We start from the raw sequence: 48475 nt of genomic DNA, 5'->3' as shown, positions 1-48475 counted from the left end.
CCCCGGCCCTCCCCCGCTCCCGCAGGGGAGGGAGAATGGTCCCCTCCCCTGCGAAGCGGGGGAGGGTTAGGGTGGGGGCACCCCCGTCCACCACGTCGTTTCCATCTGGATCGAGACTCCCATGTCCTCGCTTCTCTCCGATCTGCGCGTCGTCGAGGTGTCGGCCTTCATCGCGGCACCGCTGGGCGGCATGACGCTGGCCCAGCTGGGCGCCGAGGTGATCCGCATCGACCCCATCGGCGGCAACATCGACTACCGGCGCTGGCCGGTGGCGCCGAACGGCACCAGCCTCTACTGGACCGCGCTGAACAAGGCGAAACGGTCGGTGACGCTGGCGCTCGACCGGCCGGAGGGGCGGGAGATCGCCCAGGCGATCATCACCGCCTCGGGCGAGAACGCGGGCTTCCTGCTGACCAACCTGCCGGCCAGCGGCTGGATGGGCTACGAGGCGCTGTCGGCCAAGCGCGACGACCTGATCATGCTGCGGCTGACCGGCAACCCGGACGGGTCGGCGGCGGTGGACTACACCGTCAACTGCGCCAGCGGCTTCCCGATGGCGACTGGCCGCGGCGGCGAGCCGGTGAACCATGTGCTGCCGGCCTGGGACGTCGCCGCCGGCCTCTATCTGGCGACCGGCCTGCTGGCGGCGGAGCGGCACCGCCGCCGTACCGGGCGCGGGCAGGAGGTGACGGTGGCGCTGGCCGACGTCATGCTGGCGACGGTCGGCAACCTCGGCTACCTCGCCGACGTCCGGGTGAACGGCGCGGTGCGGCCGCCGATGGGCAACGACCTCTACGGCGCCTACGGGCGCGACTTCGCCACCGCCGACGGGCGGCGGGCGATGGTCGTCGCCATCTCCAACCGCCAGTGGAAGGCGCTGGGCAAGGCGACCGGGCTGACCGAGCGGCTGGCGATGATCGGCCCGCTGATGGACGTGGACATGAACGACGAGGGTGGGCGTTTCGTGGCGCGCGACGCCATCTCAGCCGTGCTCGCCCCCTGGTTCGCCGCCCGCACCCTGTCCGAGGTGGAGAGCGCCTTCGCCGGGGCGGGCGTGCTGTGGGGGCCGTACCGGGATTTCGGCCAGCTGGTGGCGGAGGACGCGCGCTGCTCCACCGCCAACCCGCTGTTCCGCGAGGTCGAGCAGCCGGAAGTCGGTCCGCTGCTGGTTCCCGGCTCGCCCCTCGGCTTCCCCGGCCTGGGCGAGCGCACCGACCACCGCCCGGCGCCGGTGCTGGGCCAGGACACCGACGCGGTTCTGGCCGATCTGCTCGGCCTGCCGTCGGCCGAGATCGGCCGCCTGCACGACGCCGGCATCGTCGCCTGATCTTGCGGGGGGAATGAGACGACCGGCGCGCCGGCGTGTTGGTGAGGCTTACGGCGGGCCGCAGCGGCCCGCCTCATGCCGGAGGATGACGCGATGGGCGACAACCGCAACACCGACTCCCAACCGCAAGCCGAGAAGGACCGCGCGACCGGCAAGCCCGAGGACCAGCCGGCGGCGACCAAGGACGAGATGACCAAGGCCCAGGAGGACGCCGCGCGGGAGCGCGCGGAGAAGGGCGGTTATCAGTGACCGGCGTTTGATGACCGGCGTCAACTGATCGGCAAAGGTCCGTGAGTTTGCCCCCGGGCAAAGACGGCGCCCCCTGGCCCGCGTCATGGTCCCTTTCGGTCATCACTTCCGGAAGGACAGCGGACATGACGGAAACGGCCGCGCCGGCGACGGTCGTCATCGCGGATGGCGTTGCGGACGGGGAGGCCGCCGCCGATTGGGGGCCCCTCTCCAGCCTGCCCGGCAACCCCATGATGTGGATTCTCGTCCTGGGGGAGCTGGCGGCCTTTGGGGCGATGTTCATCGCCTTCGCGGTGACGCGCGCCCTCGACCCGGCGACTTTCGACGCCTCGCAGGCGCAGCTGGACCGTCTGCTTGGCGGCGTGAACACCATGGTCCTGGTGACGAGCGGCTGGCTGGTCGCCGTCGCCCTGCGGCGCCGGGCCTCGGGCCTTTCCCATCGCCCGCTGATGCTCGGCGCGATGGCCCTCGGCGGCGTGTTCCTCGCCGTCAAGGCGGTCGAGTACGGCGACAAGATCGGCCGGGGCCTCACGCTGGAGACCAACAGCTTCTTCCAGCTCTATTATCTGCTGACCGGCTTCCACGCGATGCACGTCGCCGCGGGGTTCGTCATCCTGGGCATCGTCACCCGGTGGGACAGCTTGGAGAACCTGGAGACCGGGGCCGCCTTCTGGCACATGGTGGACCTGATCTGGGTGCTGCTCTACCCCATCGTCTATCTGCTGAGGTGAGCGATGGCGATCCTGACGCGCACCTGGATGGTGCTGATGCTGCTCACCGCCGTCTCGATGTGGGCGGGGCATGGCGGCGGCACTCTCGGCCCGCTCGGGGTTGGGCTGGTCCTCGCCGCGGCCACCGTCAAGGCCGACCGGATTCTCACCCACTACCTGGACCTTCACCGCGCGGATGGCGGCTGGCGGGCGGGGTTCCGGATGCTGCTCACCCTGCTGGGGGTGATGCTTTTCGGGATCTATGTTTTGTATCCGATGATCGGCGCGGCTCTGCGCTGAGCGGTGGTTTACAGCCGGGCGCGACCGTCGAAGGCCGGCGGTCGCGCCCGGCTCCCTAACCTCACTCGTAGCGGATGCTGATCGCCGAGGCCGCCTTGAGCGCACGCTCGCGCGCGTCGTCGGTGTCTGTGCCGGCGGCGAGCGCCACGCCCATGCGGCGGTTCTTGCGGGTCGTCGGCTTGCCGAACAGGCGGACGTCCACGTCATGCTCCGGGCTGCCCACGCGCATGGCGTCGGCCAGCCCTTCGATGGCGAAGCGCTCGGCCTCGCGGTCGGCCAGGATGACGGCGGAGGCGGCCGGGCCGCGGACATGGATCGCCGGGATCGGCAGGCCCAGGATGGCGCGGGCGTGCAGGTCGAACTCCGACAGGTTCTGCGACAACAGGGTCACCATGCCGGTGTCGTGCGGGCGCGGCGACAGCTCGGAGAAGACGACCTCGTCCTTGGTGACGAAGAACTCGACGCCGAAGATGCCGTAGCCGCCGAGATTGTCCACGACCTTGGCGGCCATGTCCTTGGCGTCGTTGAGCAGCGCCGCGGGCATCGGCACCGGCTGCCAGGATTCCTGGTAGTCGCCGCGCTCCTGCCGGTGGCCGATCGGCTCGCAGAACAGGATGCCCTCGCGGGTGCGGACGGTCAGCAGGGTGATCTCGTACTCGAAGGGCACGAACTCCTCGACGATGACCTTGCGACGGTCGCCGCGCATGTTGGCGACGGCGTAGGTCCAGGCGGCCTCAAGCTCCTCCGCGGTGCGGACGGTGCTCTGTCCCTTGCCCGAGGAGGACATGACCGGCTTGATGACGCAGGGCAGGCCGGTGTGCTCCGCCCCGGCGACCACCTCCTCCAGGCTTTCGGCGTAGCGGTACTTGGAGGTGCGCAGGCCCAGCTCCACCGCGGCGACCTCGCGGATGCGGTCGCGGTTCATCGTCATGGTGGCGGCGCGGGCCGAGGGGACGACGGTCAGCCCGGCGTCCTCGAACTCGTGCAGCACCTCGGTGCGGATGGCCTCGACCTCCGGCACGATGAAGTCGGGCGTGTGCTTGGCGATGGCCGCGCGCAGGGCGTCCGCGTCGAGCATGGAGAAGACCTCCGCCGCGTCGGCGACCTGCATCGCCGGGGCGTTGGCGTAGCTGTCGCAGGCGATGACCTCGCAGCCGAGGCGCTTGGCGGCGATGACGAACTCCTTCCCGAGTTCGCCCGAGCCGAGAAGAAGGATTTTGGCCGTGAACATGCGCGGACTCCCGTGACGCAAACCCGTGACGCAACTGCCCGCGGAGCTTTACCCCAACACGGGCCGTGCGTACATGGCCGACTGCATGCGTTATTGCAGGCTGCCCCAGCGCCGCGTCGAGGGCTCGGCCAACGCCCAGCGCCATTGGCCGTCCTTGGCCCGGCAGACCGTGGTGACGTTGAGGTCCGGCGCGTCGTCCAGCGTGAAGACCACGTCCTTGCAGGGAATCGCCTCGCCGAAGCCGCGCGCCACCTGCACGGTGCCGGTCTTGCCGCTGAGCGGAAGCTTCTCCTCCACCGTCCAGGTCGCCGATTGGCCGACGGCGAGCGGACCCGCGGCGCGGGCGACGGCGTTGTGGACGTTGTCGGTGATCCGCCGCTCGGCGTATTTCACGCCCTGGTCGATGCCGTAGCTGACCCCGGCGCCGGCGATGACGCCCAGGACCGGGTTGCCGGTGGCCGAGCCGACCGTTGCCGCCACGCCCGCCGAGGTCACCCCGGTGACCGCCGAGCCGAACCCGGCGCAGCCGGACAGCGCGAGCAGGGCGGCGGTGGCGAGGGCGGCGCGGCGGAGGGCGGATGCGGTCATCGGGCGGCACGGGGGTGGTGAGCGGACCGCCGCACCCTATCCGTTCGGATGGGGAGGCCGTCCGTGGCCAAAGCGTGACCTTCGCGGGGCGGTTCGGCGCGCTTGCCCTATGGACGGTGGCGGGCGCAGACCCCATGCTTTGGGTAGCAAGGCAGTCGATCCAGCCCTCTCCCCTCCGGGGAGAGGGTGGCCCGCAGGGCCGGTGAGGGGGATGCGCGTGTCGCTGCGTTCGGCAAAAGCGCACCCCCCTCACCCTAACCCTCTCCCCGGAGGGGAGAGGGGACTTTGAGTGCAGATGCATGGGGTGACGGAGTGAACAGGGGCGTGGGCATACGCGGATGGATGGCGGGCATGGGAGCCGGGCTGCTGCTCGCCCTGCTGGCCGGCCCGGCGGCGGCGGAGCGGGTCGTCACGGACTCCTCCGGGCGCCGCGTCGCCGTGCCGGACCGGGTGGAGCGCGTGTTCCCCGCCGGGCCGCCGGCCTCCGTCGTCGTCTACATGCTGGCACCCGAGAAATTGCTGGGCTGGACGCGGGCGATCAGCCCGCCGGAGCGGCCCTTCCTGCCCGACCGCTACGCCGACCTGCCGGAGCTGGGGCGGCTGACCGGGCGCGGCAACACCGTCAATCTGGAAACCGTGGTGGCCGCGAAGCCGGACGTCGTCGTCGATGTCGGCAGCACCGCCCCGACCTTCGTCTCGCTGGCCGACCGGGTGCAGGAGCAGACGCGGGTGCCGACCCTGCTGATCGACGGGCACCTCGCCGACTCCGCGCGCACCTTCCGCACGCTCGGCGCGCTGATGGGCGTGGCGGAGCGGGGGGAGGAACTGGCCCGCTACGCCGAGCGGACGCTGAACGACGTGCGCCGCCGCTTCGACGACGTGCCGGAGGGCAAGCGGCTGAAGGTCTACATGGCGCGCGGGCCGCGCGGCCTGCAGACCGGCATCCGCGGCTCCATCAACGTCGAGGCGCTGGACGTCGCCGGGGTGCACAACGTCGCGGCGGAGACTCTCGGCAACGGCGGGCTGGTCAACGTGTCGATGGAGCAGGTTCTGGCTTGGCAGCCGGACGCCATCGTCACCATCGACCGCGGCTTCTACGAGAGCGTGTGGACCGACCCGCTGTGGCAGGGGGTGAAGGCGGTGCGCGACCGGCGCGTCTATCTTTCGCCGGGGCTGCCCTTCACCTGGATCGATTCCCCGCCCGCCGCCAACCGCCTGCTCGGCCTGCGCTGGCTGGGCGCCGTCCTCTATCCGGAGCTGTTTCCGGAGGATCTGCGCGAGGAGACGCGACGCTTCTATGCCCTCTTCTACCACCGGGAGCCCACCGCGGAGCAGATCGACGCCCTCCTCGCCGGCAGCCGCCCGCCGGGGTGAGGTCCCCTTCGCGCTGACGCTGGGCGGGGTGGCCGCGCTGCTGGTCGCCGCGGTCTGCGTCGCCTTCAGCATCGGTGCCTATCCCGTCGCGCCGGGTGAGTTGGCCGGGCTGCTCGCGGCCAAGCTGGGGCTCGGCAGCGCCGCCGTCGCCCCGGCGGTGGAGACGGTGATCTGGGACATCCGTGGCCCGCGCGTGCTGACCGCCATGCTGGTCGGGGCGGGGCTGGCCGCCTCGGGTGCGGCGTACCAGGGGCTGTTCCGCAACCCGCTGGTCTCGCCGGACATCCTCGGCGTGTCGTCGGGGGCGGCGCTGGGAGCGGTGCTGGGCATCTTCGCGTCGCTGCCGGTCCTCGCCATCCAGGGCATGGCCTTCGCGGGCGGGCTGCTGGCGGTCGGGGTGGTGCTGGCCGTCGCCTCGGCCATCCGCGGGCGGGACCCGGTGCTGGTCCTGGTGCTGGGCGGCGTGGTGATCGGGGCGCTGCTGGGCTCCGGCGTGGCGCTGCTGAAGTATCTGGCCGACCCCTACAACCAGTTGCCGGCGATCACCTTCTGGCTGCTCGGCAGCCTGTCGGCGGTCAACCGCGGCGATCTCGCGGCGCTGGTCCCGCCGGTGGCGGTGGCGCTGCTGCCGCTGGTGCTGCTGCGCTGGCGGCTCGACGTGATGACGCTGGGCGACGAGGAGGCGACGGCGCTCGGCGTGCCGGTGCGGGTGGTGCGGATCGTGGTGATCGTGGCGGCGACGCTGATGACCGCCGCCGCCGTGTCGGTCAGCGGGATCGTCGGCTGGGTCGGGCTGCTGGTGCCGCACCTCGCCCGGCTGATGGTCGGCCCGGCCTTCGTCCGGCTGCTGCCCACGGCGGTGCTGCTGGGGGCGGCCTATCTGCTGGCGGTGGACACGCTGGCGCGCAGCCTGGGGCCGGTGGAGCTGCCGCTGGGCGTGCTGACCGCGCTGATCGGCACGCCGGTCTTCCTCTGGCTGCTCGCCTTCGGAAAGCGCGGCTGGTCATGAGCGCGCGGCTGTCGGTGGAGGATCTCGCCTTCGGCTACGGCGAGCGGGTGGTCGGCGCCGGGGTTGGCTTCGCCGTGGCGGCGGGGGAGGTGCTGTGCCTGCTCGGCCCCAACGGTGGCGGCAAGACGACGCTGTTCAAGACGTTGCTCGGCCTGCTGCCGCCGCGCGGTGGGCGGGTGCGGGTCGATGGCGAGGACACCGCCGGCTGGTCGCCGCGCCGCCGGGCGCTGGCCTTCGGCTATGTCCCGCAGGCGGGGGCGGGGCAGTTTCCCTTCACCGTGCGCGAGATGGTGCTGATGGGCCGCACCGCCCACCGCGGCGCCTTCAGTGCCCCCGCCGCGTCCGACCACGCTGCCGCCGAGGCCGCGCTGGAACGGCTGGGCATCGGGCATCTGGCCGAGCGCGACTGGCTGCGCATCAGCGGCGGCGAGCGGCAGATGGCCCTGATCGCCCGCGCGCTGGCCCAGGCGCCGCGCGTCCTGGTGCTCGACGAGCCGACCGCCAGCCTGGACTTCGGCAATCAGGTCCGCGTGCTGGAGCAGGTGCGGCGGCTGGCCGACGGCGAGGGCGGGGAGGGGCTGACGGTCGTCTTCTCCACCCACCACCCGGAGCAGGCCTTCGCCATCGCCGACCGGGTGGCGCTGCTGCACGGCGGGCGGCTGGCCCGTTTCGGCACGCCGGACGAGGTCATCACCGCCGCGATGATGCGCGAGGTCTACGGGACGGAGGTCGAGGTGGTGGCCGTGGGGGCGGACGGGATGCGGGTGTGTTTGCCGGTTGGGCTCAAAAGGCCGGGCTGAGGCGGGCTCAGGTCCGGTAGGATGGGGAGAGCCGCCCGGCCGCCGGCGACTTCGCGTAGCGCAGCGCGACCAGCCCCAGGAGGATCGCCGCGTAGACGAAGGGCGGGTACTGCCAGCCCTTGACCAGCATCACGTAATGGACGCAGCCCGCCGCCCCGGCGACGAACACCGCCTTGTGCAGCGCCTTCCAGCGCCGTCCGCCGAGCCGCCGCACCATGCCGTTGGTCGAGGTCGCGGCCAGCGCCGTCAGGATCACGAAGGCGCCCATGCCGACAGTGATGTAAGGCCGCTTCACGATGTCCTTCCACACCGCCGCCCAGTCGAAGAACTGGTCCACCCCCACATAGACGGAGACGTGCAGCAGCGCGTAGAAGAAGGCGAACAGCCCGATCATCCGGCGGAAGCGCGCCAGTCCCGCCAACCCCGTCAGGATGCGCAGCGGCGTGACGGCCAGTGCGACGAGCAGCAGGCGCAGCGCCCACAGACCGCTCTGCCGCACCGCCTCGGCCACCGGCTCCGCCCCCAGCCCGCCGCTCAGCCCCAGCCAGACCATCCAGCCGAGTGGGAGGAGGCCCAGGGCGAACACCGCCGGCTTCGCCCAGCGCGAGGACAGCGCCTGGGCGACCGGTCCTTTCGACACATTTTTTTGGGCTGCGGCCATCTCAGTAGTTCTTCCGCAGATCCATGCCGGCGTAGAGCGACGCCACCTCCTCGCCGTAGCCGTTGAAGGGCAGCGTCTTGCGGCGGGAGAACTCGCCGACGCGGCGCTCCGTCGCCTGGCTCCAGCGCGGGTGGTCGACCTCCGGGTTCACGTTCGAATAGAATCCGTACTCGCGCGGCTGCGAGCGGTTCCAGGAGGTCGGCGGCTGGTCCTGCGTCAGGGTGATGCGGACGATCGACTTGATCGACTTGAAGCCGTACTTCCACGGCACGACCAGCCGCACCGGCGCGCCGTTCTGGTTGGGCAGCGTCTCGCCGTACATGCCGACCGCCAGGAGGGTCAGCGGGTGCATGGCCTCGTCCATGCGCAACCCCTCGACATACGGCCATTGCAGCACGGGGTACTTCAGGCCGGGCATCTGCGAGCGGTCGGCCAGCGTCTGGAAGGCGACGTACTTGGCGTTGCCGGTCGGGTCGACGCGCTTCAGCAGCTCGGCCAGCGGGAAGCCGACCCAGGGGATGACCATCGACCAGCCCTCGACGCAGCGCAGGCGGTAGACGCGCTCCTCCAGCGGGAAGGCCAGCAGGTCCTCGATGCCGAAGGTGGTCGGCTTGCCGACATCACCATCCACCGCGATCTCCCACGGGCGGGTGCGCAGCGTGCCGGCGTTCTCCGACGGGTCGGTCTTGTCCGTCCCGAACTCGTAGAAATTGTTGTAGCTGGTCGCCGACTTCATCGGAGTCTGGGCGTCCATCTTGGGGTCCTTCGGGCTGACCGTCAGCGGGGCCTGGAAGGGCGCGGCCAGCGCCGGACCCGACAGGACCCCCGTGCCGCCGAGCGCCAGGGCGGCAGCGCCGCCGGCCATGATCGAGCGCCGGGACAGGAACAGGCCGCGGGGCGTCACCTCACTCTCGCTGGCTTGCGACGCGCTCCGGACTTTGATGAGCATGAACACTCTCCACAGGAAAGCCGCCGGGAGGCGACAGCGCCCCCCATCCCTCATCTAGCCTTGGTCGCCGCTCCCGGCAAATCAAGCGCGGGACACGAGTTCGTGAGCGTGAAGTGAGGTCAGTCTTCCGGAACCGCCGTGACGGCGCCGCTTTCCGAGGATTGCAGGATCGCCTCGATCAGCCGGTGGACCTTCAGCGCCTCCCGGCCGGACACGCGCGGCTGGGTGCCGTGGTCGAGCGCGTCGAGGAAATCGGCCAGCACGGCGCGGTGGTGGGCGTTGGAGAAGGCCATGGGATCGGCCCCGCCGCCCAGCGTGCCGGCCGTCTCCCCCGCCTGGACCGTCTCGCCGGAGCGCAGCTGCACCTCCAGCCGGTCGCCGGTCAGCAGGGCGGAGCCGGCGGTCCCGGCGATCTCGATGCGCTCCGGATAGCCGGGATAGGCCGCGGTGGTGGCGTCCACCGTGGCGAGCAGCCCGCCATCGTAGCGCAGGGCGGCGCACACCACGTCCTCGGTATCGATGGGGCGCAGGCCGCTGGTGTTGGCGAAGGCGGCCACCTCCCGCGGCAGGCCGAGCAGGCTGACATAGAGGTCCAGCGTGTGGATGGCCTGGGTGAGCAGCACGCCGCCGCCGTCGCGCGCCTTCATGCCGCGCCCCGGCTGGGCGTAATAGGCGTCGTCGCGCCACCAGCGCACCACGACGGAGGCCGACAGCGGGCGGCCCAGCGTGCCGGTGCGCAGCAGCTCCGCCAGCCGTTCGGCGGCGGCGCGGAAGCGGTGCTGGAGCATGACGCCGAGCGTCAGCCCGGCGCGCTCCATGCTCTCCACCACCGCGCGGCAGCCGGCCGGGGTGGCGTCCAGCGGCTTTTCCAGCAGGACATGCTTGCCGGCGGCGGCGCAGCGGGCGACGAGGTCGGCGTGGGTGTCCGGCGGGGTCAGCAGCAGGACGGCGGAGACGGTGGGATCGTCGAGGATCGCCTCCGCCCGGTCCACCGCCGGCAGGCCGAAGCGCGCCGCGAAGGCGGCCCGGCGCTCGGCGGACGGGCTGAAACAGCCCGCCACCTCGACGCGGTCCGCCAGATCCAGCAGGCTCTGGGCGTGCGGCGTCGCCGCCATGCCCAGCCCGATCACGCCGACGCGCCGCCGCATCCGGCTCAGCCCTGGGCCAGGGCGGAGGCCTCGCGGGCCAGCCGCTCGATCTCGGACCAGCGGCGCTCCTTCACGGCGTCGGCCGGGGTCAGCCAGGTGCCGCCCAGCGCGAAGACGTTGGGGAGCGACAGGATCTCCTTCACATGCTCGGCCTTGAGGCCGCCGGTCGGGCAGAAGCGGATCTCCGGCATCAGCGGCGCCATGCCGCGCAGCGCCGGGGCGCCGCCGTTCAGCATCGCCGGGAAGAACTTCAGCTCGCGGAAGCCGTGCTCCATGGCGATCAGCGCCTCGGCCACCGTGGCGATGCCCGGCAGATAGGGCAGGCCGGCGGTCTTGGCGGCCTCGGCCAGACGGTCGGTCAGGCCGGGGCTGACGACGAAGTGGGCGCCGGCGTCGCGGGCCTGGGCGAACTGTTCCGGCCGGATCAGCGTGCCGAGGCCGACCAGGGCGCCCGGAACGCGGGCGGCGATGGCCTCCGCGCAGGCCAGCGCGGCCGGGGTGCGCAGCGTCACCTCCAGCGTGTTCAGGCCGCCGGCGACCAGCGCCTCGGCCAGGGCGACCGCGGTGTCCGGCTCGTCGAGGACGAGGACCGGGACGATGCGCGGGCCGGACAGGGAGGGTTCAAGACGCGGGTGGGTCATGTCAGGGCCTCGGCAGGAGAGAAGTAGAGTGGGGTGGCGTGCCGCATGTCGTCGATGGTCAGCAGCAGGCCGTCGATGTGGTCGCCGAGCGCCGTCACCGCGCGGTCGGGGTCATGGTCCGCGATGGCGGCGACGATGGCCTCGTGCTCGGCGATGACGGTCGCCAGGCGGCCGGGATAGGGAAGGGTCAGGTGGCGGCAGCGGTCGATCTGCACCTTCACCTGCTGGGTGATCGGCCAGAAACCGGGATAGCCGGCGATGTCGGCGATCAGCGCGTGGAACGCCTCGTCCGCCTGATGGAACCCGTCGGCGCAGCCCGAGGCGTCGACCTCGCGCTGGCGCTCCAGGTTGGCCTGCAGCGCGGCGACCTGGCTGCGGGTGGCGCGTTCCGCGGCGAAGCGGACGGTCGCCTGCTCCAGCGTCTTGCGGATCAGGTTGGCTTCCGGCAGGTCGGCGATGGGAATGCGGGCCACGAAGGTGCCCGATTGGGGAAAGACCTCCACCAGCCCCTCGTCGGCCAGCCGCAGGACGGCCTCGCGCACCGGGGTGCGGCTGACGCCGAAGGCTTCGGCCACCAGCTTCTCCACGATCGGGTCGCCCGGCTTGCGGGCCAGCGACACGATGTCGGCCCGCAGGTCGCGGTAGATCGCCGCCGCCGCCGTGGTCCCGCGCTGCGAGGCGCGGGGCGGCTTCATGGTTCCCGGGGCGGTCGATGTTTGGCCTGTGAGGGTTGGGGCTGGGGGCATGGAGGGTCCCTCCGTCAGGGGATCAGCCGTCCAGCACGGACGCCATGGCGTCGCGCGGGATCACGGCGCCGCGGTGCTGGATGACCACGGCGGCGATGCGGTGGGCGGAGCGCGCCGCCTCCACCGGGCCGAGGCCCTTCAGGCGGGCGCTGAGGTATCCGGCGCTGAAGCTGTCACCCGCCGCGGTGGTGTCCACGACCTTGGCGACCTTCTCCGACGGCACAATCTCCTCGACGCCGGGGGCGGACACGATGCAGCCCGGCTTCTCAAGCTTGAGGACGATCTCCGTCACCCCGGCGCCGCACACGCGGGCCATGGCGGTGTCGGCATCGGCGTCGCCATAGAGGCCGCGCAGATCCTCGACGCCCGGCAGGGCGATGTCGGTGCGCCGCAGCATCGCGTCGTAGGCGCGCTGCGCCGTCTCGCGGTCGGGCCACAGGCGGGGGCGCCAGTTGGTGTCGAAGGCGACGCGTCCGCCGCGCTCGCGCAGGAGGTCGAGCATGGGAAACAGCACCTCGCGCCCGCGCTCGCCCCAGATCGCCAGGCTGATGCCCGACATGTAGAGCAGGTCGTAGCCTTCCAGATCGGCGACCAGCGCCGGGCTGTCGGGCAGCACGAACAGGTCGCGGGCCGGCGCGGAGTCGCGCCAGTAGAGGAAGCGCCGCTCGCCGCTGTCGTCCGTCTCGATCATGTAGAGGCCAGGGACGCGGTTGGGAACGCGCAGCACATGGCCGGTGCCGACCCCTTCGGCCTCCCAGGTGGCGATCATGGCGTCGCTGTTGCCGTCGTCGCCCAGCGCCGTCACGTAATCGGTTGCCACGCCCAGCCGCGCCATGTAGACGGCGGTGTTCAGGGTGTCGCCGCCGAAGCCCATGGTGAAGGTCCCGTCGGGACGGCGCACCAGTTCGATCATGCATTCGCCAAGGGTCGCAACCCGGCGCGCGGACTCACCCATCGCCATCCCCCGTCCGGCGGTCCGATCCGCCGGTCTGTGCTAAAGAGTTCGAACAACACGGGTTTTTAGTCCCGTGCCTCCCAAGGGCAAGTATACTAATATATCAATATCCGAGGCAAGGCTTTTCGGGCGCTGGCCATGGCTTGGTCATGCGGCGTTTTGCTGCTGCCTCTTGCGCAGCCGCTCGCGGTGGGCGGTGTAGAGGCCGCTGGCGATGATGATCCCGGTGCCCAGGAAGGTCCAATGATCGGGCAGCGCGTCGAAGATCAGGAAGCCCAGCAGCGTGGACCAGACGATCTGCACGTAGGAGCAGGGGGCCAGAACCGACGCCTCGCCGAAGCGGTAGGCCTGGACCATCAGCCATTGCCCCATGGTCGAGACCAGCCCGACCAGGGCGCCCAGCGCCACCTCCGTTGCGGTCGGCATGGTGACGTTGAAGGGCAGCAGCACGGTCAGCACGGCGAGCCCGGTCAGGGCGGACCAGATCAGGGTGGTGGTGGGATGCTCCTGCCCGGTCATCTTGCGGGTGATGACCACGCCGGTCGCCCAGCTCATCGCCGACAGGATGGGGAAGATGGCCGCCGGCTGGAAGGCCGCCCCGCCGGGCCGGATGACGATCAGCACGCCGAGCAGCCCGACCAGCACCGCCGCCCAGCGGCGCGGCCCGATCTTCTCGCCCAGCACCAGGATCGACAGCACGGTGACGAAGACCGGCGAGACGTAGCTGGTCGCCGCCGCCTCGGCCAGGGGCAGGTAGTGCATGCCCATGATGAAGAACAGCGCCGACCCCAGCATGCCCAGCCCGCGCAGAACCTGGAGGCCGGGGCTGGCGGTCTTCATCACCGGCGGGCCGCCGCGGATCATCAGCGGCAGCAGCAGCGTGGTGAAGCCGACATAGCGCATCCATCCGATCTCGATGGAGGGCAGCGTCTGGGCCAGATACTTCGCCGTCGCGTCGGAACAGGAGAAGAAGAAGACCGCGGCGACGACCATCAGAATGCCGCGCACGGGATCGTCGCGGCGCTCGCGGCCATGGGACGGCATGGTCTGGGCGGCGGACACCTCTTCCGGGGGTCGGGAGCAGTCGGGCATGGCCGGAGGGCGCTTCCAGGCAGGAGGGCGGCAAGCGGAAGGTCGGCCCGGGTCTCTGGCCCGGTCAACCGTCAGGTTACTGATATATCATGCTTGGGAACAACGGTGCGGAGCGTCATGGCAGCCATACGGCCCGGCCTCATGAGTCCACAGGACAACCCGCAGCGCCGGCCTGCGGATCGGCCGTCGCTTCTCCCTGTGCGGCGCCAAGCCGCCGCATCGCCTCATCGGCTGGTTCCAAAAGGCGCCGGAAACGACGAGGGGCCGCTTGTCTGGACAAGCGGCCCCCGCAGACACTGTCGTGCCCCGAAACTGGAGCGGGCGAAGGGATTCGAACCCTCGACCCCAACCTTGGCAAGGTTGTGCTCTACCCCTGAGCTACGCCCGCAATGTGGCGCGAGTGACGGGACTTGAACCCGCGGCCTCCGGCGTGACAGGCCGGCGCTCTAACCAACTGAGCTACACCCGCAATATGGCTCCGGATGCTGGACTCGAACCAGCGACACGCGGATTAACAGTCCGCTGCTCTACCGACTGAGCTAATCCGGAACGGAGGCCGGCTTATACGGGTCCCAGCGGCACAGCGCAAGCAGGAACTTCACCGGACGGCGAAGTTTTTTGGCGGCCACCCTGCGGCGGTCCGATCAGGCGACCCCGAGCAGGCTCTGCACCGCCCGGACGATGCTGTCCTCGGAGAAGGGCTTCTGGACGACGGACAGCTGGCCCGGCTCCTCCTTGGGCAGGTTGTCGCTGTAGCCGGTGGTGACCAGGATGGGCAGCTCGGGGCGCTGCTCCTGCATGCGGGCGATCAGGCTGGTGCCGTCGAAGTGCGGCATGCGCAGGTCGGTGATCAGGATGTCGGCGGGATCGTTCTGGTCGATCTTGAAGGCATCGAACCCGTTGCGCCCGATGGTCACGCGGAAGCCGCGCTCCTCCAGGGTTTCGGCAATGGTGACCGCGACGACGGGGTCGTCCTCGGCAACGATCACATGAAAGGTCTGGGGGAAGGTCTGGGACATGACGGGCGGGCCTCTTGTCTGCACGGTCCCGATTCCTGTAGCCCATCGGGCGGCGGCGGACCAATGCTCAATAGGTCATAAACCGCCGTCTCCGCCATACCGCCCCCGGCCAAGGTGCCGGCCGTTCAGCACCGGCCGTTCAGCGCAGGCCGATCGGCGGCCGATCGGCGGCCGATCAGCGGATGATGCGCAGGTTGCTGAGCTGGCCGGCAATGGTGCGGAACACCGCCTGCAGGTCGGCCGGCGTCGGGCTGTCGAAATAATGGTTCGGGCCGGGCGAGGCGCAGCTTTCGTAGAGGGTCCTGGTGGCGCTGCTGGCGCTGTCGCCGACGGTGATGGTGAAGAGGGTGATCCCCGCCGCCTTCATGTTGCTGCACAGCGTCAGCATGCGGTTGTCGATCGCCGTCGTCACCTGGTTGGCGTTGGTGGTGCCCAGCAGCCCGTCGCCGAGGCGCTGGTAGCTGGTGTAGTCGCCCTGCGGCTTGTACTTGAACCATTCGTTGTTGCCGTCGGTCAGCAGAACGACCGCCTTGGACATGTCGGGCGTCCCGTAATCGAGCGGCAGCGTGTCCGGCGTCGTACCGCCCCACAGGCCGCGCCATTTCGGCGACAGGGTGAACCATCCGGCCTGAAGCCCCTGGTTCGCCATGGTGCCGCCGCGGTTCACCGGCTTCAGCCCGGCGATCTTGGCGAGCAGCGCCGAACGGTCGTTGGTCAGCGCCATGATCGGCGGCGGACAGCCGAGGTTCGGTCCGGCCATGTCGTTGGTCTGGCGGTAGGTGCCGTCGTCGGTGATGTTGGTGGGGGTCCAGGGGTTGTCGTTGTTGGTCCCGGTGTACTGGTTGTTCGGGTACCAGAAGGGCTTGAAGGGGGCGGAGGCCGGCGGGGTGTCCGTCTGGTCCTGCGGCTGGGTGCGCGCCAGGACGCAGCCGCGCCAGCCCTGGGAGGCCCATTTGGTGGCGTCGTAGCTGCCCGCCGCCAGCCAGTTGGTGCGGGTCTTGCCGATGTTGACCTCCGCCGCGTAGGGGGCGATGGAGACCCACAGATTCTTCGGCGGCGTGCTGCCCGGCCCGAACAGGATGTTGACGAGGTCGGTGGCGGCGCTGCGCAGCTCCCCGATGCGGTTGCTGGTCGCCATGGAGCCGGTGACGTCGAGCACCAGCGCCAGCTCCAGCCCGGCGTTGGCGCGCTGCACCTGGTTGGTGACGGAGATGGTCAGCTCGTTCACCTGCAGGACCCGCAGGAAGGTTGTCGGCAGGGTGGCGGTGACCGACACGCCGACGCGCTGGTTCGTCTGGTCCAGAGTCACCGCCGGGGTGCCGATGGCCGCCCCCAGGAAGCCCGGCGGCAGGTTGGCCGCGACGAACATGGCGATGTCGCTCTGGGCGTCCGCCGAGGAGTTCAGCATCTTGCCGGCGGCCAGCGCCCCGGCGTCGATGGCGGTCTGGAGCCGCGACTGCACCAGGAAGGCCCGGCCGTAATCCACCGCCAGCCCGACCATGCCCAGCAGTGGGACCGCGGCGGCGGCGAACATCAGCGCGGTGGCGCCCCGCCGGTCCCGCCGCACCGCGCCTAGGGAAGCGAGCAAGCGGACCACAGAGTTGAACGCTGTTCTCATGGCCCGGTCTCCAGCGTGGTGAGCGTGCCGAGCCGGGGCTGGTAGACGGCGCTGGCGTAGAGCGTCGTGGAGGTCCCGGCGTCGCCGAGCCACGGTCCGCTCAGCAGATAGGGGGTGAAGCGGTAGAACAGCTCGGTGAAGATGGCGTTGTCGCCGGGCTGCTGGGTGAAGCCGGGCGGCAGCGTGGCCGCCCCGCCCGCGGCGCCGTAGTGGCTGATGGCGGAGCCGGTGCCGGCCCGTTCCTGCCACATCACCCGCGATCCCTGGCCCATGTTGGCGACCGAGGTGACGATCACCTGCCCGCCGGCCATCAGGTCCAGGGGCTGGGCGACCTCCGTCGCGGCGAGGAACAGCACGCCGACCTCGTTCCCCTTCACCACGGTCATGCCGGCGCGCAGCTTGTCGAACTGGGTGGCGATGTCGCTGACGTTGGCGGCGGTGCGGTTCAGGGTCAGGGTGATGCTGACATAGCGCACCACGTCCACCGTGGCGGTGACCAGCAGCAGAAGGACCGGCGCCAGCAGCGCCATCTCCAGCGCCGCGACGCCGCGGCGGTCGTCCGGCAGGGCGCGGCGCCGGGATTTCGGGACCTGTGTCTCCATCATGCCGGTCACTCTCCCACCATGAAGGGTTCGTTGCGCACGGCCAGCCGGGCCTCGTGGATCAGCTCCGCCCGTCCCAGGACCGTGGCGCCCAGCCCGGTCAGCACCGGCTGGGTGTAGCGCAGCGTGTAGACGACGACCTGCCCGCTGCCGCCCAGCGCCGTCCCGGTCTGATTGGCGTCCCAGTCGGTGGAGCCGCAATTCAGGTCGGTGAGCGAGGTGGAGGGCGGAACCCCGCCGTTGATCTGGCCCAGCGTGGTGAAGGAGGCGTAGCTGTGGCTGCGCACCGACAGGCGGCTCTGGTCGAGCACCCGGCTGGTCAAGCGGTACACCGTGTCGCAGACCTGGGCGCGGCGGTCGGTGAATCCGCTCGCCAGCTCCCCCGTGAAGCCGCTGCGGGCGGCGGCGCGGGCGGCGTGGTTGAGCAGACCGTCCACGGTCAGCGAGTAGGACACCTCGGCCAGCGCGATCATGCCGGCGATCAGCGCCGGGGAGACGATCGCCAGCTCCAGCGTGGTCAGGCCCCGGCGGTCACGCAGGGCGCGGCGAACGGGAGAGGGGCGGCTGCGCATGGGGCCGCCTCACGGTTTGAAGGCGACGAACTGGCGCGCCGTCTCGTAGAAGGCCAGATTCGAGCGGACGTTGGCGTCGTCGAGGTCGAGCCGGGCCACGCGGGCCGCCGCCTCCCGGTCGCCCTTCAGCCCGTAGGCCAGCGCGAGGTTCTGGCGCACGCGGGGAGAATCAACCCCGCCCTGGACCAGCCCTTCCAGGATCGCCACGCCCTCCGCGCTGCCGTTCAGCGCCAGCGACAGGCCGAGGTTGGCCATGGCCGTCGCGTTGTTCGGTTCGGCCTTCAGGACGTGGCGGTATTCGCCCTGGGCCTCCGCGTGCCGCCCGGCGAGGTCGAGGGCGACGCCGCGGTTCAGGCGGGCGCGCAGGTCGTCGTCGTTGCGGCGGAGCAGGGCGTCGAAGCGGTTCAGCGCGTCGGCGGGGCGGTTGGCGCGGACCAGCGCGCGGCCCAGCGCCGTCTGCACCTCCACATTGTCGGGCACGGCGGCGGCGGCCTTCTGAAGCTCGACCACCGCGTCGGCGGCGGACCCGCTCTCCGACAGGATCTCGCCCAGCCCGAGCAGGGCGCCGACATGGCCCGGCGCCTGATCCAGCACCGCCCGGTAGAAGCGCACGGCGGAACCGGTGTTGCCCGCCTCCTGCGCGGCGCGGGCGAGGCGGAGCTGCACGCGCGCCTTGTCGTCCAGCGTGGCGTTGGCCGTGGGGCCGCTCTTCGACCCCACCGGCCCGCCGCCCGGCGCCGAGGCGCAGGCGCTGACCGACAGCAGCAGGAGGGCGGCCGCGGCGGCGCGGCCCAGACCGGAGAGGCGCTTTCTGGAGGACAGAAGGGACGGGGTGGCGATCATGGCTGACCTCCCTTGGTCTGGCTGCGGGGTGGGTTGGAAGGGGACTGGCTGGAATGGGTTTGCTGGCTGTTGCCGGCGCTGTCGAAGCTGCGCGAGACGTCGAGCATGGCGGGGCCGCCGACGACGATGAAGACGCAGGGCAGGATGAAGACCACCATGGGCAGGGTCAGCAGCACCGGCAGGCGGGCCGCCTTCTCCTCGAAGCGGGCGAGGCGCTGGGCGCGCATCTCCCCGGCCAGGACGCGCAGCGCCTGGGCCAGCGGCGTGCCGTAGCGCATGGCCTGGATCAGCGTCGTCGCCATGCCGCGCACGCCCTCCATGTCCAGCCGGGCGGCCAGATTGTTGAGCGCGCCGCCGCGGTCGGACAGCACGCGCATCTCCGCCGCGGTGGCCGACAGCTCGGCGCTCAGCGCCGGATAGGCGGTCGCCACCTCGCGGGCCACGCGGTCCACCGCCGCTTCCAGGCCGAGTCCGGCCTCGCCGCAGATCACCAGCAGGTCGAGCGCGTCGGGCAGGCCGTTGCGCACCTCCTCCAGGCGGCGGTCGCGCATCCGGCCCAGCGCCAGATCGGGCAGCCGCCAGCCGAGCAGGGCGCCGGCCACCACCTGCGCCGCCGCACCGGGCGCGCCGATCAGCGAGGGCAGCAGGTCCCCCGCCGCCGCCGGGACCAGCGCCATCCCGGCGCCGATGCACAGCAGCTTGATGCCGAGCAGGGAGGTGAGGTGGCCGGGCTGGTTGTAGCCGGCGGCGATCAGGCTCTTGCGCATCCGCTCGCGGTCGGCGGAGCCGACGAGCGGCGTGCGGGCCAGCGCGGCGCCGATCCGGCTCAGCAGGCTGCGGCGCTCCGTCTCCGGGGCGGCCGACGGCGCGGTTCCGGCGCGCAGCCGCTCCAGCCGGGCCAGCAGCCGCTCGCGCAGCGCGCAGGAGCGCAGCCCGGCCACCCCGGTCAGGATCATCAGGACGCCGAAGCCGAGAAGGACCGGCTGCGGGATCAGTCCGCCCATCAGGCCGCCGCTCATGACAGGGTCTTCCGGATGAGGAGCTGCATGGAGCCGACGCCGACCAGCAGCAGCCCGCCCGCCACCAGCAGCATCGTCTGGCCGCTCGGCTCGTCGATCAGCCGCCATGCGTAGTCGGGGTTCAGCATCGCCATGCCGCCGCCGGCCAGGAAGGGCAGGGCGGCCAGCACGGCGGCGGAGCTGCGCGCCTCCGAGGTCAGGGCGCGGGTGCGCATCTGCACGCGGCGGCGCTGGCGGATCATGTCGGCCAGATTCTCCAGCGGCTCCGTCAGGTTGCCGCCGGTTTCCCGCTGCAGCAGCAGGGTGACGACGAAGAAGCGGAACTCCGGCAGGCGGACGTTGGCGGCGGCGCGGGCCAGCACGGTTTCCAGGTCGATGCCCATGGCCGTCTCGTCGACGATGCGGCGGAACAGCGGGGCGATCGGCTCGGACAGCTCGGTGCCGACCATGCGCAGGCTTTCCGAGACCGGGATGCCGGCGCGGGTGGCGCGGACGACGAGGCTGATCGCGTCGGGAAGCTGGTTCATCAGCGCCTCCAGCGTCTTGCGGCGGCTGGAAGCGAAGACGAGGCGCGGGGTGACCAGCAGGGCCACGGCGGCGGCGGTCGTGGCGCCCGCGTCGCCCATCACCGGCCCGCCCAGCCACCAGCACAGCCCGGCGGCGACCACGGCGTAGAGCAGGGCCCGCCACAGCCGGATGCCCGGCGGCAGATAGACGGTCTGGCGCCGCGCGTAGAAGCGCGACATGCGCCGCTTCACCCGGTCGGCGAGGGTCGGGGACCCGGCGCCGGTGATGTCGGGGCTGCCGTCCTCCACCACCGCCCGCGCCTCGGCCGACAGGGCGGCCAGCCGGCGGCGCAGCGCCTTGCGGCGGCGGAACGCGCGCAGGGTGGACAGGGCGAACAGCAGCGTCCCGACGCCGAGGAGAAGGGTGGCGAGCTGCAGGGCCTGGATGCGGTCCATCGCGTGTCCCCTCCCGCTACAGGCCGGTGGTGGCGGCGTTCCAGGCCGCCTCCTGCCCGAAATAGGCCAGCCGCTCGGCGAAGCGCGGGCGCAGGCCGGTGGCGGCGTAGCGCCCCTCCAGGATCCCGTCGCGGTTCTCGCCGCGGAACTCGAAGGTGAAGAGGTCCTGGGTCAGGATCACGTCGCCCTCCATGCCGACCAGCTCGGTGACGTGGGTGATGCGGCGCACGCCGTCGCGCATGCGCTGGACCTGGACGATGACGTTGACCGCCCCGGCGATCTGCTGGCGGATGGCCCGGCTGGGCAGGCTCATCCCGGCCATCAGCACCATGTTCTCGACGCGGCTCAGCGCGTCGCGCGGGTTGTTGGCGTGGATGGTCGACATCGACCCGTCATGGCCGGTGTTCATGGCCTGGAGCATGTCGAAGGCCTCCGCCCCGCGCACCTCGCCGATGATGATGCGGTCGGGCCGCATGCGCAGCGCGTTGCGGACGAGGTCGCGCTGCGTCACCTGCCCCTGGCCCTCCAGGTTGGGCGGGCGCGTCTCCAGCCGGACGACGTGGGGCTGCTGGAGCTGGAGTTCGGCGGCGTCCTCGATGGTGATGACGCGCTCCGTCGCCTCGATGGGACGGGACATGGCGTTGAGCAGCGTCGTCTTGCCCGAGCCGGTGCCGCCGGAGATGATGACGTTCAGCCGGCAGCGCCCGATGATCTCCAGCGCGCGGGCCATCGGCTCCGACAGGCTGCGGAACTCCACCAGCTCGCGGAAGCCGATGGTGCGGCGGGCGAACTTGCGGATGGAGATGCAGGCGCCGTCGAGCGCCAGCGGCGGCACCACGATGTTGACGCGGCTGCCGTCGGCCAGCCGGGCGTCGACCATCGGGCTGGATTCGTCCACCCGCCGCCCGACCGCCGAGGCGATGCGCTGCGCGATGTTCAGCAGGTGACCGGCGTCGCGGAAGCGCACCGGCATCTCGACCAGCTTGCCGCGCTGCTCGGCGAAGGTGCGCGACGGGCCGTTGACCATGATGTCGGTGATCGCGTCGTCGGCCAGCAGCGGTTCCAGCGGACCGAGGCCGATCATGTCGTGGACCAGCTCCGTCGCCAGCGTGGCCTGCTCGCGCCCGTTCAACTGGCTGCGGCTGGTGGTGGCGATGTCGTCGATCAGCCGCTCGACCAGCGGGCGCAGGGTCTCCGCCGGCATGTCGGCGATGGTCGCCGGGTCGATGCGGGCCAGCACCTGCGACCGGATGTCGTTGAGCGAGCGGTTGACCGGGCGGACCGCGGCCAGCGGCGGGACGGAGACCGCCGCCGGTGCGGGGACCGGGGCGGGTTTCGGCTCCTCGGGCGGCGGGCCGGCGACCGCTAGGGAGGGGGGTGCGGCCTTGCGGCCGAACAGGGTGCTCATCGCCGCACCCAACGGCGGAACAGGCCGTCCTGGGCGGCGGGCTGGCCGGCGACGTCGGCTCCCAGCCGCTCCATCGCCTCGCGGAAGCGGCGGCAATGGCGGAAGGCCGGCTCGCCGACGCCCGCGGCGACAGCCAGCGGCACCGGGCGGTAGGGCAGGGCGTGCTCCGGCGGCTCGCCCAGCGTGCGCATCAGGTCCGCCGCGGGAAGCTCGCCGGGGGCGCCGCGCCGGTTCAGGACGGTGACGAGACGCCCGCCGCCGGACCGGCGCGCGACGGCGGTGCGCAGCCGCACCAGATCGCGCAGGCCCGCGACGCTGGCGTCGCCGACCAGGACCACGATGGACGCCGCCTCCAGCGTGGCGCGGGCGGCCCCGCCCTGGGCGCGGCCGGCGTCAACGACGACATAGTTGTGACGGGCCTGGAGACGGTTCAGCACCGACAGGGCGGCGGCCGGCGCGATGTCTATGACGTCCTCCACCGGCTCCTCCGCCGCCAGGACGGAGAGGCGGTCGGAGGCGGCGACCATGGCGCGCTCCATGAACACGTCGTCCACCCGGTCGGGGGCCTCGACCGCCTCGCGCAGCGCCGGCTCGGGCCGCAGGTTGAGGGCCAGCGCCACCGTGCCGTTCTGCAGGTCGAGATCGACCAGCGCCGTGCGCCCACGCGCCCCGTCGGCCAGCCAGCAGCCGAGATGCACCGCCACCGTGGTCGTGCCAACGCCGCCGCGCGCGCCGACCACCGCCACCAGCTTGCCCAGCCGTCCCGGCGCCTCGTCCGCCGCGGCACCGGCGCCGGCGGCGCGCAGCGCTCCTTCCAGCAGGTCGCGGGACAGCGGCTTGAACAGATAGTCGGTGACCCCGATCCGGCGCAGGTCGCGGTAGAGGCCGATGTCGTTGCTGTCGCCGATCGCGATGACCCGGACCGACGGGTCGCAGACCCCGGCCAGCGCCTCCATGGCGGCCAGCGGTTCGGCGACGCCGGACAGATCGACCAGCAGCAGGTCGGGCGAGCGCTGGCGAGCGAGATCGCGGACGGCGCTGCGGATGTCGCCGGTCCGCACCTCGCAGGGCAGCAGGGACGGGGCCGCGCTGTTCAGCAGGGCGGCGCTGGCCGCGTCGGCGACGTAGGCGAGCAGGCGGGGACCCGCGCCGCGGGCGGCGTCGGCCGGCGACGGCGCGTCGCCGAGAAGGGTGGCGAGCAGGCTCATTGCTCCTCCTGGCTTCCGTTCAGGGCGGGGGACAGCACGAAGGCGCTGGTGCTGTTGCCCTTCACGAAGGGCTTCACCTTGTCGGCGCGGTAGCGCTGGACGGCGCCGGCCATGCGCTGGCCGTCGGCGGGCACGGTCTCGCGCCCCTGGATCAGGTCGCGCGGATCGGCCAGCATCAAAGCGAGGTTGCGCTGGTTGCTGCAGCCCAGCGCCGCGGTCGGGCTGTTCTGGTACCAGCCGCTGTAGATGTCGCTCCACGCCGCGCACTCCGGGGCCAGCGCGACGTAGCTGGTGACCTGGAGCGCCGGGGCGCCGGTCTGGTCGGGAGCGAAGGTGACGTTCTCCGCCGGCACGCCGGCCCCGCCCAGCAGGGAGACGGTGGCGGCCTGCGCCGGGGCGGCCAGCAGCGGGCCGGTGACCGTCACGTGGGGGGTGGTGTCGCGGCCGAGCCCGGCCACCGTGCGGACCACGCGGGCGCGCTCCTCCGCCGCGATGGCGCCGCTGCGCGGGTCGATGGCGAAGGGGACGGCGTTGCTCAGCGCCCTCACGGCGGGCACTTGGGCGGCGGGCATCGCCGGGGGTGTCTGCGGCACGGCGCAGCCGCCCAGCAGACCCGTGAGGAGTGGCAGAAGCAGCATCGGCGTTCGCATGGCTTTGGGCATGGCGCTGTGCTCCGCGAAAGGGGTCATTGGAGGCTGAAGCCGGCGTCGCCGTGCAGGCGGGCGGCGCCCGGCCCGATAGCGAGCGGGGCGGTGCCGGCCGCGCTGTTGCCGCCGACGGGGGGCTGCAGGCTCTGGGCGCGGTTCAGGAAGATGCGCTCCACGTCGGTCGCCGCCACGAAGCCGTCAGTGGGGGCGGACAGGGCGTTGGCGGCGGAGACCGGGCGGACGAGGTAGGGGGTCACGACGATGACCAGCTCCGTCTCGTTGCGGCGGAACTTGCTGGAGTGGAACAGCGCCCCCAGCACCGGCACGTCGCCCAGCCCCGGCACGGCGTCCAGCGTCGCCGAGGTGTTGTTCTGGAGCAGGCCGGCGATGGCGAAGCTCTGCCCGCTGGCCAGCTCGATGGTCGTTTCGGCGCGGCGCACCGACAGGCCGGGGATGCGGATGGAGTCGACCACGACGGCGCCGTTGTTGGTCAGCTCGCTGACCTCCGGGCGGACGCGCATGCTGATCTGGCCGCCGCCCAGAACGGTCGGGGTGAAGTCCAGGCTGACGCCATACTTCTTGAACTGGATGGTGGTGGTGCGGTCGTACTGGGCGACCGGGATGGGGAACTCGCCGCCGGCCAGGAAGCTGGCCGTCTCGCCGGACAGGGCGGTCAGGTTCGGCTCGGCCAGCACGGTGATCAGCCCGTCCTCGGCCAGCGCGTCCACCACCGTGTTGATGTCCACCCGCCCGTTGCTGGAGCGGTAGCTGCCGCCGATGGAGTTGGTCGGGGAGGCGGCGCGGATCAGGTTGCCGGCGGCGTCCAGGATGGTCCGCCCGGTGGCGACCCCGAAGGCGAAGGAGCCGATGTTGAACATGCTCTCGAAGTTGACGCCCAGCTCCTTGGTCACCTGGCGCGATACCTCGGCGACGCGGACGCGCAGGTTGACCTGGGCGGGGGCGGCGACGGTCAGGCGGTTGGTGACGGTCTGTCCCTGCCCGACGTAGCGCTCGGCCAGCTCGACCATCTGCCGCGCCGTGGCGGGGGAGGAGACGGTGCCGGTCAGCGTGATGCCGTTGCCGGTGCTCTGCACGTCGATCGCGGCGTTGGGGACCTGGGCGACGAGCTTGGACCGCAGGTCGCCGACCGGCATGGTGACGACGACGCTGAAGGAGGCGAGCGGCTTGTTGTCCGCCGACAGGGCGTAGACGCTGGCCCGGCCCGGCGTCTTGGCGACGATGAAGAAGGCCTGCGGGCCGGACGCCTGCACGTCGGCGATCTCCGGGGCGGAGGTGAAGACGCTGGCCGCCGGGGCCGGCAGGTTGACCGGCTGCCCGCCGCCGACCTCCAGGGTGATTTCGCGGGGGCGCTGCTGCGCCTGGACGGGCGCCGCGGCCAGCGTCGCGAACAGCCCGGCCAGGAGGGCCGCCCCCATGATCCTGAGGGCCGCGACCCGGCTTGTGGTGGTGATGGTCGTCGTCATGAATTCGTCCCCCCTGGGTCGGCGCGCCGGTTCAGCGTTCGAGCGTTTCCGTCTTGGAGCCGCGGATGATGAGCAGCGACGGGCGGCGGGCGGCGGGCGCCTCCGCGCTGTGGGGTGCGGGAAGCTGGCGCAGGGCGGGCGACACGTCCTCGGCCCAGGTGGGGGCCGACGCGGGTTCCGTTTCCCCGGCGGCAAGGGCGGTCTCGTCGGCGAGCAGGCTGCGCAGCGCCAGCGAGAGCTTGCCCATGGCCGCGGCGACGGTGACCGTCTCGCTCTGGCGGGCGGTGACCTCCAGCGTCACGGTGCGGGGAACGCGCCCGTCCGGCCCGTTCTTCAGCATGCCGGCCTCGCCGAGCTGCTGGTCGATGGCGATGACGCGCAGGTTCTGCAGGACGGTCTCGCCGACCGCCCGGCTGCGCAGGTCGCGCCCCGCCTGGGATTCGAAATTCTGGGTCAGGATCAGGTCCACGCGGTCGCCGGGCCAGATCAGCCCGCCGGTCGCGCTGACCGCGTCCACCGCCACCGAGACGGCGCGGCTGCCCGGCGACAGAACGGCGGCGAGGAAGCCGCGCTCCCCCGGCGCGACGATGTGGCCGGCCATGATCGGCTCGCCCGCCGCGAAGGACCGGCGGGTGACGGCGCCGCTGTAGGCGCTTTCGGCGACGCGGCCCCGCACCATGTAGCCGTCGCCGAGGCGGCCCGGCGGCCAGGGCTCCCAGCGCAGATCCTCGGCGCGCAGCAGCATGCCGGTGGAGATCGGGCGGGCGGCGACCAGCACGGAGTCCATGGGCGCCGCGGGCGCCGGGACCGCGACGGCGGCGGTCGGGGCCGGCAGCATCGAGAAGGACACGTAGCCCACCAGCGACAGCCCGACGAGCAGCAGGGACAGGAATAGCACTCTCAGAACCATGCCGCTCCTCCGGTGGGGTTGGAGAGGGTGAGCAGCCCGCCGGCGGCCAGGGCGACGCCGTAGGGCACGGAATGGCGGGTGGCGACGCGGTGCGCCTCGGCCGCCAGGAAATGGGCGAGAAGGCGGGCCGGCGTGGAGCGTCCGCCGCGGCGGCGCAGCAGCCGGCGCGCCGGGCGCGCCTTGCGCAGGGCCAGCCACCCGGCGAGATAGAGGAGTGAGAGCGCCCCGCCGGCCAGCGCGGTCGCGGTCGCGAAGGGCGCGGCCCGCTCCACCCCGACCAGCAGCAGGATGGCCGAGGCCAGCTTCACGTCCCCGCCGCCCAGCCAGCCCCGGCCGTGCAGGGCGCACAGGGCGAGGAAGAGCGTGGCGGCGGCGGCAAGGCTGGCCCAGGGAAAGGGCGCGCCCTGCCACAGCGGAAGCGCGAGGCCGAGGGTGGCGAGGAGGATCGACACCGTGTCCGGGATGATGCGCCGGCACAGGTCCTCCGCCGCCGCCCATCCCAGCGCAAGCCCCGCCATGGGCGGTGCCAGGGAGAGGGGATCGAAGAGGGCGATCGTATCCATGGCGGGAGCTTCGCGTGGGAGGGGGCTTGCGGCGTTTACTTCGGAATGGTCGTCGAGGTGCCACTGACCGTGGTGCCAATGCCGGTGAACAGGGTGCTGACGTTGGTGCCGAAGGTGCGGGCGCCGCCGATGATCACCAGCGCCACGAGCGCCGCCGCCAGGCCGTATTCGAGGGCCGTGATGCCCTTGCGGTCCTTGGTGGCGGCGTGGACCGGAGAAATGATGGCGCGGATGTTGGCGAACAGGGTCATTGATTGTCTCCGTTGATAATTGTGATACGAAGGGTTTTCACTTCGGGGAGGTGAAGTGAAGAGGTTCGATTACTGATTTTCGGGGAATGCACGGCGTCTGTGATTTGAAGGATGGCGAAACACGGTATTTTAATAAACCTATCGATAGGAGTAGTCCGGCGGGCCGGCGCCGTTGTCTTCGCGATGTGCAACGCAACTTTTCGCGCCGTCTTCAGGCAAAGCGCGGGGGCCGCCGTGCTCGGCGGCGCTGTATCAAAGAAACGGGAAGAAATGCGCCGTGCGGAGAGGTGAATGACGGTCGGATTGCTTTGAAAGGAAATCGTTAGAAATTGAAGTGATTGTCGGGTTGTGGCGGGATTGTGCCGGCGCCGGGGCCGCCGCTCCCTTCGCGACGCGCGGAACATTTGGAGTTCCGACGGTGGTGTCGCGTTCTCCGGAATGGCGGCGCGCTCTCCGGATGGCGAAGCAGAGTCGGTAGCCGGGTCGGGGTACCCTTTTCCGTCGGGCCGAAGCGCCCGGACCGGATCGACCGTCCGGGAGCGGAGCCGGACGAACGGGGCGGGGAGTTAATCCCGCCGGTTCTACGACCAGTGGCAATAGGTCGCACGTTCGTGATAATGAGAATAACTATCATCCAGGCCGAAGGGCATGGATACTGCCGGCGGTCCCCCCGCCATGGATTGCGGCCATGGACCACCGCCGTCAAGGAGCGAGAGTCAGGATGTCATTGTTCGGCAAATATGTCGCGCCGGCCGCGGCGCTGTCCTCCCTGTTGATCGCTGGCCTTTTGATCGCTGGTGGCTCCGGCTTGGCGGCCGATCCGGCGGAGATGCAGAAGGCGAAGGCCGAGTTGGGCAAGGCGCTGTTCTTCGACAACAACCTGTCCTCCACCCGCAGCCAGTCCTGCGCGACCTGCCACAACCCGGAATTCGGCTTCGCCGACCCGCGCGGTGCGGCGTCGCTGGGCGCGGACGGCAAGTCGCTGGGCGACCGCAACGCGCCGACCGCCGCCTACGCCCATCTTTCCCCGCGCTTCGGCTTCAAGGCCAACGGGGTTCCCTTCGGCGGGCAGTTCCACGACGGCCGCGCCGCCACCCTCCAGGAGCAGGCCGGCGGACCGCCGCTGAACCCCGCCGAGATGGCCATGGCCTCCAAGGCGGAGGTGCAGGGGCGGCTGAAGGAGAACGCCGACTACGCGCGGAGCTTCGTCGCCCTCTACGGCGCGGGCGTGCTGGACGACGCCGACCGCGCCTACGACGCGATGACCGACAGCATCGCCGCTTTCGAGAAGACCGACGTCTTCTCGCCCTTCGATTCCAAGTACGACCGCTATCTGCGCGGCGAGTACAAGATGACTGGCGAGGAGGAGCTGGGGATGACCCTGTTCTTCTCGCAGCAGTTCACCAACTGCAACGTCTGCCACAAGCTGAACGCCATGCCGGCGGCGAAGAACGAGGTCTTCACCAACTACGAGTACCACAACATCGGCGTGCCGGTGAACGCGGAGCTGCGGGCGGCCAACGGGGTGGCGCCGACGCACATCGATCGCGGGCTGGCTGAGAATCCGGCCGTGAAGGGCCAGAAGGCTCAAGACCTGAAGGCTTATGAGGGGAGGTTCAAGACGCCGACCCTGCGCAACGTCGCGGTGACCGGCCCCTACATGCACAACGGCGTCTTCAAGGACCTGGAGACCGTTGTCCGCTTCTACAACAAGTACAACAGCCGCAAGCCGGCCGACCAGATCAACCCGGAGACCGGCAAGCCTTGGGGCAATCCGGAAATCGCCGCCACCGTCTCCATCAAGGAGCTGGAGGAGGGCCCGGCGCTCGACGACCGCCGAATCAAGGCTCTGGTCGCCTTCATGAAGACGCTGACCGACGCCCGTTACGAACCGCTGGTGAAGTGAGTGTGGACGGGCGGGGCCGCCGCCATGGCCCCGCCGCCCGCCGCAAAATCGACCGCGCACCGCCCGCATCACGATTGCATCTTGACAATGAGAGTGATTAGCGGCGCATGTTGAGAATGCTTCGCACTTTCATGGCTCTCACGCCAACGATCACCGACGCTTGAGGAGACCTTCATGTTCAAGCACGCCTCCGGCCTTGCCGCCGCGGCTCTCATCGCGCTGGCGCCGCTCGCCGCCGACGCCCAGTCGTCCAAGCCTGCCTACAAGGACGTGGTGAAGACCTACGCCGACATCGCCCAGGCCAGCTACGAGGACTCCGCCAGCACCGCCAAGGCGCTGAAGAAGGCCATCGACGCGCTGGTGGCCAACCCGTCGGACGCGACGCTGGCCGCCGCCCGCACGGCGTGGCTGAACGCCCGCGTCCCCTACATGCAGACCGAGGCCTTCCGCTTCGGCAACCCGATCGTCGACGAGTGGGAAGGCAAGGTCAACGCCTGGCCGCTCGACGAGGGCCTGATCGACTATGTGGACGACAGCTACGCCGGCGGCGACAGCAACCCGTTCGCCAAGGCCAACGTGATCGCCAACCCGAAGATCAAGGCCGGCGACAAGACCATCGACGCCCGCAAGATCACCAAGGAACTGCTGGCCGACAAGCTGCACGAGGCCGGCAAGGTCGAGGCCAACGTGGCGACCGGCTACCACGCCGTCGAATTCCTGCTGTGGGGCCAGGACCTGAACGGCACGGGCCCGGGCGCCGGCGCCCGCAAGGCGACCGACTACGCCAAGGGCAAGGACTGCACCAACGGCAACTGCGACCGCCGCGCCCAGTTCCTGACCGTCGCCACCCAGATGCTGGTCGAGGATCTTGAGGAGATGGCCAAGGCCTGGGGCGCCAAGGGCAAGGCCCGCGCCTCCATCGCCAAGGCCAAGGAGTCGGAGGGCGTCGCCCGCATCCTGACCGGCCTCGGCAGCCTCAGCTACGGCGAGCTGGCCGGCGAGCGCATGAAGCTCGGCCTCATGCTGCACGACCCGGAGGAGGAGCATGACTGCTTCTCCGACAACACCCACAACTCGCACTATTACGACCAGGTCGGCATGGTGAACGTCTACAACGGGCGCTACACCCGCGTGGACGGCAAGGTCGTGACCGGCCCGTCGCTGTCGCAGTATGTCGCCGCCACCGCGCCGGAGGCCGACGCCAAGGTGAAGGAGGCGATGACCGCCACCACCGCCGCCATGAAGGTCATGAAGGACACCGCCGACAGCGGCAAGATGGCCTACGACCAGATGATCGGCACCGACAACGCCGAGGGCAACGCGATCATTTCGACCGCGGTGGACCGTCTGGTCGACCAGAAGAAGGCCCTGGAGAGCGTCGTCGCCGCCCTGGGCGTCTCGGTCGAGCTGGCCGGTTCCGACAGCCTCGACAACCCGTCGGCCGTCGGTAAGTAAGGCGTCGGCAAGCAAGCCGGCCGCAAGCAAGCCGGTGACCATGGGTTGCGACCCTTCTTCCCGCGTGGGGCGGCGTTGTCCGCTCCCCACCGACCGCCCGCGCGGGAGGAGGGGCCGCACCCCTGTTTTTTTCGTCCTCATGAGATGGGGCACTCCGCCCGACCGATGCCCGCCCGACCGATGCCCACCCGATCGATGAAAGCCCGCTTGGCCTTCCTGCTCGCCCTGCTGCCGGCCCTGCCGGCGGTGGCGGGCGACCTCGACACCCGGATCGGCGAGAAGCTGTTCCGGCGGATGTGGGTCAGCGCCCCCACGGTGACGCACGCCAACGACGGGCTGGGTCCGCTCTACGACGCCCGCTCCTGCGCCGCCTGCCACCCGGCGGCCCGCCAGGGGCGCCCGCCTGACCCGGACACGCCCGACGACCGTGGCGTCGGCTACGCGCTGAAGCTCAGCGGCGACCCTGTCTATGGCCGGCAGATCCAGACCAACGCGGTGCTCGGCTTCGCCGTCGAGGGCAAGCCGTCCCTGAGCTACCGCGAGGAGACGGTGCGTTTCCCCGACGGCGACACGGCGACGCTGCGTCGGCCGGTGGTGACCGTCACCGACCTCAATTACGGGCCGCTGGCCGAGGCGACGGCCATCTCAGCCCGCATCGCCCCGTCCGTGCGCGGCATGGGCCTGCTGGAGCGCATCCCGGAGGCCGACATTCTGGACGGCGCCGATCCGGAGGACCGCGACGGCGACGGCATCGCCGGACGCCCCAACTGGGTGGCGCCGGAGGGCACGCGGCAGCTCGGCCGCTTCGGCTGGAAGGCCGTCCACCCGACGCTGCACCGCCAGAATTCGGAGGCCTTCAGCCTCGACATCGGCATGTCCACCCCGGCCTATCCCGAGCCCTGGGGCGACTGCACCCCGGCGCAGACCGAATGCCGGAACGCCCCGCACGGCGACTCCCCGCAGTATGAGGGGCTGGAGATTCCCTCCACGGTGATCGGGCTGATCGACGGCTATCTGCGCACCCTGCCGCCCGACGGCGGGCTGGAGGCGCCGCGCGACAGGGCTGGAAGCGCGATGTTCGCCGCCACCGGCTGCGCGTCCTGCCACCGCCCCTCCTTCACCACGGCGGAGGACGCGGCGCATCCCGCGCTGTCCCGCCGGACGATCTTCCCCTACAGCGACCTGCTGCTCCATGACCTCGGCGAGGATCTGGCCGACGGCGTGGCGATGGGCGAGGCGCGGGGCCGCGACTGGCGCACGACGCCGCTGTGGGGGATGAAGCGGCTGGCGGAGTCCGACGGCAAGCTTGCCCTCCTCCACGACGGGCGGGCACGCAGCGTGACCGAGGCCATCCTGTGGCACGGCGGCGAGGCCGGCAAGGCGCGCGGCGCCTTCATGGCGCTGCCGCGCGGCGACCGCGAAAAGTTGGTGCGTTTCGTTCTGGGGCTCTAAAGTCCACACGGTTTGAATGGCATAGGTGATGAGATGCAACGCCGCCGCATGATCGGCCTGATGTCGGCCGCCGCCCTGTCGATCCTCCTGCCGGGCCGCGTCGCCCTGGCGGCGTGGGAGCCGGCGGGAGACGCCGCCGTGCTGGGCGGTCTGGTCCGAACCCATGCCCTGCCACGCTTCGACGCGCTGGCCGCCGCCGCCGGCATCTACGCGGAGCGGCTGGCCCAGTTCGCCGCGGCGCCGACCGCGGACGGGCTGGAGAGCTGCCGCGCCGCCCACCGCGCCGTCTACGACGCCTGGGCCGGCGTCCAGCACCTGCGCGCCGGGCCGCTGTCGATGGAGCTGCGGGCCGACCGCATCGCCTTCTGGCCGGAGCGGGCCGGGGTGGTGCAGCGCCAGATCCTCGCCATGCTGAAGGCCCGCGATCCGAAGCTGCTGGAGCCGGGCGGGCTGGCCCGCCAGAGCGCCGCGGTGCAGGGGCTGACCGCGCTGGAGCGGCTGCTGTTCGACGAGGGCGTCACCGCCGCGTCGTTCCAAGGGGACGAGGCCGGGCGCTTCCGCGGCGCGCTGGCCGCCGCGGTGGCGCAGAACGTCCTCGCCATCGCCCGCGAGGTCCGCGACGGCTGGAAGGCACTGGAGGCGCCGCTGACCGCCGGGGAGCCGACCGCGCTCGGCCCCGACGCCGGGTCGGCGGTCAACGTCCTGTTCACCGGGTCGCTCACCGCCCTTCAGGTGGTCGCCGACCAGAAGCTTCTGGCGCCGCTCGGCCCCAACGCCGGGGAGGCCAAGCCGGCGGTGGCCGAGGCGCTGCGCAGCGGCCAGTCGGCCCGCAACGTCCGCATCAACCTGGAGGCCCTGCGCGCCCTGCTGCTGGGCGAGGGCGGCGGTCCCGGCCTGACCGCCCTGCTGCCCGCCGGCGACCCCGGCGCCCAGGCCCGCCGCGCGCTGGAGGACGGCTTCACCGCCGCGATCCGCGCCGCCGAGGCGATCCCCGCGCCGATCAACGTCGCCGTCGCCGATCCGGCCAAGCGCAAGACCGTGGAGGCCACCCTGCAACGGGCCAAGGACCTGCGCAACCTGCTGACCGGCACCGTCGCGCCGCTGCTGGACATTAGCATCGGCTTCAACGAACTGGATGGAGACTGAGCGATGGACGCGACCCGCCGGGGCACCCTGCTCTTAATCGGTGGCGGCCTGCTTGGTGGCGGTCTGCTGGGCGCCCTCCTGGGGCCGGCGCGGGCGGAGACCGCGGGGGGCACCCTGTTCCTCAACGCCTACGCCACCGCGGCGGCATCGCCGGACTATGGCGTGGCGGCGCTGGACGGGGTCGGCAGCGTGCGCTTCACCACCCCGACGCCGGGCCGCGCCCACGGCATCGTCGTTCACCCGACGCGGGCCGAGGCGGTCGCCTTCGCCCGCCGTCCGGGCCGCTGGTTCATGCCGCTGTCGTTGGTTGACGGGCGCCCGGGGCCGGTGGTCCGCGCGCCGGAAGACCGCCGCTTCACCGGCCACGGCGCCTTCTCCACCGACGGGCGGCTGCTCTACGTGGCGGAGGACGACGTGCCGCGCGAGACCGGGTCGATCGGCATCTACGACGCCATGGACGGCTACCGCCGCGTCGGCGCGATGCCGACCCACGGGCTGGGGCCGCACGAGCTTCTGATGATCGCGGACGGCACGGTGCTGGCGGTCGGCAACGGCGGCGTCATCACCCACCCGGACACCGGCCGGGCCAAGCTGAACCTGGACGAGATGGACTCCTCGATCACCTACGTCGAGGTGGCGAGCGGGAAGCTGCTCGATCAGGTCCGCCTGCCGGAGGAGCACGCCAACCTCGGCATCCGCCACATCGCCGCCCTGGCCGACGGCGGCATCGCCTTCGGCGCGCAGGACGAACGGCCCGTCGGCATGCTCCAGCCGCTGACCGGCACGCACCGTCCGGGCGGCGGCGCGGTGCGCCTGTTCGAGACTCCGGACGACGAGCTGTCCCGCTTCGAGGGCTACATCGGCAGCGTCGCCGCCGACAAGGGCAAGGTCGCGGCCAGCTCGCCCAAGGGCGGCATCATCGGGCTGTGGGACGACGCCACCGGCGCGTGGCTGGGGTCGGCGGCGCTGCCCGACGGCTGCGGCATCGCCCCGGACGGCGACGGTTTTCTGGCGAGCAGCGGGCTGGGCACTCTCCGGACGGTCGGCGCGGCGCCGGACCTGCCGGGCGACGGTCTACGGCTGGCCGACTTCCGCTGGGACAATCATATGACTCGTTTCGCCATATGACTCGCTTCATCACCTGAGGCGCCGTCCGTAAGTCCCCTATGAAAAAGCGCCGGGCGGCGGCCTGCACGGTGGCCCGCCGCCCGCCGTGCTGATAGGCTTGGGGTCACTGCCGCCAAGACACTGCCGCCGGACACCATGATCGTCGATGAATATCTGGGGTTCCGCGCCGGGGACGAGGTTCTCGACCTTGCGGAGCTGACCGCCGGAACCGCCCGCATCAAGGAACTTCATCTCGTGCCCAGCGACTGGGCGAACGGGCCGACGGTCATCGCCGTGATGGTCAACGGCGCGGAGCGGTACGTCATCCAGCTCAAGAAGGTGCAGATCCACGCCGCGAAGGAGCCGGAGGTCCGGAACCGCCGCGTCATTCCCCTGCGCCGCGACCCGCACTGACCCGTTTCCCGTCCCGGAGGGCGCCCCATCGTGATGCGTGACTTCTGCCGGCCCGGGCGGTCGGCGCTGGTGGCGACGGAGGCCGCGGTGGCCACCTCGCACCCGCTGGCGAGCGCGGCGGCCCTGGACATCCTGGCGACGGGCGGCAACGCCGTGGACGCGGCCATCGCCGCCGTCGCGGTGCAATGCGTGGTCGAGCCGCACATGACCGGCATCGGCGGCGATGCCTTCGCCCTCTACGCTCCGGCGAATGGGCCGGTGGTCGCCCTGAACGGCAGCGGGCGCGCTCCCGCCGCCGCGAGCGTGGAGCGTCTGGCCGGGCTGGGCGTCACCGGCGAGATCCCGCGCCACGGCGCCCACGCGGTCACCGTGCCGGGTGCCGTCGCCGCCTGGACACGGCTGCACGCCGACCATGGGCGGCTGCCGCTCGACCGGGTCTTCCATCGCGCCATCCGCTACGCCGAGGAGGGCTACGGCGTCTCTCCGCGGGTCGCCCAGGACTGGGCGGCGGCGGTCCCCCTGCTGGCGGCGGACGAGGGCTGCCGCGCCGTCTTCCTGCCCGGCGGCCGCGCGCCGCGCGCCGGGGAACGCCATACCCAGCCGCGGCTCGGCCAACGGCTGCGGGACATCGCAGCGCACGGGGCGGCCGCCTTCTATACGGGGGCTACGGCGGACTCGCTGGTCGGCTTCCTGCGCGCCCGCGGCGGGCTGCACACGCTGGACGACTTCGCGGCGGCGCAGGACGGGGCGGCGTATGTGACGCCCATCGCCACCGACTACCGCGGCTACGAGATCCTGGAATGCCCGCCGAACGGCCAGGGCCTCGCCGCGCTGATGATCCTGAACGCGCTGGGCGGCTTCGACCTGTCGCCCTCGGTCGGCGACGCCGACCGCCACCATCTGCACGCCGAGGCGACCAAGCTCGCCTACCACCACCGCGACGTCCTTGTGGGAGAGGGCGGGTCGGAGGCCGTTACGGCGCTGCTGTCGGCGGAGGCGACGGCGGCCCTGCGCCGCCGCATCGACCCGGCCTGCGCCCGGACCCCTGCGCTGTGGACGGAGGCGGAGCACAAGGACACGGTCTGCCTCAGCGTGGTCGACCGCGACGGCAACGCCATCTCCTTCATCAACTCGATCTTCCACAGCTTCGGCAGCGTCCAGCTCGACCCGGCGACCGGCGTCCTCTTGCACAGCCGCGGCACCTCCTTCCGCCTGACCGAGGGGCACCCCAACGCCCTGGCGCCGCGCCGCCGCCCGCTGCACACCATCATCCCCGGCCTGATCCGCAAGGACGGGCGCGCGGTCTGCCCCTTCGGCGTGATGGGCGGCCATTATCAGGCGGCCGGGCACGGCGCCTTCGTGTCAGCGGTGCTCGACCGCGGGCTGGACGTCCAGACCGCCATCGACCAGCCACGCAGCTTCGCCTTCAACGGCGTGTTGGAGATCGAGCCCACCGTGGCCGAGGACACCGCGGCGGAGCTGGCGCGCCGCGGCCACGCGGTGGTCCGCCGGGACGAGCCGATGGGCGGCGGGCAGGCGATCTGGATCGACCACGCCGCCGGCCTGCTGATCGCCGGCTCGGACCATCGCAAGGACGGCTGCGCCCTGGGATTCTGATGGGGGCGGGCCGAGGGCACCGCCCCCGTTTTTTCAGGCGCCCACCACCGGCTCCACCGCGGCGGCAATGGACAGCAGGCGGCGGTCGGCACCGGCCGCACCCACCAGCATCAGGCCGCTGGGCAGCTCGCCGGCCCGCTGCATCGGCAGGCTGATGGCGCAGCGGTCCAGGAAGTTGAACAGGGCGCAGTTGCGCAGCAGCAGCAGGTTCAGACGCGCGAAGTCGGCGTCCTCGGCGAAGGCGTCGATGCGCGGCGCCAGCAGCGGCACGGTCGGCATCAGCAGCGCGTCGTAGTCCGCCGTGGTCCGGTCGGTTCGGGCGATCAGGTCGGCGCGGCGCTGCGCCACCTCGATGTAATCGACGGCGCTCATGGTCCGGCCGCGCTCGATGCGGACGCGGACGCGCGGGTCGTAGAGGTCGCCCTTCTCGGCCAGCAGGTCGCGGTGCCAGTGGGCCGCCTCCGCCGCGGGCAGACCGCCCTTGGCGTTGGCCGGGCCGATCTCCGCCAGCTCCGCCATGGGAATCTCGACGATGCGCGCCCCGGCCTCGGACAGGCGGCGGCAGGCGGCGTCGAAGGCGCCCGCCACCGCATCCTCCATGCCGTCGAGGACCACCGTCTGCGGCACGGCGAAGCGCAGCCCGGCCAGCCCGACCGGCGGCGGCACCCACTCCGCCTCGCCGGCCAGGACGGCGTCGGCGATGGCGCAGCATTCCACCGTGTGGGCGAGCGGCCCGATGGAATCCAGCGACCAGGACAGCGGCAGGGCGCCGCGCAGCGACACCCGGCGCTGCGTCGGCTTGAAGCCGACGATGCCGCAGAGCGCCGCCGGAATGCGGATCGAGCCCCCCGTGTCGGTGCCCAGCGCCAGCGGGACATGGCCCGCCGCCACCGACACCCCGGCGCCCGACGACGAGCCGCCGGGGATGCGCGCGGGATCGGTGGGGTTGCCGGGGGTGCCGTAATGGGGGTTGATGCCGACGCCGGAGAAGGCGAACTCCGTCATGTTGGTCCGTCCCACGACCACCGCCCCGGCGGCGCGCAGCCGGGCCACCGCGTCGGCGTCGCGGGCGGCGGGGGCGGCGCCCTCCAGTGCCCGCGACCCGGCCCGCGTGACGTGCCCGGCCTCGTCGAACAGGTCCTTGACCGAGATCGGCAGGCCGGCCAGCGGCGAGAGGTGCTGCCCGGCCCGGCGCAGCAGGTCCTGGGCGTCCGCCGCCGCGCGGGCCTGATCGGCGTGCAGGGCGGTGTAGGTCTTGCGCGCCTCCTCGCCCCCGGCCGCGATGGCGGCGAGGGCGGAATCGACGAGCTGGCGGCTGGTGGTGGCGCCATCGTCGAGCTGGCGGGACAGGGTGGCGATGGTGGGCGTCGTCATGGCGGGAACCGACCGGATGTGAAGGAGCGAGGGGATATCAGGCGTCGCCGGCCAGGGCGCGCAGCTCGGCCAGCCGGGCGGGGGCCAGCGGGATGCCGTCGCGCAGGGTGCGGGCGCGGCGGGCGTAGCGGCGCTCGCCCGGCATGCGGTCCTGCCCCGCTTCCTTGACGTTCCCGATGAGGCCGGCGACGCGGTCGGCGAAGGCTCCGGTTCCGCCGCGCTCCGGGTCGATGACGATGAAGAGTTGTCCGGTGCAGGGCGTCTCGGCGCCGGGATGGGCCGACCAGTCGACCTCGCGCGAGTATTTGCCGCCGGTCAGCGCCGCCGCCAGCACCTCGATCATGAAGGCGATGGAGCCGCCCTTGTGGCCGCCGAAGGGCAGCAAGGCGCCGCCGTCGAGAACGGCCTTGGGGTCGGTGGTCGGCTTGCCGTCGCGGTCCACGCCGGAGCCGGCGGGGATGCTGTGCCCCTCGCGCGCCGCGATGCGCACGTCGCCGTTGGCCATGGAGCTGGCCGCCTGATCGAACACCATCGGGTCGCCGCCGGCCACCGGGGTGGCGAAGGCCATCGGGTTGGTGCCGTAGACGGCGGCCTTGCCGCCCGGCGGCACGACGCAGGCGAAGCTGTTGACGAAGGAGAGCGCCACCAGCCCTTCCCGCGCGAAGGGCTCGACATCCGGCCACAGGGCGCTGAAATGGTGGGAGTTGCGGATCGCCATCACGGCGACGCCGTTGTCGCGCACCATCGCCAGGAAGCGGTCGCGGGCGGCCAGGAAGGCGGGCTGGGTGAAGCCGTTGGCGGCGTCGACGCGTAGGAAGGCGGGACCGGCCTCCTCCACCGTCGGTTCGGCCCGCCCGTCCACCCAGCCGCTCTTCAGCGAGCCGACATAGCCGGGAATGCGGAACACGCCGTGGCTGGTCGAGCCGTCGCGCTCGCAGGACGCGCAGTTCTCCGCCAGGATCGCCGCCACCCGCTCCGACGTGCCGTGGCGCAGGAAGATGCGCTCCAGCAGCGCCACCAGATCGGCGAAGGGGACCGGTGTTCCGGATTCCGCGGTCTGGGCGAAGGCCGCGGCGGCGCGGCGGCTGGGGGTCTCGTCACTCATGCTCGTCCCTTCCGGTTCTCGTGCTCTTTGTCTTCGTGCTCGTCTTGTGGGCGCCCCGGACTCTTGCCGGTCCGCCGGTCGCCGGGCGCACCATAGCGCGCGGCGCCGGCGCGGGTGAAAGGGAATGGCATCAACGCGTCCGCAATCGATCCGCCGGGCGTGGGCCGGGCGTGGGATTGAAGGACCCCATTCGTTTGTAATCCTGAATGTGCGTAAATATAACCAACTGACTTTGTTGGCGAATCGGACGGCGGCGGGGAACCATGACGCCGCCGGTCCCGTTGTCTGGGGACCTACCGGCCGACGGCGTATCCGCCGGTCGTCACGGTGCTCCGGCACGGAGGAGCGGCAAATTGCCGCGTTCATCGCCACGCGGGCGTGAAAGCGCGCGGAATCAGCCCTGCCATGCTTGCGGCGGGTGTTGACGGGCCGATGTTGCGGTGCACAATAAACAACGAACTGGGCGAGGCCGTGAGGTGCTTGTCCTGGATCAACGTCACGGGCCTGCCTTCCTGTCAAAAAGATGGGGACACGCAGACGCCGGTTGCAGCGGTTGAGTGTTTTGTAGAGGGACCACGATGCGCGATCATTCGAGCCGTCACGACGATTCCGGTTTCGACTCCGGTGTCCTCTGGGGAACCTCCATCGCTGGCATCGCGCTGTCCGGTCTCATGGCGTTTACCTGGAACCCTGCGGACGCGTCCTCGTCCGGACCCGCCTCGGCGATCATCGACCGCGGCGCCCACCAGCTCGACCACGCCGCCTGCACGGAAGCGCTGTCCACCCTGCTGGCCCGCTTCCGCGACAACCCGGACGTCCTGTGGGTCTGGGTGGAGCAGAGCGTTCCGTCGGGCCACGGGCTGGTCGTGCGCACCAAGGCGACCTCGGTGTCGCCCGATGCCCCGCGCCCCTATGCCTTCCGCCCCAACAGCGGCGTGAACCCGGAGCAGGCCTGCGGTTTCAGCAGCAACTCCGTCCACGCGATGTCGATGGGCGGCGTCGCCCAGCCCTATGAAGTGACCGCTCCCGATCCGTGGAGCGCGGCCGGCGGTCCGTAAGGGACCGTCGCCGAAACGGCGTCAGGCCCGGGCGGCCCGCCGGATCCTCTTCTGCACATACATGGCGGCGTCGGCGGCGCGCAGCGCGTCGTCGGGCGTCGTGGTGCCGGGGTCGGCGCTGACCACCCCGACGCTGGCACCCGGATAGTCGAAGGCGCAGCCGCCCAGACGATAGGCGCCGCGGATCAGCGGCACCACCCGCTCGCGCAGTGCGTCGGCGGCGTCATCCCCCTCGGCGCCGGGCGTGGCGCCCATGCCGACGACGATGAACTCGTCGCCGCCCAGCCGGCCCAGCGTGTCGCCGGCCCGCAGCCCCGCGCCGATGCGCCGCCCCACCTCGGTCAGGAATTCGTCGCCGGCCTCGTGCCCGTGGGTGTCGTTGATGGCCTTGAATCCGTCCAGGTCGATGAAGCCGATCAGCACGCTCTGTTCGGCCCGTTCGGCCATGGCGAACAGCCGGTGCAGTTCGGCGACGACGGCGCGCCGGTTCGGCAGGCCGGTCAGCGCGTCGGTGTAGGAATAGGACTCCAGCGCCGCGTTCAGGTCGCGGAACTGGGAGAGAAGCTGTTCACGCTGCACATGAAGGGCGATCAGCGAGGCGAACAGGCGCAGCACCTGCTCCCCCTTGGGCGTCAGCGGCTTGCGCTCCGAACTGGCGGCGCAGAGCGTGCCGAACAGGCTGCCGTCGTCGAGATGGACGGGCGTGCTGACATAGGTGCGGATGCCCAGCGCCGCCGCCGCCTCGGAGTCGCCCCAGCAGCTGGGCACGTCGTCGGTGTAGAGCTTCCCCTCGTCGAGCGCCCGCTTGCACAGCGTGCCCTCCCACGGAACTGCCAGCCCTTCGGGAATGGTCAGGGTCTTGGTGTTGCAGGAGAAGAGAATGCGCTGGATGCCGTGTTCCAGCTCGATCCGGGTGAGGTAGGTGGCCTCCAGCTCCGTCACCAGTTCCAGAAGCGACAGCAGGGGACGCGTCAGCTCCTCCACCGTCTTCGCCGACGAAAGGGTGTCTGTAAGTTGTGCAAACAGTTCGTCGGCCATGCCTTCAATCACTCTAAAAGCAAGTGTTCAAACCCGCATCGCGTGCAGGAACGCAATGTCATGTCCATTCACGGGAATTTTGTTAAGCGACATACTAACGAATGGTCTATGGCTTAGGCAACGGTTGAATAATTTCACGCCTATGACGGTGCCGTCGGGCTCTAAGGGGCCTTGTGCCGAAAAATTCCGCATGGTGGCGTTTGACCGGGCAGGCCGTCGCGGAGTAACCCTTGCCGCGCAACCACCGACACGGGAACCGCAGTTCATGACAGCCCCGCGCGACCGGGTGCTGGACGTCCACGACCGTCCGCCCCCGGCCACCTTCCTCCTGCTCAGCCTCCAGCACCTGTTCGCCATGTTCGGCGCCAACGTGCTGGTGCCGATCCTCACCGGCCTCGACCCGTCGGTGGCGCTCGTCACCAGCGGTCTGGGCACCCTGATCTATCTGGCCTTCACCAAATGGCGGCTGCCCGCCTATCTGGGCTCCTCCTTCGCCTTCATCGGCCCGATCGTCGCCGCCACCCAGATCGGCGGGACCGGCGGCGCGCTGGTCGGGGCCTGCGCGGCGGGTGCCGTCTATGTGGCGGTCGCCCTGCTGATCCGCGCCTTCGGCGTGCGCTGGCTGCTGGCCATCCTGCCGCCCATCGTCGTCGGGCCGGTGATCGTGGTGATCGGCCTCGGCCTCGCCTCGGTCGCCGTGGGCATGGCGCAGAACACCGCGGGCGGCGGCGAGTACAGCCTGCCGCACTTCCTGCTGGCGCTGGCGACACTGGGCAGCATCTTCCTCTACTCGATCGTGCTGCGCGGCTTCTTCACGGTGGTGCCGATCCTGCTGGGCATCCTGACCGGCTACGTCCTGGGCGTGGTCTTCGGCATGGTCGATTTCGGACCGGTCGCCGCCGCGCCCTTCCTGCGGATGCCCGACTTCCACCTGCTGTTCTCCGGCATGAAGGAGGGCGTCTCGGCCTGGGCGATGATCCTGCTGGTGGCGCCGGTGGCGTTGGTCACCATCGCCGAGCACATCGGCGGGCAGATCGTGCTGAGCCGCGTCGTCGGCCGCAACTTCATCGCCGATCCGGGCCTGCACCGCTCGGTGTTCGGCGACGGCGTGGCGACCATGGTGGCGGGCGCGCTGGGCGGTCCCCCGGCGACCACCTACGGCGAGAACATCGGCGTTCTGGCGGTGACCCGCGTGTTCAGCGTGTGGGTGATCGGCGGCGCGGCGACGCTCGCCATCATCCTGGGCTTCGTGGGCAAGCTGTCGGCCTTCCTGTCGAGCATCCCCACGGCGGTGATGGGCGGCGTGTCCATCGCCCTGTTCGGCGTCATCGCCTCCTCGGGAATCCGCACGCTGATCGAGGGCAAGGTGGATCTGGGCGACAAGCGCAACCTGCTGATCTCCTCGACCATCCTGGTCATCGGCATCGGCGGGGCGTCGCTGAAGTTCGGCGACGGCGGCTTCGTCGTCTCCTCGATGGCGCTGTCGGCGCTGATGGGCGTCGTCCTGAACGCGGTCCTGCCAGGCCGCGGCACCGGCGGCGACGCCGAGGCCATCCTGTCCTCCGACCACATCTGAGGACCGGAACGCGGCCGGCCAAGGCGGAGTCCCCCCGGGGGCTCCGCTTTTTTTATTCCGCGACTTCTTTATTCCTTCGCTTGGCCCATCAGGATCGCGTCGATCCGCCCGACCAGATCGTCGATCCGGTAGGGCTTGGTCAGCACCGGGATGCCGGTGGCGCGGGCGATGTCCTCGCTGTAGCCGGTCGCCAGGATGACCGGCAGGCCGGGCCGCCGCTCGCGGGCCTCGCGGGCGAGGTCGATTCCGCTCATCCCGCCGGGCATCACCACGTCGCTGAGCAGCACGTCGACCCCGTCGTCCGTCAGGTGGGGCAGCGCCTCCTCGGCGTTGGCGGCGGACAGCACGGCGAACCCGGCATCCTCCAACGCGGTGCTGACGGTCATGGCGACGATGGGGTCGTCCTCCACCACCAGGACCCGTCCGTAGCGCCGCGCCCCGTCCGGCGGCGGGACGCAGGCCGCGGGAAGGGCGGGCTCCTCCGCCGGAGCCACGCCGGAACGGCGGAGCAGAAGATGCACCGCCGTGCCCCGGTCCGGCGCGCTGTCGATCCAGGCGGTGCCGCCGGACTGCCGGGCGAGGCCGTAGACCTGGGCCAGCCCCAGCCCGGTCCCCTTGCCCAGGTCCTTGGTCGTGAAGAAGGGCTCGAAGGCGCGGGCGGCCACTGCGGCGGGCATCCCGCAGCCGGTGTCCGACACCGACAGGCGCAGAAACTCCCCCTCCACACCCCGCGGATCGCCCGGCGCGAACAGCGTGTTGACCGCCTCCACCGTCAGCCGTCCGCCGGCCGGCATGGCGTCGCGCGCGTTGACGGCGAGGTTGATGACCGCCAGCTCGAACTGGGTCGGGTCCACCTCGACGGGCCAGAGATCGTCGCCGAGGCGCAGGTCCAACGCGATGTCGGCGCGCAGTGCCCGTTCCAGCAGGGCCGACATGGCGAGCACCCGGTCGCGCACGTCGATGGATTCCGGGCGCAGGCTGCTGCGCCGGGCGAAGGCCATGAGCTGCTGCACCAGCTTCGCCCCGCGCCCCACCGCCTGCTGTCCGGCGTCGAGCAGGGCGTGGACCTGCGGCTCCCCGGTGCGGCGCCCGATCATCGACAGGCAGCCTTCCAGCGCCTGGAGCAGGTTGTTGAAGTCGTGGGCCACGCCGCCGGTCAACTGGCCGACCGCCTCCATCTTCTGGGCCTGGCGAAGCTGGTCCTCGGTCTGCCGCAGGGCGGCGTCGGCCTCCTTCTGGGCGGTGATGTCGCGGCCCACGGCGTGGATGAAGCGGTCGTCCGGCACGGCGACCCAGGACAGCCAGAGATAACGCCCGTCCTTGTGGCGGTAGCGGTTCTCGAAGCGCGGCGTGGTGTGCCCGGCGCTCAGCCGCGCCGCCTCGGCCCGCGTGCGCTCCAGATCGTCCGGATGCACGAAGTCGAGGAAGCTGTGCGCCGCCAGCTCCTCCTCCGCCCAGCCCAGCAGGCTGGTCCAGGCCGGGTTGACGGCGCTGATGGTGCCGTCGAAGCGCGCCACCAGCATGACGTCGGTGGACAGGCGCCACATGCGGTCGCGGTCGGCGGTGCGCTCGGCGACGCGCTGCTCCAGCGTGGCGTTCAGGTCGCGCAGCGCGTTCTCGGCGTGCTTGGCCTCGGTGACGTCGCTGCCTTCGCAGAAGATCCCGGTCACCCGCCCGTCGGCGTCCTTGATCGGCTGGTAGATGAAGGTGATGAAGCGTTCCTCGACCGGCGCGCCGGGGTGGCGGGCGACCCGCACCGGCAGGGCGTGGCCGACGAAGGGCTCCCCGCTGTCGTAGACGCGGCCCAGCAGCTCGAAGAAGCCCTGGCCGGCGACCTCCGGCATGGCCTCGTGCACGGTCTTGCCGAGCAGGGCGCGGTCGCCGACCAGTTGGCGGTAGGAGTCGTTGGCCAGTTCGAACACGTGGTCGGGGCCGCGCAGCACGCACATGAAGTTGGGCGACTGCCGGAAAAGGTTGCGCATCTGCTCACCCTCCGCGGCCAGACGGGCGTTGGCGCGGTGCAGCGATTCCTCCGCCTGGGCGCGCTCCAGCGCCGACCATGTGCGCTCCGCCACCTCCTCCACCAGACGGACCTCGTCGGGGTGCCAGTGCCGGGGCTTCCGGTCGTGGACGTAGAGGAGGGCGACCATCCGCCCGTTCTTCACGAGGCTGGTGGTGATGGCGGAGGCGATGTTCAGCGCGGCCAAGGCGGCCTGCCGGTCCGGCGTGGCGAAGCGCGGGTCCGCCGCGGCGTCGTGGATGGTCAGCGTCCCGCCGCTGCGCAGCGTGTCGAGAAGCTCCGGCCCGAAGCTCAGCAGGTCATGGGTGCCGGCCTGATGGTCGACGCTGCCGTCTGTCCAGTTCCGCTCGGTCGTGAAGAAGCGGGTGGTTTCGTCCATCACGCCGTAACCGACGCGGCTGACCCCCAGGTGACGGCCCAGAGCCTCTTCCGCCGCCGCGGCAACGGCGAACGGATTGGAGAGCTGGCGCAGCCGGGCCTCCAGCTTCAGGTGGAAATCGGTGCGCCGGGCGGCGAGCACCTGCGCGGTCGTCTCGATGGCGGCGCAGAACATGCCGGGGATGCGCCCGTCCTCGCCGCGCACCGGGGTGTAGGAGAAGGTGAACCAGGCGTCCTCGCGGAAGCCCCGGCGCTCCATCGGGATGAGCAGGTCCTCGTACCAGGACGCCTCGCCGGCCAGCGTGCGGTCGACCAGCGGCTTGATCTGGTCCCAGATGTCCCACCACACCTCGGCGAAGGGGCGGCCGAGCGCCTCCGGGTGCTTGGACCCGAAGATCGGCATGTAGCCGTCGTTGTAGAGGAAGGCCAGCTCCGGCCCCCAGGCCACGAACATCGCCTGCCGGGAGGACAGCACGACGCTGACGATGGTGCGCAGGCTTTGCGGCCAGCCCTCCGGCGGACCAAGCGTCGTGGACGCCCAGTCGTGGGAACGCATCCGCTCCCCCATCTCGCCCCCGCCGGACAGGAAATCCAGATCGCCCCCCGTCGTCCGCTCACCAATCGCGGGGCCACCCATCACCGGCAGATCCGTCATGCACCGGCTCCGTGGTTCGTGCACGGAACAAACGCTTGAATTCCAAGGATGCTGTCGTCGGTCGTGGCTTTCATCGAGCTTTCGGGCCGAGGCGAGGTTGCGTCTGGTGTCTTAACACACGACGCCCGGAAAGATAGCTCGTCGAAGGTCCGTTTTCCGTAACCGTTCCGGCCGATGCGACTCCCGTGCAACGGTCGGGGGCCGCCGGGCAGGCTCCGGCTATTCCGCCGCGAAGCCCTGCGCCTGAAGTTGCCACAAGGAGTTGAACAAGCCGCCGCGCCGCCGCAACTCCGTCGGGTTGCCGTCCTCGGCGATGCGGCCGTCCACCAGGACCAGCACGCGGTCGAAGGCCGACACGGTGGACAGGCGGTGCGCCACCGCGACCACCGTCCGTCCCTGGGCCAGATCGGCCAGCGCCGCCTGGATCTCCTGCTCCGACTGGGTGTCGAGGGCCGAGGTCGCCTCGTCGAGGATCAGGATCGGCGCGTTCTTCAGGAAGGCGCGGGCGATGCCCAGCCGCTGCCGCTGCCCGCCCGACAGCCGCACGCCGCGTTCGCCGACCAGCGTGCCGTAGCCCTCCGGCAACTGGCGGATGAAGCCGTCGCAGAAGGCGTGGCGCGCCGCTTCGAACACCTCCTCGTCGCTGGCGTCGGGGCGGCCGTAGCGGATGTTCTCCAGGATCGGGCGGTGGAACAGCGCGATGTCCTGGGGCACCACGGCGATCTTGGCCCGCAGGTCGTCCTGGGCGAGCGCGGTCAGCGGCTGGCCGTCGATGAGGATGTCGCCGCGCTGCACGTCGTCCAGACGCTGGATCAGGCTGATGATGGTGGACTTGCCGGCCCCCGACGGGCCGACCAGCCCGACCTTCTGCCCGGCCGGGATGGTCAGGCTGAAATCCTCCAGCACCTTGCGCCCTTCGGGATAGCGGTAGGACACCCGCTCGAAGGCGATGGCCCCGCCACCGGGCTTGGCGGGCTCGGCCGGCACCGGGTCGAGCACGTCGTGGGGGCGGGCGATCACCCGCAGGCTCTCGTCGATGGCGCTGACCTGCTGGGTGGCGGTGACCAGCGCGAAGGCGAGGTCGCGAGAGCCGTGCAGGATGCGGAAGGTCAGCGCGCTGACGATCACCACGTCGCCGGTGGTGATCGTGCCGTCCCGCCACAGCAGCAGCGCCCACAGCAGCATCGACCCGGCCATCACCCACAGGCAGATGTCATGGACGACGCGGGTCTTCTCCAGATGCATCCAGCTCCGTCGGTGCGCCCCGGCCTCCACCGTGAAGGCCTGCCGGAGGCGCTCGCGCTCCCGCCCGCGGGCGGAGAAGGCCTTCACCGTCCAGACGTTGGACACCACGTCGACCAGCTCGCCGTTGGTGCGGGCGGATTGCTCGGCGAAGGCGTGGTGCACCGTCCGCCCGCGCAGCCCCAGCCCGACGATGGCGACGGCGACCACCACGGCGAACATCACCAGCGCCGCCGCCATGCCCCAATGGATGGTCAGCAGCACCAGCACCGCCCCCAGGAAGTCGGTGACCGGCGGGACGATGCTCCAGGTCAGGGTGCGGAAGATGGTTGTGGCGGCGTTCTCGGTGGCGGCGATGCGGTTGCCCAGCGACCCGGCCAGATGCTCCGAGAAGTAGCGCATCGAATGGCCGGTCAGGTGCCGGAACAGGTCCAGCCGCATGTCCACGCCGGTCGCCAGCACCGTCCGGCAGCCGAGCCAGCCGCCCAGCCGCCACAGCACGTTCTCCGCCGCGATGAAGCCCAGGAACAGGCCGAGCGGCGTCCAGACGTCCGCCACCGCCCGGTCGGGGGAGGCCATGGCGTCGATCAGCAGCTTCATGCCGTACTGAACGGCGACCGCGCAGCCCGCCGCCGCCACGATCACCGAGAACAGCCCGCCGAACGACCAGGGCCGCCGCCGGATGTAGCGCAGCAGGAAGCGGCCTGGGCGGTCCGGGATGGTGTCCGTGTGGGAACCGCTCATTGAGCCGCCTGATACTGGGGCTCACCCAGCAGCGCGCCGACGCGGGCCTCCGCGCGCTCCAGGGCGGCGGCCAGCGGTTGATACAGGCAACGCCCGCCGTCCTCGTCGCACAGGCCGTAGAGGCCGGTCTCGCAATGGCGGTCGTTGGCCCAGCCGGGATAGTCGAGGATCGGGTAGAGGCAGACGCCCTCCACCGGCACATCGGCCTTCAGGGCCGCGATCACTTCTCCCGTCACATAGTCGAGCCAGGACACGCGGGCGTCGCCCTCGGCGCCGGTCTCGGCCACCAGGACCGGGCGGTCGTAGCGCCGGTGCACCTCCGCCAGGATGTCGGCGAAGGGGCGGTAGCGCGGGTCGTCGCGCCCGATGGTGCCGCCCTTCAGGAACCATTGGTTGTCGGAGTAGTAGTTGACCCCGATCACGTCCAGATACTCCGGCTTGCCGCCCAGCCCCGGCCAGGCGTGGCCGCCGATCATGTCCCACGCCTCGTACTGGGCCAGCCGGGCCTCCTCCGCAGCCCCGGCGTCGCCCTTGCGGTCGGGGCGGGGCAGCACGTTGATGACCGGATCGACCTGGACGATGCGGGCGCGCGGATCGGCGGCGCGGATCGCGTCGATGGCCGCAATGCTGGCGCGGACGAGCTGGTGCTTGAGTTCGGCCCCGCGGCGCTCGGCCATCGGGTTGAAGCGCTTCATGTCGCCGCCGGCCCAGGCCCAGTAGGAGATCTCATTGACCGGGCAATAGGCGGGCGCCTCCACGCCCCCGCCAACGCCCTCGTCGCGCAGCAGGGCCGCGGTCGCTCCGGCGAAGCGGGCGAAGCGCTCCACGAAGGCGGGGCGCCAGATGTCGATGTCGTCCGGCCAGCCGTAATGGCAAAGGTCCCAGATCACCTGGACCCTGGCCTCCCGCGCCGCCCGGACCATGGGCAGCAGGCTGGACCAGTCGTAGTGCCCCGGCGTGGTCTCGATCAGGTGCCAGCGCACGCCGTCGCGCACGCTGCGCAGGCCGTGCGCGGCCATGCGTTGATAGTCCTGCGTGGCCAGCCGGTCGTGGCCGGTCGCCGCGATCAGGTCGAGCCGGCGCCCGTCGTGCCGCCGGTGCGTCGAGCATTCGAAGCCGCCGAGGAAGACGCTGTCGAACAGGGTGGGGGTGTGCATGGGTGTGCTCTGTGATTTTAGGGCGTTCGGGGTGTGCGGAGTCTTGCCCCCTCCCTAACCCTCCCCCGCTTCGCAGGGGAGGGAATAAATCCCTCCCTTGCCGAAGGCGGGGGAGGGAAGGGGCCCATGCGGAGCATGGGAAGGG

45 protein-coding genes and 3 tRNA genes are annotated in these 48475 nt (G+C 71.3%); 16 read left to right on the top strand and 32 right to left on the bottom strand.

Annotated elements, in window-relative coordinates; translation table 11 throughout:
* Positions 1-121 precede the first annotated feature (121 nt).
* The 4 genes from DXK32_RS22410 to DXK32_RS22400 all read left to right on the top strand — a co-directional run bounded on the left by DXK32_RS22410 (position 122) and on the right by DXK32_RS22400 (position 2586).
* A complete protein-coding gene (locus tag DXK32_RS22410; protein ID WP_040137917.1) occupies positions 122-1327 on the top strand; it encodes a CoA transferase in 1206 nt (401 codons plus the stop codon).
* 93 nt (positions 1328-1420) lie between these two features.
* Positions 1421-1576, top strand: coding sequence for a hypothetical protein (locus tag DXK32_RS32755; protein WP_205215801.1), 156 nt, complete (start codon positions 1421-1423; stop codon positions 1574-1576).
* Positions 1577-1701: 125 nt separating this feature from the next.
* Entirely contained in the window at positions 1702-2307 is a 606-nt protein-coding gene (locus DXK32_RS22405) for a cytochrome c oxidase subunit 3 family protein (protein WP_114860530.1), read from the top strand.
* Between the two features lie 3 nt (positions 2308-2310).
* Positions 2311-2586: a cytochrome C oxidase subunit IV family protein gene (locus DXK32_RS22400; RefSeq protein ID WP_114860529.1), complete on the top strand. Its 276-nt coding sequence runs from the start codon at positions 2311-2313 to the stop codon at positions 2584-2586.
* A 61-nt stretch (positions 2587-2647) separates the two neighbouring features.
* On the opposite strand, the gene purT is transcribed toward DXK32_RS22400, so the two are convergent.
* Together purT and DXK32_RS22390 are read right to left on the bottom strand one after the other, a co-directional pair.
* Positions 2648-3817: a formate-dependent phosphoribosylglycinamide formyltransferase gene (purT, locus tag DXK32_RS22395; RefSeq protein ID WP_114860528.1), complete on the bottom strand. Its 1170-nt coding sequence runs from the start codon at positions 3815-3817 to the stop codon at positions 2648-2650.
* Positions 3818-3907: 90 nt separating this feature from the next.
* On the bottom strand, positions 3908-4405 hold the full coding sequence (locus DXK32_RS22390; protein WP_114860527.1) for a hypothetical protein: 498 nt from the start codon (positions 4403-4405) through the stop codon (positions 3908-3910).
* 351 nt (positions 4406-4756) lie between these two features.
* On the opposite strand from DXK32_RS22390, the gene DXK32_RS22385 reads away from it, so the two are divergent.
* From DXK32_RS22385 to DXK32_RS22375, 3 genes are read left to right on the top strand one after another with little or no spacing between them, the layout of a single operon-like run.
* Complete coding sequence (locus DXK32_RS22385; protein ID WP_247877288.1) at positions 4757-5779, top strand: iron ABC transporter substrate-binding protein; 1023 nt, start codon at positions 4757-4759, stop codon at positions 5777-5779.
* The gene (locus DXK32_RS22380) at positions 5703-6788 is read left to right on the top strand and encodes a FecCD family ABC transporter permease (RefSeq protein WP_247877287.1); all 1086 of its coding nucleotides are present in this window, start codon (positions 5703-5705) and stop codon (positions 6786-6788) included. The genes DXK32_RS22385 and DXK32_RS22380 overlap by 77 nt, the downstream gene beginning before the upstream one ends.
* Positions 6785-7588 (top strand): ABC transporter ATP-binding protein, encoded by an 804-nt coding sequence (locus DXK32_RS22375; protein WP_114860524.1) that lies wholly within the window; start codon positions 6785-6787, stop codon positions 7586-7588. The genes DXK32_RS22380 and DXK32_RS22375 overlap by 4 nt, the downstream gene beginning before the upstream one ends.
* A gap of 7 nt (positions 7589-7595) precedes the next feature.
* On the opposite strand, the gene DXK32_RS22370 is transcribed toward DXK32_RS22375, so the two are convergent.
* The 24 genes from DXK32_RS22370 to DXK32_RS22255 form a co-directional block, all read right to left on the bottom strand.
* Positions 7596-8249 carry a sulfite oxidase heme-binding subunit YedZ gene (locus DXK32_RS22370; RefSeq protein ID WP_114860523.1) on the bottom strand — a complete coding sequence of 218 codons (654 nt, stop codon included), beginning with the start codon at positions 8247-8249 and terminating at the stop codon, positions 7596-7598.
* Between the two features lies 1 nt (position 8250).
* Entirely contained in the window at positions 8251-9198 is a 948-nt protein-coding gene (gene msrP, locus DXK32_RS22365) for a protein-methionine-sulfoxide reductase catalytic subunit MsrP (RefSeq protein WP_114860522.1), read from the bottom strand.
* 119 nt (positions 9199-9317) lie between these two features.
* Positions 9318-10346 (bottom strand): Gfo/Idh/MocA family protein, encoded by a 1029-nt coding sequence (locus DXK32_RS22360; protein ID WP_114860521.1) that lies wholly within the window; start codon positions 10344-10346, stop codon positions 9318-9320.
* Between the two features lie 5 nt (positions 10347-10351).
* Positions 10352-10987, bottom strand: a complete 636-nt coding sequence (gene eda / locus DXK32_RS22355; protein ID WP_114860520.1) for a bifunctional 4-hydroxy-2-oxoglutarate aldolase/2-dehydro-3-deoxy-phosphogluconate aldolase — start codon at positions 10985-10987, stop codon at positions 10352-10354.
* On the bottom strand, positions 10984-11682 hold the full coding sequence (locus DXK32_RS22350; RefSeq protein ID WP_247877286.1) for a GntR family transcriptional regulator: 699 nt from the start codon (positions 11680-11682) through the stop codon (positions 10984-10986). Before DXK32_RS22350 ends, eda begins: the two co-directional genes overlap by 4 nt.
* Before the next feature lie 73 nt (positions 11683-11755).
* Positions 11756-12688: a sugar kinase gene (locus DXK32_RS22345; RefSeq protein ID WP_114860533.1), complete on the bottom strand. Its 933-nt coding sequence runs from the start codon at positions 12686-12688 to the stop codon at positions 11756-11758.
* Between the two features lie 147 nt (positions 12689-12835).
* Positions 12836-13780: a DMT family transporter gene (locus DXK32_RS22340; RefSeq protein WP_114860518.1), complete on the bottom strand. Its 945-nt coding sequence runs from the start codon at positions 13778-13780 to the stop codon at positions 12836-12838.
* A 313-nt stretch (positions 13781-14093) separates the two neighbouring features.
* A tRNA-Gly gene (locus DXK32_RS22335) sits at positions 14094-14168 on the bottom strand.
* Between the two features lie 4 nt (positions 14169-14172).
* Positions 14173-14249, bottom strand: a tRNA-Asp gene (locus DXK32_RS22330).
* Positions 14250-14253: 4 nt separating this feature from the next.
* Positions 14254-14329, bottom strand: a tRNA-Asn gene (locus DXK32_RS22325).
* 95 nt (positions 14330-14424) lie between these two features.
* On the bottom strand, positions 14425-14799 hold the full coding sequence (locus DXK32_RS22320) for a response regulator (RefSeq protein WP_035682866.1): 375 nt from the start codon (positions 14797-14799) through the stop codon (positions 14425-14427).
* Positions 14800-14974: 175 nt separating this feature from the next.
* Positions 14975-16417 (bottom strand): TadE/TadG family type IV pilus assembly protein, encoded by a 1443-nt coding sequence (locus DXK32_RS22315; RefSeq protein ID WP_114860517.1) that lies wholly within the window; start codon positions 16415-16417, stop codon positions 14975-14977.
* Positions 16414-17022 carry a TadE/TadG family type IV pilus assembly protein gene (locus tag DXK32_RS22310; protein ID WP_114860516.1) on the bottom strand — a complete coding sequence of 203 codons (609 nt, stop codon included), beginning with the start codon at positions 17020-17022 and terminating at the stop codon, positions 16414-16416. The genes DXK32_RS22315 and DXK32_RS22310 overlap by 4 nt, the downstream gene beginning before the upstream one ends.
* A gap of 5 nt (positions 17023-17027) precedes the next feature.
* Entirely contained in the window at positions 17028-17591 is a 564-nt protein-coding gene (locus DXK32_RS22305; protein WP_114860515.1) for a TadE/TadG family type IV pilus assembly protein, read from the bottom strand.
* Positions 17592-17600: 9 nt separating this feature from the next.
* On the bottom strand, positions 17601-18434 hold the full coding sequence (locus tag DXK32_RS22300; RefSeq protein ID WP_114860514.1) for a tetratricopeptide repeat protein: 834 nt from the start codon (positions 18432-18434) through the stop codon (positions 17601-17603).
* Positions 18431-19453: a type II secretion system F family protein gene (locus tag DXK32_RS32750; RefSeq protein ID WP_205215800.1), complete on the bottom strand. Its 1023-nt coding sequence runs from the start codon at positions 19451-19453 to the stop codon at positions 18431-18433. Before DXK32_RS32750 ends, DXK32_RS22300 begins: the two co-directional genes overlap by 4 nt.
* Positions 19450-20415, bottom strand: a complete 966-nt coding sequence (locus DXK32_RS22290) for a type II secretion system F family protein (protein ID WP_114860513.1) — start codon at positions 20413-20415, stop codon at positions 19450-19452. Before DXK32_RS22290 ends, DXK32_RS32750 begins: the two co-directional genes overlap by 4 nt.
* A 16-nt stretch (positions 20416-20431) precedes the next feature.
* Positions 20432-21823 (bottom strand): CpaF family protein, encoded by a 1392-nt coding sequence (locus tag DXK32_RS22285; RefSeq protein ID WP_205215799.1) that lies wholly within the window; start codon positions 21821-21823, stop codon positions 20432-20434.
* Positions 21820-23031, bottom strand: coding sequence for an AAA family ATPase (locus DXK32_RS22280; RefSeq protein ID WP_114860512.1), 1212 nt, complete (start codon positions 23029-23031; stop codon positions 21820-21822). The genes DXK32_RS22285 and DXK32_RS22280 overlap by 4 nt, the downstream gene beginning before the upstream one ends.
* The gene (locus DXK32_RS22275; protein WP_247877285.1) at positions 23028-23693 is read right to left on the bottom strand and encodes a CpaD family pilus assembly lipoprotein; all 666 of its coding nucleotides are present in this window, start codon (positions 23691-23693) and stop codon (positions 23028-23030) included. Before DXK32_RS22275 ends, DXK32_RS22280 begins: the two co-directional genes overlap by 4 nt.
* A gap of 23 nt (positions 23694-23716) precedes the next feature.
* On the bottom strand, positions 23717-25162 hold the full coding sequence (locus DXK32_RS22270; protein WP_114860510.1) for a type II and III secretion system protein family protein: 1446 nt from the start codon (positions 25160-25162) through the stop codon (positions 23717-23719).
* A 31-nt stretch (positions 25163-25193) separates the two neighbouring features.
* On the bottom strand, positions 25194-26072 hold the full coding sequence (gene cpaB / locus DXK32_RS22265) for a Flp pilus assembly protein CpaB (protein ID WP_247877284.1): 879 nt from the start codon (positions 26070-26072) through the stop codon (positions 25194-25196).
* Positions 26063-26635: a prepilin peptidase gene (locus DXK32_RS22260; protein ID WP_114860508.1), complete on the bottom strand. Its 573-nt coding sequence runs from the start codon at positions 26633-26635 to the stop codon at positions 26063-26065. The genes cpaB and DXK32_RS22260 overlap by 10 nt, the downstream gene beginning before the upstream one ends.
* Positions 26636-26670: 35 nt before the next feature.
* The gene (locus DXK32_RS22255; protein WP_114860507.1) at positions 26671-26886 is read right to left on the bottom strand and encodes a Flp family type IVb pilin; all 216 of its coding nucleotides are present in this window, start codon (positions 26884-26886) and stop codon (positions 26671-26673) included.
* A 721-nt stretch (positions 26887-27607) separates the two neighbouring features.
* Between DXK32_RS22255 and DXK32_RS22250 the strand changes: the two genes are divergently transcribed.
* The 7 genes from DXK32_RS22250 to DXK32_RS22220 all read left to right on the top strand — a co-directional run bounded on the left by DXK32_RS22250 (position 27608) and on the right by DXK32_RS22220 (position 35983).
* Positions 27608-28792: a cytochrome-c peroxidase gene (locus tag DXK32_RS22250; RefSeq protein WP_114860506.1), complete on the top strand. Its 1185-nt coding sequence runs from the start codon at positions 27608-27610 to the stop codon at positions 28790-28792.
* Between the two features lie 174 nt (positions 28793-28966).
* On the top strand, positions 28967-30247 hold the full coding sequence (locus DXK32_RS22245) for an imelysin family protein (RefSeq protein WP_114860505.1): 1281 nt from the start codon (positions 28967-28969) through the stop codon (positions 30245-30247).
* 195 nt (positions 30248-30442) lie between these two features.
* The gene (locus DXK32_RS22240) at positions 30443-31699 is read left to right on the top strand and encodes a di-heme oxidoredictase family protein (RefSeq protein WP_114860504.1); all 1257 of its coding nucleotides are present in this window, start codon (positions 30443-30445) and stop codon (positions 31697-31699) included.
* A 33-nt stretch (positions 31700-31732) separates the two neighbouring features.
* Entirely contained in the window at positions 31733-32845 is a 1113-nt protein-coding gene (locus DXK32_RS22235; RefSeq protein WP_247877283.1) for an imelysin family protein, read from the top strand.
* Between the two features lie 3 nt (positions 32846-32848).
* Complete coding sequence (locus DXK32_RS22230; RefSeq protein WP_114860503.1) at positions 32849-33973, top strand: DUF1513 domain-containing protein; 1125 nt, start codon at positions 32849-32851, stop codon at positions 33971-33973.
* Positions 33974-34108: 135 nt separating this feature from the next.
* Complete coding sequence (locus tag DXK32_RS22225) at positions 34109-34366, top strand: hypothetical protein (RefSeq protein WP_035682832.1); 258 nt, start codon at positions 34109-34111, stop codon at positions 34364-34366.
* Positions 34367-34399: 33 nt separating this feature from the next.
* A complete protein-coding gene (locus tag DXK32_RS22220) occupies positions 34400-35983 on the top strand; it encodes a gamma-glutamyltransferase family protein (RefSeq protein WP_114860502.1) in 1584 nt (527 codons plus the stop codon).
* Between the two features lie 33 nt (positions 35984-36016).
* Here DXK32_RS22220 and DXK32_RS22215 read toward each other — a convergent pair whose 3' ends face one another.
* Both DXK32_RS22215 and DXK32_RS22210 read right to left on the bottom strand, forming a co-directional pair.
* Positions 36017-37357, bottom strand: a complete 1341-nt coding sequence (locus DXK32_RS22215) for an amidase (RefSeq protein WP_114860501.1) — start codon at positions 37355-37357, stop codon at positions 36017-36019.
* A gap of 37 nt (positions 37358-37394) precedes the next feature.
* A complete protein-coding gene (locus DXK32_RS22210; RefSeq protein ID WP_114860500.1) occupies positions 37395-38462 on the bottom strand; it encodes an Ldh family oxidoreductase in 1068 nt (355 codons plus the stop codon).
* 578 nt (positions 38463-39040) lie between these two features.
* Here DXK32_RS22210 and DXK32_RS22205 point away from each other — a divergent pair.
* The gene (locus tag DXK32_RS22205; protein ID WP_114860499.1) at positions 39041-39520 is read left to right on the top strand and encodes a hypothetical protein; all 480 of its coding nucleotides are present in this window, start codon (positions 39041-39043) and stop codon (positions 39518-39520) included.
* 21 nt (positions 39521-39541) lie between these two features.
* Here the strand turns inward: DXK32_RS22205 and DXK32_RS22200 are convergent, their stop codons facing one another.
* Positions 39542-40558 carry a sensor domain-containing diguanylate cyclase gene (locus tag DXK32_RS22200; protein ID WP_114860498.1) on the bottom strand — a complete coding sequence of 339 codons (1017 nt, stop codon included), beginning with the start codon at positions 40556-40558 and terminating at the stop codon, positions 39542-39544.
* A gap of 265 nt (positions 40559-40823) precedes the next feature.
* Between DXK32_RS22200 and DXK32_RS22195 the strand changes: the two genes are divergently transcribed.
* Positions 40824-42134: a solute carrier family 23 protein gene (locus DXK32_RS22195; protein WP_114860497.1), complete on the top strand. Its 1311-nt coding sequence runs from the start codon at positions 40824-40826 to the stop codon at positions 42132-42134.
* A gap of 68 nt (positions 42135-42202) precedes the next feature.
* On the opposite strand, the gene DXK32_RS22190 is transcribed toward DXK32_RS22195, so the two are convergent.
* The 3 genes from DXK32_RS22190 to DXK32_RS22180 form a co-directional block, all read right to left on the bottom strand.
* Complete coding sequence (locus DXK32_RS22190; protein WP_114860496.1) at positions 42203-45187, bottom strand: PAS domain-containing protein; 2985 nt, start codon at positions 45185-45187, stop codon at positions 42203-42205.
* Between the two features lie 219 nt (positions 45188-45406).
* Positions 45407-47173 carry an ABC transporter ATP-binding protein gene (locus DXK32_RS22185; protein WP_114860495.1) on the bottom strand — a complete coding sequence of 589 codons (1767 nt, stop codon included), beginning with the start codon at positions 47171-47173 and terminating at the stop codon, positions 45407-45409.
* Complete coding sequence (locus tag DXK32_RS22180; protein WP_114860494.1) at positions 47170-48330, bottom strand: beta-glucosidase; 1161 nt, start codon at positions 48328-48330, stop codon at positions 47170-47172. The genes DXK32_RS22185 and DXK32_RS22180 overlap by 4 nt, the downstream gene beginning before the upstream one ends.
* Between the last annotated feature and the right edge of the window lie 145 nt (positions 48331-48475).

The sequence above is a fragment of the Azospirillum brasilense genome (assembly GCF_003349955.1).
In the GTDB taxonomy this organism is placed as follows: Bacteria; Pseudomonadota; Alphaproteobacteria; order Azospirillales; family Azospirillaceae; genus Azospirillum; species Azospirillum brasilense_B.
The sequence above is the reverse complement of the archived record's forward strand: the minus strand, read 5'-3'. Positions and strand labels throughout refer to the sequence as shown.

Coding starts and splice junctions, on each gene's coding strand:
- DXK32_RS22300 (WP_114860514.1), bottom strand. CDS start 18,434: ATGATCGCCACCCCGTCCCTTCTGTCCTCCAGAAAGCGCCTCTCCGGT.
- DXK32_RS22185 (WP_114860495.1), bottom strand. CDS start 47,173: ATGAGCGGTTCCCACACGGACACCATCCCGGACCGCCCAGGCCGCTTC.
- DXK32_RS22380 (WP_247877287.1), top strand. CDS start 5,703: ATGCCCTCTTCTACCACCGGGAGCCCACCGCGGAGCAGATCGACGCCC.
- DXK32_RS22340 (WP_114860518.1), bottom strand. CDS start 13,780: ATGCCCGACTGCTCCCGACCCCCGGAAGAGGTGTCCGCCGCCCAGACC.
- DXK32_RS22200 (WP_114860498.1), bottom strand. CDS start 40,558: ATGGCCGACGAACTGTTTGCACAACTTACAGACACCCTTTCGTCGGCG.
- DXK32_RS32750 (WP_205215800.1), bottom strand. CDS start 19,453: ATGAGCGGCGGCCTGATGGGCGGACTGATCCCGCAGCCGGTCCTTCTC.
- DXK32_RS22405 (WP_114860530.1), top strand. CDS start 1,702: ATGACGGAAACGGCCGCGCCGGCGACGGTCGTCATCGCGGATGGCGTT.
- DXK32_RS22375 (WP_114860524.1), top strand. CDS start 6,785: ATGAGCGCGCGGCTGTCGGTGGAGGATCTCGCCTTCGGCTACGGCGAG.
- DXK32_RS22180 (WP_114860494.1), bottom strand. CDS start 48,330: ATGCACACCCCCACCCTGTTCGACAGCGTCTTCCTCGGCGGCTTCGAA.
- purT (WP_114860528.1), bottom strand. CDS start 3,817: ATGTTCACGGCCAAAATCCTTCTTCTCGGCTCGGGCGAACTCGGGAAG.
- DXK32_RS22250 (WP_114860506.1), top strand. CDS start 27,608: ATGTCATTGTTCGGCAAATATGTCGCGCCGGCCGCGGCGCTGTCCTCC.
- DXK32_RS22345 (WP_114860533.1), bottom strand. CDS start 12,688: ATGGGTGAGTCCGCGCGCCGGGTTGCGACCCTTGGCGAATGCATGATC.
- eda (WP_114860520.1), bottom strand. CDS start 10,987: ATGACCCACCCGCGTCTTGAACCCTCCCTGTCCGGCCCGCGCATCGTC.
- DXK32_RS22215 (WP_114860501.1), bottom strand. CDS start 37,357: ATGACGACGCCCACCATCGCCACCCTGTCCCGCCAGCTCGACGATGGC.
- DXK32_RS22225 (WP_035682832.1), top strand. CDS start 34,109: ATGATCGTCGATGAATATCTGGGGTTCCGCGCCGGGGACGAGGTTCTC.
- DXK32_RS22400 (WP_114860529.1), top strand. CDS start 2,311: ATGGCGATCCTGACGCGCACCTGGATGGTGCTGATGCTGCTCACCGCC.
- DXK32_RS22320 (WP_035682866.1), bottom strand. CDS start 14,799: ATGTCCCAGACCTTCCCCCAGACCTTTCATGTGATCGTTGCCGAGGAC.
- DXK32_RS22305 (WP_114860515.1), bottom strand. CDS start 17,591: ATGCGCAGCCGCCCCTCTCCCGTTCGCCGCGCCCTGCGTGACCGCCGG.
- DXK32_RS22230 (WP_114860503.1), top strand. CDS start 32,849: ATGGACGCGACCCGCCGGGGCACCCTGCTCTTAATCGGTGGCGGCCTG.
- msrP (WP_114860522.1), bottom strand. CDS start 9,198: ATGCTCATCAAAGTCCGGAGCGCGTCGCAAGCCAGCGAGAGTGAGGTG.
- DXK32_RS22285 (WP_205215799.1), bottom strand. CDS start 21,823: ATGAGCACCCTGTTCGGCCGCAAGGCCGCACCCCCCTCCCTAGCGGTC.
- DXK32_RS22350 (WP_247877286.1), bottom strand. CDS start 11,682: ATGAAGCCGCCCCGCGCCTCGCAGCGCGGGACCACGGCGGCGGCGGCG.
- DXK32_RS22410 (WP_040137917.1), top strand. CDS start 122: ATGTCCTCGCTTCTCTCCGATCTGCGCGTCGTCGAGGTGTCGGCCTTC.
- DXK32_RS22310 (WP_114860516.1), bottom strand. CDS start 17,022: ATGATGGAGACACAGGTCCCGAAATCCCGGCGCCGCGCCCTGCCGGAC.
- DXK32_RS22260 (WP_114860508.1), bottom strand. CDS start 26,635: ATGGATACGATCGCCCTCTTCGATCCCCTCTCCCTGGCACCGCCCATG.
- DXK32_RS22235 (WP_247877283.1), top strand. CDS start 31,733: ATGCAACGCCGCCGCATGATCGGCCTGATGTCGGCCGCCGCCCTGTCG.
- DXK32_RS22360 (WP_114860521.1), bottom strand. CDS start 10,346: ATGCGGCGGCGCGTCGGCGTGATCGGGCTGGGCATGGCGGCGACGCCG.
- cpaB (WP_247877284.1), bottom strand. CDS start 26,072: ATGGTTCTGAGAGTGCTATTCCTGTCCCTGCTGCTCGTCGGGCTGTCG.
- DXK32_RS22220 (WP_114860502.1), top strand. CDS start 34,400: ATGCGTGACTTCTGCCGGCCCGGGCGGTCGGCGCTGGTGGCGACGGAG.
- DXK32_RS22280 (WP_114860512.1), bottom strand. CDS start 23,031: ATGAGCCTGCTCGCCACCCTTCTCGGCGACGCGCCGTCGCCGGCCGAC.
- DXK32_RS22255 (WP_114860507.1), bottom strand. CDS start 26,886: ATGACCCTGTTCGCCAACATCCGCGCCATCATTTCTCCGGTCCACGCC.
- DXK32_RS22245 (WP_114860505.1), top strand. CDS start 28,967: ATGTTCAAGCACGCCTCCGGCCTTGCCGCCGCGGCTCTCATCGCGCTG.
- DXK32_RS22385 (WP_247877288.1), top strand. CDS start 4,757: ATGGGAGCCGGGCTGCTGCTCGCCCTGCTGGCCGGCCCGGCGGCGGCG.
- DXK32_RS22210 (WP_114860500.1), bottom strand. CDS start 38,462: ATGAGTGACGAGACCCCCAGCCGCCGCGCCGCCGCGGCCTTCGCCCAG.
- DXK32_RS22195 (WP_114860497.1), top strand. CDS start 40,824: ATGACAGCCCCGCGCGACCGGGTGCTGGACGTCCACGACCGTCCGCCC.
- DXK32_RS22275 (WP_247877285.1), bottom strand. CDS start 23,693: ATGCCCAAAGCCATGCGAACGCCGATGCTGCTTCTGCCACTCCTCACG.
- DXK32_RS22390 (WP_114860527.1), bottom strand. CDS start 4,405: ATGACCGCATCCGCCCTCCGCCGCGCCGCCCTCGCCACCGCCGCCCTG.
- DXK32_RS22315 (WP_114860517.1), bottom strand. CDS start 16,417: ATGAGAACAGCGTTCAACTCTGTGGTCCGCTTGCTCGCTTCCCTAGGC.
- DXK32_RS22290 (WP_114860513.1), bottom strand. CDS start 20,415: ATGGACCGCATCCAGGCCCTGCAGCTCGCCACCCTTCTCCTCGGCGTC.
- DXK32_RS22205 (WP_114860499.1), top strand. CDS start 39,041: ATGCGCGATCATTCGAGCCGTCACGACGATTCCGGTTTCGACTCCGGT.
- DXK32_RS32755 (WP_205215801.1), top strand. CDS start 1,421: ATGGGCGACAACCGCAACACCGACTCCCAACCGCAAGCCGAGAAGGAC.
- DXK32_RS22270 (WP_114860510.1), bottom strand. CDS start 25,162: ATGACGACGACCATCACCACCACAAGCCGGGTCGCGGCCCTCAGGATC.
- DXK32_RS22240 (WP_114860504.1), top strand. CDS start 30,443: ATGAAAGCCCGCTTGGCCTTCCTGCTCGCCCTGCTGCCGGCCCTGCCG.
- DXK32_RS22190 (WP_114860496.1), bottom strand. CDS start 45,187: ATGACGGATCTGCCGGTGATGGGTGGCCCCGCGATTGGTGAGCGGACG.
- DXK32_RS22370 (WP_114860523.1), bottom strand. CDS start 8,249: ATGGCCGCAGCCCAAAAAAATGTGTCGAAAGGACCGGTCGCCCAGGCG.